Source organism: Bacteroides sp. 41_26 (assembly GCF_949740115.1).
GTDB classification, from domain to species: Bacteria; Bacteroidota; Bacteroidia; order Bacteroidales; family Bacteroidaceae; genus Bacteroides; species Bacteroides nordii.
Genome location: NZ_CATJGZ010000064.1, coordinates 1 through 57,671, shown reverse-complemented (window position 1 = coordinate 57,671; position 57,671 = coordinate 1). Strand labels below are relative to the sequence as shown.

Annotated in this window: 41 protein-coding genes (1 of these 41 running past the window's edge); 24 read left to right on the top strand and 17 right to left on the bottom strand. The window is 41.6% G+C overall.

Features of this window, described 5'->3' with window-relative positions; genetic code table 11:
- From hydF to QX565_RS08115, 4 genes are all read right to left on the bottom strand, one after another.
- Positions 1 to 659, bottom strand: the 5' portion of a protein-coding gene (gene hydF, locus QX565_RS08130; protein ID WP_289292379.1) for a [FeFe] hydrogenase H-cluster maturation GTPase HydF. It extends 517 nt beyond the left edge of the window; the window shows 659 of its 1,176 coding nt (coding positions 1-659); its start codon is at positions 657 to 659; the stop codon falls past the left edge of the window.
- A 138-nt stretch (positions 660 to 797) separates the two neighbouring features.
- Entirely contained in the window at positions 798 to 2,216 is a 1,419-nt protein-coding gene (hydG, locus tag QX565_RS08125) for a [FeFe] hydrogenase H-cluster radical SAM maturase HydG (protein ID WP_289292377.1), read from the bottom strand.
- Positions 2,217 to 2,240: 24 nt separating this feature from the next.
- Positions 2,241 to 3,293 carry a [FeFe] hydrogenase H-cluster radical SAM maturase HydE gene (gene hydE, locus QX565_RS08120; protein ID WP_321028725.1) on the bottom strand — a complete coding sequence of 351 codons (1,053 nt, stop codon included), beginning with the start codon at positions 3,291 to 3,293 and terminating at the stop codon, positions 2,241 to 2,243.
- Positions 3,277 to 4,743 carry a monomeric [FeFe] hydrogenase gene (locus QX565_RS08115; RefSeq protein WP_289292375.1) on the bottom strand — a complete coding sequence of 489 codons (1,467 nt, stop codon included), beginning with the start codon at positions 4,741 to 4,743 and terminating at the stop codon, positions 3,277 to 3,279. Before QX565_RS08115 ends, hydE begins: the two co-directional genes overlap by 17 nt.
- A 205-nt stretch (positions 4,744 to 4,948) precedes the next feature.
- Here QX565_RS08115 and QX565_RS08110 point away from each other — a divergent pair, with 205 nt between their 5' ends.
- Entirely contained in the window at positions 4,949 to 5,104 is a 156-nt protein-coding gene (locus QX565_RS08110; RefSeq protein ID WP_289292372.1) for a hypothetical protein, read from the top strand.
- A 154-nt stretch (positions 5,105 to 5,258) separates the two neighbouring features.
- On the opposite strand, the gene QX565_RS08105 is transcribed toward QX565_RS08110, so the two are convergent.
- A complete protein-coding gene (locus QX565_RS08105) occupies positions 5,259 to 7,103 on the bottom strand; it encodes a heparinase II/III domain-containing protein (RefSeq protein ID WP_289292370.1) in 1,845 nt (614 codons plus the stop codon).
- A gap of 18 nt (positions 7,104 to 7,121) precedes the next feature.
- Positions 7,122 to 8,372 carry a DcaP family trimeric outer membrane transporter gene (locus QX565_RS08100; RefSeq protein ID WP_289292369.1) on the bottom strand — a complete coding sequence of 417 codons (1,251 nt, stop codon included), beginning with the start codon at positions 8,370 to 8,372 and terminating at the stop codon, positions 7,122 to 7,124.
- A 345-nt stretch (positions 8,373 to 8,717) separates the two neighbouring features.
- On the opposite strand from QX565_RS08100, the gene QX565_RS08095 reads away from it, so the two are divergent.
- Together QX565_RS08095 and groL are read left to right on the top strand one after the other, a co-directional pair.
- Entirely contained in the window at positions 8,718 to 8,990 is a 273-nt protein-coding gene (locus tag QX565_RS08095; protein WP_002560908.1) for a co-chaperone GroES, read from the top strand.
- A 41-nt stretch (positions 8,991 to 9,031) separates the two neighbouring features.
- On the top strand, positions 9,032 to 10,669 hold the full coding sequence (gene groL, locus QX565_RS08090; protein ID WP_221650774.1) for a chaperonin GroEL: 1,638 nt from the start codon (positions 9,032 to 9,034) through the stop codon (positions 10,667 to 10,669).
- A 125-nt stretch (positions 10,670 to 10,794) separates the two neighbouring features.
- Here the strand turns inward: groL and QX565_RS08085 are convergent, their stop codons facing one another.
- From QX565_RS08085 to QX565_RS08070, 4 genes are all read right to left on the bottom strand, one after another.
- Positions 10,795 to 12,342, bottom strand: coding sequence for a RagB/SusD family nutrient uptake outer membrane protein (locus tag QX565_RS08085; RefSeq protein WP_221650775.1), 1,548 nt, complete (start codon positions 12,340 to 12,342; stop codon positions 10,795 to 10,797).
- A 20-nt stretch (positions 12,343 to 12,362) separates the two neighbouring features.
- Complete coding sequence (locus QX565_RS08080) at positions 12,363 to 15,482, bottom strand: SusC/RagA family TonB-linked outer membrane protein (protein WP_221650776.1); 3,120 nt, start codon at positions 15,480 to 15,482, stop codon at positions 12,363 to 12,365.
- Between the two features lie 800 nt (positions 15,483 to 16,282).
- The gene (locus QX565_RS08075) at positions 16,283 to 17,173 is read right to left on the bottom strand and encodes a YitT family protein (protein WP_221650777.1); all 891 of its coding nucleotides are present in this window, start codon (positions 17,171 to 17,173) and stop codon (positions 16,283 to 16,285) included.
- A gap of 264 nt (positions 17,174 to 17,437) precedes the next feature.
- Entirely contained in the window at positions 17,438 to 19,177 is a 1,740-nt protein-coding gene (locus tag QX565_RS08070; RefSeq protein ID WP_289292366.1) for a thiamine pyrophosphate-dependent enzyme, read from the bottom strand.
- Positions 19,178 to 19,418: 241 nt separating this feature from the next.
- On the opposite strand from QX565_RS08070, the gene QX565_RS08065 reads away from it, so the two are divergent.
- Complete coding sequence (locus QX565_RS08065) at positions 19,419 to 19,637, top strand: winged helix-turn-helix domain-containing protein (RefSeq protein ID WP_122200800.1); 219 nt, start codon at positions 19,419 to 19,421, stop codon at positions 19,635 to 19,637.
- A 171-nt stretch (positions 19,638 to 19,808) separates the two neighbouring features.
- Here QX565_RS08065 and QX565_RS08060 read toward each other — a convergent pair whose 3' ends face one another.
- Positions 19,809 to 20,225 (bottom strand): DUF6249 domain-containing protein, encoded by a 417-nt coding sequence (locus QX565_RS08060; RefSeq protein ID WP_221650813.1) that lies wholly within the window; start codon positions 20,223 to 20,225, stop codon positions 19,809 to 19,811.
- A gap of 230 nt (positions 20,226 to 20,455) precedes the next feature.
- On the opposite strand from QX565_RS08060, the gene QX565_RS08055 reads away from it, so the two are divergent.
- The 17 genes from QX565_RS08055 (at position 20,456) to QX565_RS07975 (ending at position 44,993) form a co-directional block, all read left to right on the top strand.
- Complete coding sequence (locus QX565_RS08055; RefSeq protein ID WP_221650814.1) at positions 20,456 to 21,004, top strand: RNA polymerase sigma factor; 549 nt, start codon at positions 20,456 to 20,458, stop codon at positions 21,002 to 21,004.
- Positions 21,005 to 21,006: 2 nt separating this feature from the next.
- On the top strand, positions 21,007 to 21,375 hold the full coding sequence (locus tag QX565_RS08050; RefSeq protein WP_221650779.1) for a hypothetical protein: 369 nt from the start codon (positions 21,007 to 21,009) through the stop codon (positions 21,373 to 21,375).
- Between the two features lie 215 nt (positions 21,376 to 21,590).
- A complete protein-coding gene (locus tag QX565_RS08045; RefSeq protein WP_370634155.1) occupies positions 21,591 to 21,950 on the top strand; it encodes a YkvA family protein in 360 nt (119 codons plus the stop codon).
- Positions 21,951 to 22,289: 339 nt separating this feature from the next.
- On the top strand, positions 22,290 to 23,096 hold the full coding sequence (locus QX565_RS08040) for a carboxylesterase family protein (protein ID WP_255586119.1): 807 nt from the start codon (positions 22,290 to 22,292) through the stop codon (positions 23,094 to 23,096).
- 109 nt (positions 23,097 to 23,205) lie between these two features.
- The gene (locus tag QX565_RS08035) at positions 23,206 to 23,823 is read left to right on the top strand and encodes an RNA polymerase sigma-70 factor (protein ID WP_122200797.1); all 618 of its coding nucleotides are present in this window, start codon (positions 23,206 to 23,208) and stop codon (positions 23,821 to 23,823) included.
- Positions 23,824 to 23,891: 68 nt separating this feature from the next.
- Positions 23,892 to 24,905, top strand: coding sequence for a FecR family protein (locus QX565_RS08030; RefSeq protein WP_196039732.1), 1,014 nt, complete (start codon positions 23,892 to 23,894; stop codon positions 24,903 to 24,905).
- A 215-nt stretch (positions 24,906 to 25,120) separates the two neighbouring features.
- Positions 25,121 to 27,526, top strand: a complete 2,406-nt coding sequence (locus QX565_RS08025; RefSeq protein WP_289292361.1) for a hypothetical protein — start codon at positions 25,121 to 25,123, stop codon at positions 27,524 to 27,526.
- 374 nt (positions 27,527 to 27,900) lie between these two features.
- Positions 27,901 to 31,386: a TonB-dependent receptor gene (locus QX565_RS08020; RefSeq protein ID WP_289292360.1), complete on the top strand. Its 3,486-nt coding sequence runs from the start codon at positions 27,901 to 27,903 to the stop codon at positions 31,384 to 31,386.
- Positions 31,387 to 31,408: 22 nt separating this feature from the next.
- Positions 31,409 to 33,217, top strand: coding sequence for a RagB/SusD family nutrient uptake outer membrane protein (locus QX565_RS08015; protein ID WP_221650783.1), 1,809 nt, complete (start codon positions 31,409 to 31,411; stop codon positions 33,215 to 33,217).
- A gap of 76 nt (positions 33,218 to 33,293) precedes the next feature.
- Positions 33,294 to 34,586 carry a T9SS type A sorting domain-containing protein gene (locus QX565_RS08010; protein WP_289292356.1) on the top strand — a complete coding sequence of 431 codons (1,293 nt, stop codon included), beginning with the start codon at positions 33,294 to 33,296 and terminating at the stop codon, positions 34,584 to 34,586.
- A gap of 75 nt (positions 34,587 to 34,661) precedes the next feature.
- A complete protein-coding gene (locus QX565_RS08005; protein WP_221650785.1) occupies positions 34,662 to 35,765 on the top strand; it encodes an endonuclease/exonuclease/phosphatase family protein in 1,104 nt (367 codons plus the stop codon).
- Between the two features lie 41 nt (positions 35,766 to 35,806).
- Positions 35,807 to 36,640, top strand: a complete 834-nt coding sequence (locus tag QX565_RS08000) for an endonuclease/exonuclease/phosphatase family protein (protein WP_221650786.1) — start codon at positions 35,807 to 35,809, stop codon at positions 36,638 to 36,640.
- A 97-nt stretch (positions 36,641 to 36,737) separates the two neighbouring features.
- Positions 36,738 to 38,936 (top strand): alpha-N-acetylglucosaminidase, encoded by a 2,199-nt coding sequence (locus tag QX565_RS07995; protein ID WP_289292353.1) that lies wholly within the window; start codon positions 36,738 to 36,740, stop codon positions 38,934 to 38,936.
- Between the two features lie 11 nt (positions 38,937 to 38,947).
- A complete protein-coding gene (locus QX565_RS07990; protein ID WP_414429682.1) occupies positions 38,948 to 41,527 on the top strand; it encodes a glycoside hydrolase family 3 C-terminal domain-containing protein in 2,580 nt (859 codons plus the stop codon).
- Positions 41,528 to 41,560: 33 nt separating this feature from the next.
- Positions 41,561 to 42,073 carry a glycoside hydrolase family 20 zincin-like fold domain-containing protein gene (locus QX565_RS07985; RefSeq protein WP_289292351.1) on the top strand — a complete coding sequence of 171 codons (513 nt, stop codon included), beginning with the start codon at positions 41,561 to 41,563 and terminating at the stop codon, positions 42,071 to 42,073.
- Between the two features lie 38 nt (positions 42,074 to 42,111).
- A complete protein-coding gene (locus QX565_RS07980; RefSeq protein WP_289292349.1) occupies positions 42,112 to 43,833 on the top strand; it encodes a family 20 glycosylhydrolase in 1,722 nt (573 codons plus the stop codon).
- Between the two features lie 146 nt (positions 43,834 to 43,979).
- Positions 43,980 to 44,993, top strand: a complete 1,014-nt coding sequence (locus QX565_RS07975) for a threonine aldolase family protein (protein WP_289292347.1) — start codon at positions 43,980 to 43,982, stop codon at positions 44,991 to 44,993.
- A gap of 411 nt (positions 44,994 to 45,404) precedes the next feature.
- Here QX565_RS07975 and QX565_RS07970 read toward each other — a convergent pair whose 3' ends face one another.
- Complete coding sequence (locus QX565_RS07970; protein ID WP_289292346.1) at positions 45,405 to 47,900, bottom strand: bifunctional glycoside hydrolase family 9 protein/polysaccharide deacetylase; 2,496 nt, start codon at positions 47,898 to 47,900, stop codon at positions 45,405 to 45,407.
- A gap of 366 nt (positions 47,901 to 48,266) precedes the next feature.
- Here QX565_RS07970 and QX565_RS07965 point away from each other — a divergent pair, with 366 nt between their 5' ends.
- From QX565_RS07965 to QX565_RS07955, 3 genes are all read left to right on the top strand, one after another.
- Positions 48,267 to 49,886, top strand: a complete 1,620-nt coding sequence (locus tag QX565_RS07965) for a PAS domain-containing sensor histidine kinase (protein ID WP_289292345.1) — start codon at positions 48,267 to 48,269, stop codon at positions 49,884 to 49,886.
- Positions 49,887 to 49,987: 101 nt separating this feature from the next.
- Positions 49,988 to 50,926, top strand: a complete 939-nt coding sequence (locus tag QX565_RS07960; protein ID WP_002560941.1) for a DnaJ C-terminal domain-containing protein — start codon at positions 49,988 to 49,990, stop codon at positions 50,924 to 50,926.
- 14 nt (positions 50,927 to 50,940) lie between these two features.
- Positions 50,941 to 51,255, top strand: a complete 315-nt coding sequence (locus QX565_RS07955; protein ID WP_221650792.1) for a chaperone modulator CbpM — start codon at positions 50,941 to 50,943, stop codon at positions 51,253 to 51,255.
- A gap of 109 nt (positions 51,256 to 51,364) precedes the next feature.
- On the opposite strand, the gene QX565_RS07950 is transcribed toward QX565_RS07955, so the two are convergent.
- The 5 genes from QX565_RS07950 to QX565_RS07930 form a co-directional block, all read right to left on the bottom strand.
- Positions 51,365 to 52,762, bottom strand: a complete 1,398-nt coding sequence (locus QX565_RS07950) for a rhomboid family intramembrane serine protease (RefSeq protein WP_289292340.1) — start codon at positions 52,760 to 52,762, stop codon at positions 51,365 to 51,367.
- Positions 52,763 to 53,058: 296 nt separating this feature from the next.
- Positions 53,059 to 54,765 (bottom strand): acyl-CoA dehydrogenase family protein, encoded by a 1,707-nt coding sequence (locus QX565_RS07945; protein ID WP_221650793.1) that lies wholly within the window; start codon positions 54,763 to 54,765, stop codon positions 53,059 to 53,061.
- 122 nt (positions 54,766 to 54,887) lie between these two features.
- Entirely contained in the window at positions 54,888 to 55,718 is an 831-nt protein-coding gene (locus tag QX565_RS07940; RefSeq protein ID WP_289292337.1) for an energy transducer TonB, read from the bottom strand.
- 17 nt (positions 55,719 to 55,735) lie between these two features.
- On the bottom strand, positions 55,736 to 56,755 hold the full coding sequence (locus tag QX565_RS07935) for an electron transfer flavoprotein subunit alpha/FixB family protein (protein WP_002560946.1): 1,020 nt from the start codon (positions 56,753 to 56,755) through the stop codon (positions 55,736 to 55,738).
- Between the two features lie 69 nt (positions 56,756 to 56,824).
- Positions 56,825 to 57,671 (bottom strand): electron transfer flavoprotein subunit beta/FixA family protein (locus QX565_RS07930; RefSeq protein WP_289292335.1); only part of this gene is annotated, 847 nt, incomplete at its 5' end.

The window sequence follows — 57,671 nt, the reverse complement described above, 5'->3', positions numbered from 1 at the left end:
CTCACGGCGATGCATTTCTTATCCAGCAGTTCCCGCAGGGTCTGTGCCTGTGGAAGAATGAGCCGCCCTTTCGGTGCCTGTATATCCTGCGGCATGACAAGTAAAACGAGGTCACCTGCCGAAACAAGCTTTCCTGTGATGCTTTGTGCATCGAAGTCTTCGGGTAGACGCCGGATGATAGCCCGGCGAATGTCTTCCATACCTTGCCGGGTGTTTGCACTGACGATGAGGGGAGATTCTCCGGTCTTATTCTCTATGGCTGAGGCTATGGACGCTGCATCTTCCAGAATATCTGCTTTATTGAGCAGCAAGATTACCGGGATATTCTTCTCTTTCAACTGTTGTATCCATTGAAGCTCTTTGTCCATATCCGGATGGCAGAGCAGGATAGCAATGTCTGTTTTTTCGGCTGCTTTCAGGGTGCGGGTCATCCGCATTTCGCCCAGCTCACCTTCATCGTCATATCCCGGAGTGTCGATAAAAAGGCAAGGGCCGACGTCCTGAATTTCCATTGCTTTGAGCACAGGATCGGTCGTTGTTCCCGGAGTATCGGAAACCAGTGCTACATCTTGTCCCGTCAAAGCATTGATAAGGGAAGATTTACCACTGTTTCGCCTTCCGAAGAGGGCGATATGGAGGCGGTTGGAATTGGGAGTCATGTTGTTTAATTGAAAATTGAAAGTTGAAAATTGAAAATGGCTGCGCTTAATTAGTTGAAAATTGAAAGTTGAAAATTGAAAATGGGCTACGCTATCACGCTGCATAGTAACTTTCAATTTTCAATTTTCAACTTTCCATTAAAAACGGAAGTCCCTTTTCCCTCCAGCTATTTCTTTCAGGTTTCTCAGGGCTATTTCTTTTATCTTCGGGTTGGGGATTTTTCCGGCTTCCCGTATGATCAGTTCTTCTCCTTTGGCACGTGTGGCGGGTGAGGCGTAATCTTCCAGATATTCTTTCAGGGTAACCAGTGCATTCGGAGCGCAGCAATTAGCTATCTGCCCGGATTTGACGAGTGACATGAACCGGTCGCCCGTTCTGCCTGCCCGGTAGCAGGCGGTACAGAAGCTGGGGATGTACCCCATATCGAGTAGCCAGCCCACAATTTCGTCCAGCGTACGTGTATCGCTCAGGTCAAACTGAGCAGAGTTTTCCGATAATGGTTCCGGTTCGGCATAACCGCCTACGCTGGTTCGCGAACCTCCGCTGATCTGTGATATACCGATATCAAGCACTTGCCGGCGCGATTCCTGCGATTCGCGGGTAGAAATGATCATCCCTGTATACGGCACGGCAATGCGGATCACTGCCACGATGCGGCGGAAAATCTCATCCGATATGGAGTTGGGAAAGTCTGCTGTATCAATATCGTCCGCCGGACAGATGCGTGGTACGCTAATCGTATGTGGCCCTACTCCGAAAGTGGCTTCAAGGTGTTCTGCATGCATCAGCAGACCGACAAAGTCATATCGGAATGTATTCAGGCCGAAGAGTACTCCGATACCTACATCATCAATACCTCCCTGCATGGCGCGGTCCATTGCTTCGGTATGCCAGGCATAGTTACTTTTGGGGCCGGTGGGGTGGAGGAGCTCGTAATTTTCCTTGTGATAGGTTTCCTGAAAGAGGATATAAGTGCCGATTCCTGCATCCCTCAGTCGGGTATAGTTCTCTACTGTTGTAGCTGCAATATTCACGTTTACCCGGCGGATTGCCCCGTTCCTGTGTTTGATGCTATAGATGGTGTCGATGGATTCAAGAATGTACTCAATCGGGTTGAGAAGCGGATGTTCTCCGGCTTCCAGTGCAAGGCGTTTGTGCCCCATGTCCTGTAAGGCGATTACTTCCCGGCGGATCTCTTCCTGTGTGAGCTTCTTGCGGGCAATGGTTTTATTCTTCAGGTGATAGGGGCAGTAGGTACAACCGTTGACGCAATAGTTGGAGAGATAAAGCGGTGCAAACATAACAATGCGGTTGCCGTAGAACTTCTGTTTGATTTCTTTAGCGAGGTGGAGGATGCGGTCTGTCAGTTCCGGCTGGTCGCACTCTAATAGCAAGGCTGCCTCGCGGTGAGTGAGTCCTTTGCATTGGGCGGCTTTCTCGATGAGCTGCTCGATAAGGGCACGGTTGCTTTTGTGGGTACGGGCATATTCCAGCGTATCCAGAACCTCCTGGTGGTCAATGAACTCTTCTGCTTTCAGTGAATTGAGCTTATACATACATTCTCTTTTTTTAATTATCTCTTAGTACTCATCGCCTGGCGAACCTCCTCGTGTGGGAAGCACTGCATCTCCGCGTGCGGGAATTGCCGTGTATCCTTTTAGTGTGGGAAGCGTTCCGAAGGGATCTTCCCCGTGCGGAAAGTACTTGTTATATAGTTCGTACTTTCCCCTTACTTCCTGTGGAGAAAGGTTGGGCATCACTACATTGGCTCCTGCCAATATTCCCCGTTCGCGTCCGTCGGCGGCGAGGGTGGCGAGTGCCGTTGTCGCGGGGATAAGTGCTTGCGGATGCATCAGCCGGAAGATAGACAGCAGTCGTAACGTTTGTTCTACACTTCCCGAAGGCGACCCGGCAAAAGGGGTATTGGGATGTGGAATAAAGGGACCGATACCGATCATCTGCGGACTGAAACGCTCTATGAACCGAATATCTTCAATGAGATGTTCTGTTGTCTGTCCGGGGCTTCCCACCATGATGCCCGTTCCCGTCTGATAGCCTATCTCCTTTAGCCATTGCAGGCATTGCAGGCGGGTATCCTGCCGCATTTCTGCCGGATGCAATTGGCGGTAATGTTCTTCATTGTAGGTTTCGTGACGTAACAAATAACGATTGGCCCCGGCACGGAAGAAGCGTTCATACTCTTCGCGTGATTTCTCCCCCAAAGACAGCGTGATGGCACAATCCGGAAATTCCCCTCTGATGGCCGCCACAGTCCCCTCGATCCAGTCGGAAGATTGTGCCGCATCTTCACCTCCTTGCAGCACAAAGGTACGGAATCCGAGTTTATATCCCTGTCGGCAACAGTCGAGAATCGTTTCCCGGCTAAGCCGGTAGCGTTCCACCTGTATGTTTCCTTTTCGTATGCCACAGTAGTAGCAGTTGTTCCGGCAGCAGTTGCTTATTTCAATCAGCCCCCGGATGTAGATGTTGTTTCCGAAATTTGCCAGCGTCACTTCACGGGCCTGGGCGTGCAGATACGAAAGGACGTCTGCATCCCGGCACGTCAGAAGCGCTTTGTAGCCTTCCGGTGGGAGGCTATGTTCTTGTCTGAGTCTGTCAACTCCTATTTTCATAGGTTTCTTTTCGTTTGAGCAAATCCTGTACTAACTGTCGGCGGCCGGAAACAATATCGTTGTGTGTGCTTGGTCCGGTGATACATCCTCCTTCGCAGGCCATAACTTCGATGAACTGTCCTGCTGCCTTGCCCGTTTTGGCGCAAGCACGCAGCAGTGCTATGTTTTTCTTATTGATGTCCGATACCTGAAGCGCGTTTATTTTATCAGCTTCTTCTTTCAGATAGGCTTTGACAGCTCCCATCACACCGCCTGCCTGGGCAAAACCGTGTGCTTCGCGGACAGAGGTATATACCAAAGAGAACGGCTGTGTCTGTTCCAGCTGAATGTCCATTCCGTCGAGAATGGAACCTATCTCCTCAAATGTAAGGATAAAGTCCACAGCTTCGTCCCGGCGTATCTCTTTGCGCTTGGCTACACAAGGGCCAACGAATACGATCCGGGCATCCGGATGTTTTGCTTTCGCAATACGTGCAGCGTAGTACATAGGCGATCCGGTTGTAGATACATACGGTTTCAGTTCCGGGATGTGCTTCTCTACCAGTTCGATGTAAGACGGGCAGCAAGAAGTGGTCATAAAAGCCTGGCCTTCTTCCAGTTTTTCCAGTAACTCGTGGGCTTCGTTGCTGGTGGTATCCATGGCACCTTGTGCCACCTCTATCACATCTGCGAAACCTATTTCGCGGAAGGCACCGTATACATGTTCTATACTTGTCTTAAACTGTCCGAGGATGGAAGGTGCTACGATGGCTACCATTTTCTCTCCTTTACGGATGCGTTGCAGGATATCAAAAGCCTGCGATACTTCAAAGATTGCACCGAACGGACATGCGTTCATACACTTTCCGCAATAGATACATTTGTCTTCGTTGATGTGTTCAATACCGTTTGCGTCTTTGCTGATGGCTTTCACCGGACAGGCTTCTTCGCAGGGGACAGGGATGTAAACGATGGCATGATACGGGCAGCTTCTATGGCAGATACCGCAACTGACGCAAGTGTCGTGGTCAATCATCGCCTGCCCGTTTTTCTTGAAGCGGATCGCATCTTTAGGACAGTTCATGTAGCAACTGCGTGCCACGCATCCACGGCACAGATTGGTTATCTCATAGTTGATCTGTACGCAAGACGAACAGGCTTCGTCTATCACGCAGAAGATGTTTTCTTTGGTACATTCTTCTCTTTCCAGTGCTTGCCGGGCATATTCCGAAAGGTTAGTCAGTTCGTCATGCTCGTCTGTCATGTCAAGTCCCATCAAGGGGAGACATTTGTATTTCCACACAGCGCGTTCCTTATGGACGCAGCAACGGCCCAGAGGTTTCGATTTTTTGGGACTAAGCTCAATGGGAAGCCGGTCAATTTTGTCAATTAATTCATCTTTCTTCCAGAGTCTTACGAGGTTCGCCAGCAGTTTGTGGCGAACGATCATAACGTTGTTAGTAAATGCCATAATGTTTTTTTAGGGTTGTTAGGGGCTGCAAAGATAGTGAACTGTTTGCTGAAAAACTAATATTCGTTAAAGATGATTGTAATATGTACTGCGGGGCATTGAAAATGGAAATGTTACCGGTTTGTAAGCGTATTGTAAAACCCGGACTTTACTTTTGTAGCATGAATGTTTTACCGGATTAATCCATAATGAGGAGGTAACTGATATGAATAAGAATGAATGGATACAAAGAAGCCGCTTTGCCATGATTAGTACATTGATGACGATTGCAAGCCTGATGTTTTTGTTTTACATAGGTAGTTCGCTTATGGGCACTACGAAGAAATACCATGCTCAGGAGATAGCGCAGAGCCTGTTCTGATAATATGTTTCACCACAGAGGGCACAAAGAACACAGAGTTTTAAATCTCTGATGAAACGCGGATGGACGCAGATTATCGCAGATTAAAATTCGGTTATTCTTTCTCTTATTTTTGTTTTCCTTTGCGATAATCTGCGTTTCAATAAACCACCGCCTACCGAACTTCCCCGTGCGGGATACACCGTACTTTTAATGTTTCCTTTTGTCCTGCTTTCAGCCCTGCATCAAAGAAAATACGAACCGAACCGGGATTGGGTGAATCATAACTTTGTACCGGTGTATTATCGGCTATGGAGAAGGAAGCGGAGGCCGGACTATCGATAATCAGATGTAACTTTTTACCTTCTTTGGTCAACTCTATCGTATGCGGGTCCAAAATTTTTGGAGTGGCGGAAGTGACCAGTGTCCAACGGACAGAGGCAGGGTTTGCAGCCGCCTGTACCCGGTCTGTTATTTGTAGATAACTCTCCTTGATAAGAACCACCTCTCTCGTAGCCTTTTTCAAATCGCCTTCAAACAGCGAAGTTAAGTCTACCGTAGCTCCCAACTTGTCATCTTTCGTATAGGTTTTCGTGATAGGGGCAAAACCTGTTACATTGTGTTTCTTACCGTTTACGGTTAGTGTGTTGTGCACAAAATTGTTATAGCGGAAGATATCCCAGCGCTGTCCGTTCTGGTTGCTATCCCACAAACGTACATTCTCTTTCTCCAGCGAATAATATTCCTGCATACCCAAATCCTGTGCCCAGCGTACTCCCAAAGCTTCGAACACAAAAGAGCCTGCATCCATATGTGCATGGCTGGTAGAGGCAGTCCCGCCTTTGATACCCACATAACATCCTTCACCTTCTTTCCAGGAAGTGTGTACCAGTGCTACCGGAGTTTTACCATGTCCTACCCATATTTTTGCAGTCGGGGGAGTAACTTCCTTCATGTCAATAAGAGAACCGTAAATGAGTATAATGGGCAGAAAACGGGTCTCTTCGGCTGTGAAATGAGTATCTGCACGTGATAAGAATATCTTCTCATTCCATAGCAAAGAAGGATCTTTCTGGCGGGCAGCGAACCAGAAGGTAGCCGGTAAAGCCTGGATGGTTTCGCGTGCATCGCTGAAGTTAAAGGCAAGTCCGGTAGTTCCTGCCATATATTCCATATAGCGGGCGGACTCCATGAAACCTTCCACCTTGCACAATCCGCCATCGGAACCTAAGGCAGATTCCAGTGCAGCAATCAGGAAAACATTAAAGGTGGTTCCGTATCCCCAGTAGTTGTATCCTTCCGGATAGTTGCCGTCCGGCGCATATCCTTTCACCGAAATACCGATGGTAGACATAGCCCGTTCGATGATTTCGATTGCTTCTTCCCGATGATCCTCCATAATAGCGAGTGCTCCGTATACCATACCGGCGTTACAAACCTGGTTCCAGTTATTCTCTGTCCGTAGGAAAGAGTTGTATTGGCGGTCTTTGGATGGGGCAAAACCTTTATTCAGAATCGATTCTTTAATCAGTTTCTTTGTTTCGGGCTGCAATTTATCATAAAGCCAGTCGTAACCTAAAGAGACAGCCAACGTCATCTCTCCCGTATCCAGAAAGTGAGAGGGATTCCAGTCCTGGAAAGAGCAAACGGCAATCATCTCCTGCTCGGCACGTAACCGGTATTTTTCATCATTCGTCATTCGGTAGACGAACGAAAGGTAGAAAATACGTCTTAGCGCTTCGCGGGATACAGCTAAAAGGCGGCGTCCCTCTTTCTTATAGATCAGTGTGGGTCGGATGAGTAATTTGTCGGATTCATCCAGCATGTAATTATACACCCGTTGTAGTTCGACGCTTTCGCTGAGGCTTTTGTGAATACGTTGTTCTTCGCCTTGTTTCAGTAATAAGCGGGGATGCTCTTGCAGCTGACTGTAATTGAACGTTTGCGCTTTAAGGTGTGTTGCACTTCCTATGCACAGGCACAGACAAGTGTAAATAAGAACAAGTACTTTGTTATTCATGGCCGGGATAAATTAGTATTAAAACATAAACATGGCAACTCCTACAATACGGTTGTTGCAGACGGAATGGGTATCTTTTATTTTTCCGTTAGAGGCATCCATTGAACCGTACCAGGCAGAACTTAATGTATATTCGAGTCCGAATTTCCAGTGGGCTACATTGTAAGTAAGTTCGGCTCCTGCCATTACTACCTGGTCAACATCGGTTCCTGTACCGTAAAGTTTGGTGACGGCATCACCTGTTCCTAAATTTTTGGTATATCCTAAGAAGATACCCGGTTTCCACTTCTGACCGTACACTACGTTAAGCCATGAGCTGGAATTCAGAATAGAAGCATACTCCTGTTCACCTGTCCATTGATTGGTGGACTTAACACCGTAACCGCCCAACATCGAAGTTTGTGTCAGGTTACTGCCAAGTACACTTTTGGCTGCAATGAACCAGTCTTTATTGGTGTATCTCACATGTGCTTCGTAGGAGAGGGTAGTGAGGCGTTCGTCCACTTTATAAGTATGGGATATCACCTCTTGAGAATCGTTACCAGAACCAACGGGTACTGTCGCTTCCGTTCTTGGCTTGATAGATAACAGTTCAATGCCCACGCCTGCCAGCCAGTTCTTGGCTTTATAGTCTATACCGGCATAAATCTCCGGTACGCAACTGTTTTTAATATAATTCTGGCTCTTTACATTATTCGGTCCTACCGACAGATATTGTGACTGCCAGATAGCTGCTGCGGTCAGTTGCATGTTCTTGTTCTTGAATTGATAGCGTATCTGCGGAGCACGGCTGAAGGGCTGAAAAGGGGCTCCTACCGATAAATTCAATATTTGTGGAGAGACATCACCAAACAGGGGATGCCAGGTCTGTCCCAATAATAGAGCAGATTTCCCCCAGTCCAGATTCAGATAGGCGTGTCTCAGGCGAACAGTGGAATAGCTTGTTCCTGAACCTCTGAAGTCTACTTCTACTTTGGCTGATGTTTTGGCTTTTCCGAGTTTCGGACCGGTCACATCCACTCCAAGCCGGGTGTATAAGGTATAAAAACTTCCATTAGCAGTCGCATTCAGGTCTTTACCATTTGCATCCAGTCTTTCGTCGAGCGGATACATGTAGAATAGCCCGTCTACTGTTTCCTGATTGGCACGGCTATTATAATAAAGGTCTGTACGGATCTGACCATAAAATTTATAACTGAAATCTTTCTTCTGGGCCGATCCGTTTATTGCTGCCAGAAGGCATACTGTAAGTAGTAGATTCTTTTTCATAAGTAAAATGTTTGCGTAAAATGACGTGCAAAGGTAGAAAAAAGTAGTTGGAATTTAGTAGTAAGTAGTTAGAAACTATACAGTATATTCTGTAATAAGTATTGTATTCTAATTAAATGATAGTATCATAGAAACGCAGATTATCGCAAATTTATGGTACACAAAGATAATAACGGATGTATTTTATTTTGCCCTCTCTTGTCATTTTGTCAGTCTTTGTCTGCCAAACCAACATCTTTCCAATATCTTTTCGCTTTGGCACAGTTTTCGCAATTTGTTTTTCGTCCTTCCAAAAGGATGACGAATAATATAATTATGTATAACATATAAAACAAAAAAGTAACTATGAACATTAAACCATTAGCAGACAGAGTGCTTATACTCCCTGCACCTGCAGAAGAAAAAACAATTGGCGGTATCATTATTCCTGATACAGCAAAAGAAAAACCTTTGAAAGGTGAAGTTGTGGCAGTAGGTCACGGTACAAAGGACGAAGAGATGGTATTAAAGGTAGGTGACACCGTTCTTTATGGTAAGTATGCCGGAACAGAACTTGAAGTGGAAGGTGCAAAATACCTTATCATGCGTCAGAGTGATGTTCTCGCTGTTTTGGGATAATTCATAATTGAAAATTAATAATTTATAATTGATATAGACTTATGGCAAAAGAAATATTATTCAATATCGATGCCCGTGACCAATTGAAAAAAGGTGTCGATGCTTTGGCAAATGCAGTAAAAGTAACACTTGGCCCGAAAGGACGTAACGTAATTATTGAAAAGAAGTTTGGCGCTCCTCACATCACTAAAGATGGTGTAACAGTGGCTAAAGAAATAGAACTGGCAGATGCATACCAGAATACAGGTGCACAGCTGGTTAAGGAAGTTGCTTCTAAAACAGGTGATGATGCCGGTGACGGTACAACAACTGCAACTGTTCTTGCTCAGGCTATCGTAGCCGAAGGCTTGAAGAATGTAACTGCCGGTGCAAGCCCGATGGATATCAAACGTGGTATGGATAAGGCTGTTGCCAAAGTGGTTGAGTCTATTAAGAACCAGGCTGAAAAAGTAGGTGACAACTATGACAAGATTGAACAGGTTGCTACTGTTTCTGCCAACAATGACCCGGTTATCGGTAAATTGATTGCTGATGCCATGCGTAAAGTTTCCAAAGATGGTGTGATCACTATCGAAGAGGCTAAAGGTACCGATACTACTATTGGTGTAGTAGAAGGTATGCAATTCGATCGTGGTTATCTGTCAGCTTACTTTGTGACTAACACAGAGAAAATGGAATGTGAGATGGAGAAACCTTACATCCTTATATATGACAAGAAGATCTCTAACCTGAAAGATTTCTTGCCTATCCTTGAACCGGCTGTACAGACAGGTCGTCCTCTGTTGGTGATTGCAGAAGATGTGGATAGCGAAGCACTGACTACTTTGGTTGTGAACCGTCTGCGTTCTCAGTTGAAGATTTGTGCTGTGAAAGCTCCGGGCTTCGGTGATCGTCGTAAAGAGATGCTGGAAGACATTGCTATCCTGACAGGTGGTGTGGTGATCAGCGAAGAGAAAGGTTTGAAACTGGAACAGGCTACTCTCGAAATGTTGGGTACTGCTGACAAAGTGACTGTTTCTAAAGATAATACAACCATCGTAAACGGTGCTGGCGCAAAAGAAAATATCAAAGAACGTTGCGATCAGATTAAAGCACAGATTGCTGCTACTAAATCAGATTACGACCGCGAGAAACTGCAGGAACGTCTGGCTAAATTGTCAGGTGGTGTGGCTGTTCTTTATGTTGGTGCTGCTTCTGAAGTAGAGATGAAAGAGAAGAAAGACCGTGTAGACGATGCACTTCGTGCAACTCGTGCTGCTATCGAAGAAGGTATCATCCCGGGTGGTGGCGTAGCTTACATCCGTGCTATTGATGTGCTGGAAGGTATGAAAGGTGACAATGCCGATGAAACAACCGGTGTTGAAATCATTAAGCGTGCTATTGAAGAACCGCTTCGTCAGATTGTAGCTAATGCTGGTAAAGAAGGTGCTGTAGTCGTTCAGAAAGTTCGTGAAGGAAAAGGTGACTTCGGTTACAATGCCCGTATGGATGTTTTCGAAAACCTGCATGCTGCCGGTGTAGTAGATCCTGCTAAGGTAGCTCGTGTAGCTTTGGAAAACGCAGCTTCTATCGCTGGTATGTTCCTGACTACTGAATGTGTAATTGTAGAAAAGAAAGAAGATAAACCCGAAATGCCTATGGGCGCTCCCGGAATGGGAGGAATGGGTGGAATGATGTAATATCATCCCATGATTAAAAAGAGAAGCCGCTTCAGATAATCTGGAGCGGCTTTTTAGTTTTATCAGGTAAGCTCTGTTTCTTCCGGAAAGTCATTACAGACTTCCGGAAGAAACAGAATATAAATTTAAGGGATATTGGGATTGGCGTTGGTTTCACTCTCCGGAATCGCATATAGATAGTATGAACTGTTGGGAGTAAATTCTGTTCCATCAGGGAATGCCACTTCGTAGTGTCCGATTGGTTCGTTCTCTTCATACGTGCCATCTTCCTGCCAGCAATCTATCAGGTATTTAGTATCTTCCGGCTTGTCACCGGTGATAATCTTGATACCTTCTATCTGAGCCATTTCTTCTTTAGTCAGCATTTCGCGTTCCAGGGGTTTTTGAGTTCTTAAGATGTCAGTCATGCTGAATCCTTCTCCCCATAGTTCGCGACGGCGTTCTACTAAAATTTCCTCAACGAGGTCTTGTTTGTTTTTTCCTGTTACATCATAATCAGTCAATCCTCTTGCGTTTCGCAATGTGTTGAGCGGAGCCACAGCATCTGTAATGGATGTTGCATTGTCTCTGGCCATAGCTTCGGCTTCAATCAGATACATTTCGGCAGAACGCATGACAACAATGTCACCAGTCTGGTCGGCGCGGATACGGAATTTACAATATCCCATATATCCTTCTCTCATCCATTTGAATAGTTCTCTACGGATATCATTCTTGGAGAACAGATTATAGAAATGAGGATCTGCCATAAAGCTATTATATGAGTCGGGTTCCTCTACATCTACATAGTAGAAGTTGTAGCTGGGATCGGACTGAGTCGTAGATTGAGGATGTCCCCATATCCATTCTGAATTACTTATATCATTGAAACCTTTATAGGTAGCAGCATCTTTCATTAATGGATATCCTTCCTGAGCCGCTTTTGCTGCTTTCGCCGCTTCTTCATATTGGCCTGTCAGTAAATAAGCACGTGCCAATAATCCGTTGACTACACTTACATTGGGTTTGTACTTTTCCTGTGCTGTAGATGGAGTAAAACCGTCCAAATCAGTTTTCGCCTGTTCGAGATCCTTAAAGATTTGTGTGTATATCTCTTCTACGGTAGCTCTGCCTTTAGGTTCTGTTTTTGATGTAGTAGGTTCTGTGTACAGCGGAACACAAGGCGCACTTTTATCTTTCAGGTACGTGAACTGATAATGTTGCACAAGATGCAGATAACAGAAAGCACGCAAAGCAAGTGCTTGTCCTTGTGCATACCGGAAGTCTTCATCTTCTGTATCTCCTTTGATGGAGATTACAGAATTGCAGTTGTCTATGGTCTTATAGAATGTAGTCCATGCAAAACTGGCTCTCCCTGCAGTTGGAATAGAAACCTCATTTAATTTGTAAGTCGCACTAAATCCGTATGTGTTGGCAGTACGTAAAACAACATCACTACCCATCATATCATCTGCTAAAGATAAAGCACGATAACCAATGTTTGCATAAGTCGTTCCGTATTCCATTAAGTTATACCATGCACCGATGAATATACGTTCGGCATTTTCGGGAGTAGGAGCCAGACCCGAATCAACGGAATCTGTTGGAGTATGATCAAGGAAATCACCGCTACATCCGGTTACCATCAGTAAACCTGTAGCAAGTATAGCTGTATTCTTTATTAATTTTTTCATATTAAATTGTTGAATGCTGATTAGAATGAAACATTAATACCACCTGTTATCGATCTCATAGCAGGATATCTGTAATAAGTAACTCCTGTTATACCTTGTTCCGGGTCTAATCCCTGATGTCCGCTTAGGGTTAATAAATTATCTCCCTGAACAAAGATCTGAAGGTTACTCAAACTTATTCTTCTTATTAATGACTGAGGAAGCGAATAAGATAACATCACATTCTTTAGACGTAAATATGAGTTGTTGTACAGGAATCGCGTAGATGTACTGGTCCACTGGTTGCTTGTTGTGCTAAGGGCGGGAACATCTGTATATCTGTTTTCAGGAGTCCAGCGATCTAACATTTCTGTTGACCAGGAGCGTCCGGCGGCAGAACCTGAGTGAAGAATCATTATTTTATCACGGTCGTAAACATATCCGCCAATGCTATAAGAGAACATGGCTGATAATTCAATTCCTTTATAGGAGAATGAAGTATTGAAACCACCATATACTTTGGGCAAGGACGATTTGTTGACAAAGTAATAATTAGCTTTGCTATAATCATTGGTAGTAACTTTGATTGTATGGCCGTTTTCGTCTTTCTGATTCATATACCACAATGGTTCTCCATTGTCAGGATTGACTCCTGCCCATTCTTTGAGATAGAAATCATAGACAGAACGTCCTTCCTGCAGTTTTGTAAAACTGCCCTGAGGCATATCTTTCAAAGGCAATTCCGTTACTTTATTCTTGTAATGGGTTAAGTTTAATCCCAAATTCCATTTAAAGTCTTTCACGTCGATGATTGTACCTTTCAGATCAATTTCGAAACCTGTATTTTTCAGTGCTCCCACATTTTCGTCAACGGAGGTGTATCCGAGTGAAGAAGCTAAAGGACGTGAGTATAACAAATCTTTGGATTTACGTTGGAAGAAGTCGAAAGAACCCGATAGACGGTTGTTCCACAAAGAGAAGTCGATACCGACATTGAAATTTAAGTTGGTTTCCCATTTCAGATTAGGAGTAGCCAGACGGTCGGTTACCAATCCGCTTTCGTTGTTGTTCGAAATGATGGTATATAGACCGCTACTTGCATAATACGAACCTAAATTATCGTTTCCTTGTGCACCATAGCTTGCTTTCAACGTCAATGCAGACAGCCAGTTCTCAGTACCTTGCATAAAGGCTTCACGGTTTATTCTCCAGGAACCACCTACCGACCAGAAGTTACCCCAACGTGTCTCCGGAGCAAAACGTGAAGAACCATCGCGACGGTAAGAGCCACTCAGATAATACCTGTCTTTATAATCATACTGAGCATTCATCAGATATCCTACTAAAGAATAGTCAATACGGTATCCTGAACCTCCTGTCACCTGTGAGCCTACAACCAATTCCGGATAATCAGGAATAGCCATTTTAGAACGTGAGGCTGTTAATTCGTCATAACGATAGGAGTATGCTTCTTGTCCTGCGAGGATGTTGAAGTGATGATCGCCTATTTTCTTGTCGTATGAGATAATATTATTCCAGGTCCATGAAAGTGTACGGTCATTTTCCCTACTGGAGCCACCTCCTGTATTAACTGCAGGACCAATCTTAGGATTTGTGTAGTCCAATGAATTGAAATTGATCAGGTCAAAGTTGAAACTTGTCTTAAACTTTAGTCCTTCAATGAATGTCACTTCTAAGAATGTACGGGCTGAAACTTCATCTCTCATACGTTCTGATTTGTCTAAAGGCAGTGTGGCCGGCAAATTCCAGTTCGCATTGTTTGCACGGTATGAACCGAAATCCGGAACCAGTTCGCCATCTTCTGTATCAAAAGAACCGTCTGCTTTCACTTTATAGATAGGGTAGAAGTTGGGCATTGTACGTCCTGCATTGATAACATTACTTGTTTTAGTATCAGATGATGTGGGATAGTTTTGTTTAGAGTGGGCAAAACTGATGTTAGCACCTCCTTTTAACCATTTAGTCATCTCACTGGTGACATTGGTGCGGAGATTAAAGCGTTCATAACCTGACTCTAAAGCAATACCCTTATCATTCAGGTAGCCTGCTGAAAAATAATACTGATTTGTTTTGCTGCCGCCGGAAGCATTTAAACCTATTTCTGTGCGCAGAGCCTGTTGTTCCATAGCATCCTGCCAGTCGAAATCCCATAACGGAGTTGCTCCTGCCAGCAGTTTTCCATCTGTGCCTACCGGCTGAGGATAGTTGGTTCCGTAAGGGTTAGGACCACTGTTCATCAGTCTTTTTACTAAGTTGGCAGAGGCTGCGGCAGCTGCTGCCTCAGGTGTTGGATAGTTCTTTTTGTCTTTGGCATATTGATTGCGCATTGCTTCCCAATACAGCTCAAAATAATCATTTGTACCTACCCTGTCATAGTCTCTGATAGCCCGGTTGGAGCCTCCGAACGTAGCTTTAAGATTTACGCTTGTTTTTGAGTCTGTTTTACCTTGTTTGGTAGTAATAATGATGACACCATTGGCACCACGCGAACCATACAGAGCAGCAGATGCAGCATCTTTCAATACGGTCATAGATGCAATGTCTTCAGGATTAATGGCATTAATACTACCGTCGTAAGGAACTCCGTCTACTACATATAGCGGAGAACTTGATGCATTGATAGAACCAATACCACGGATACGGATATCGGCATCAGTACCGGGCTGTCCACTGGTTGCACTGGCCTGCAATCCGGCTACTGTACCCTCTAATGCCTTTGATATACTGGATGTTTGCAGTTTAGCGATGTCTTCTCCTTTTACAGTGGCTGCAGCACCTGTAAAACTGTATTTCTTGGCGGTTGCATAGGCTACAACCATTACCTCATCCAGTTCTTTGCTATCACTCTCTAATGCCACATTGATTACTTGTTTGTTGTTGACTGCGATTTCAATTGTTTTCATTCCTACAAAACTAAAAACCAATGTTCCGTTAGAAGGAACCTGAATAGAGTACTTACCGTCAATATCGGTAATAGTTCCGGTGGTGGTACCTTTCAATAAGACAGAAACTCCTGGCATGGGTTCTCCATCTGCTGTTGCAATACCTGTTACGTGTAAATCTCTCAGTGTTTCAGCATGGAGTATTCCTACTGAACAAATGAGCAAGAACGCTGTCAGAAAGCGTAAATAGATTCTCATAATTAGTAATGTTGTTTTAGGATTAATAATAAAAAAGAAATATAAAGTTTAGTATCTGTTTGAAATTTATTTTATTGACCGCAGAGGTAGGGAGTATTTTTATCCTGTAGTATTGTTGATTCTCCTGTTATATTGTTTCTCTGTGTGCAAATCATTTATTTCTAAACAGATTATTAATATTAATTATAGTGAAAGCGGTGCAAAGATATAATATATATAATAATAATTAATAAAGTCTGAAGGTTTTTATTAGCAGGAAGTCTGAATATCTTCTATTTTTGTATATTTATTGGCGTTTTATTAATGTATTTCAGAGCATGAAGAAATGAAAAAGCTGTTTTTCTTTGATTTTATGCTAGTTTGTGATATTTAAGATAAAAGCAGAATTGTTGGAAGATGTTATTTGAGATTTATTGAATACAGAGTTAGAGCCTGTTTAAATTTTGCTCAGCATTAGCTTCGCTCAAAACATCTTCTATTATTAAATCTAATGTATAGTCTTTTAAGAGGAAAATTTAAACAGGCTCTTAGATTGTTCTATTTTATTGTAGCTATTAATGTTTTGTGTATCAGTAATTCATTCGTTTGTTATTCAGAACGTTTATAAAGCAAACGGGGAGGTTAGACTGCCATTATTTTCAATGTAGCTGAAGATAATAAATGTGATGATCTGATTTTGTATTCATTCAACAAAATCAGGTTACGACCATTGCTTAGTATGTTCAGGAAGAGCTTTGAGACGATTCTTATTCTAATTTTTGATGAAATGACAGATATTTATGGGGGGAGTGGATCAGTAGTTATTTTACTTTTATATGATCGAATCCTTCTCCATAGACTCCGATAACGGCACTTTGTGAGACAAAAGCGTTTGGATCAATGTCCTTGATGATTCGGAATATGATGGTTGATTCTCTCTTTTTGGCCAGAATAAACATCATCTTTTGTTCTTTTCCTGTATAAAAGCCGGTAGCATTGATTATAGTTACCCCACGATGTGGATATTCGTTGATTTGTCTTCCTATCTCTTCGTATTTGGTGGAGATAATAAAGAACTGAACAGATTGTCGTGCACTGTTTACCACCTGATCCAGCACAAAACTGCAAACATAGAGGGTTACATATCCATAAACGACTTTTTCCCAGTCCTTCAGGATAAAGTAGCTGGATGAGATAATGATGAGGTCACAGATGAGCATAACTCTTCCCAATGTGATGTCCCGGTATTTATTGATAACGGCAGCAATAATATCGGTTCCTCCGGTACTTCCGTTAGCAGAAAAGGCAATGCCAATACCACTGCCACAGAAGGAAGCGCCCAGCACGCAAGCCATGAAGGGTTGATCGTGCAACAGAGTTACTCCTGCTGTTACTTTTTGAATGAGTGAAAGGAAAAGGGTGAGTGTCAGTACACCGAATATCGTTTTCAGGCTAAATTTGAATCCCAATACTTTGAGAGACAGCATTAATAAAATTGCATTGATGGCAAAGTATGTATATTGTACCGGAAATCCGGTAGCAAAGTAGACGATGGAGGCGATACCGGGTACTCCTCCGGTAGTGATATCATTGGGAAGTAAAAAAAGGGTCCAGCCGATTCCGTAGAGAATCATTCCTAAAGCTATCATAAGGTAGTCTCTTGCTTCTCTGGTTACAGTCTGTCCTGAGGGTTTTGATAGTATTGTTTTCATTAATATAGCCTTTGTATTTGTCCGTAATTTGTTTTTTATCCGTTTCTTTATTGTATGTGCTATAAGGACACACTGCTATGTGATAACCCTTTATATGAATAATTGACTTTATTGTATTTTAACAGTCTGTACATCCCTACATAATAAGAGTGCACACCTTTGTAATGTAAAGGTGCACACTCTTCCAATTATAACTTTAGGTTTGCTTTTTTATTGTAAACCTGCATATTATTGTTACTGATCTTTTTTCTGAAAGAAGATTCTCTAAAATACTTCTCTTATGTGTTTGTAATTTGAATTGATTGTATCAATTACCTCTTGTGAGCGTCCGTTAATCAATAGTTTGTACATGGATTGTGCAAAACCTACCATTTGTCCTATTTCAATTTTAGGAGGCATAGCCAGCGCATTCGGATCAGTCATGATATTAACCAGAACAGGACCGTCTATTTCGAAGGCATTGTATAGGGTAGTGAGCACCTTGTCAGGATCTGATACATTAAATCCGGTCATTCCCATTGCTTCTGCTACTTGTGCAAAATCCGGATTGAGCATGTTGGTTTGCCAGTCCGGCAATCCGTCTACTTCCATTTCGAGCTTCACCATGCCTAAGGAGCGATTATTGAATACGATGATTTTTATCGGAAGCTTATATTGTACAACGGTTTCCAAGTCGCCGAGTGTCATGGACAATCCTCCGTCACCACAGAGTGCAATAACTTGCTGGTCGGGGCGAGCCAGTGCTGCACCGATGGCTTGTGGCAATGCGTTTGCCATTGAACCGTGATTGAAAGAACCGAGCATATGGCGTCTCTCTGTTGCTTGTAAATAGCGGGCACCCCATACGCAGGTCATTCCCGTATCGACGGTGAAGATGGCATCATCAGAAGCTAACTTGTCTATTTCGGACATGACGTACTCCGGGTGAATCAGATTTTCTTTTCCTCTGTCTTCGGTGTAAGCAATCAGGTCTTTTTTCACACCTTCATAACGTTTCAGTTGCTTTAACAGGAATGAGTCGTCCTTTTTCTGTTGTAACATCGGCAGAAGTGCTTGTAGTGTCGATTTTACGTCTCCGCATAAACCGATGTCTACTTTGGCACGGCGTCCCAACCTTTCAGCTTTTATATCTATCTGAGCTATTTTTATATCATCGGGCAAGAAAGTAGAATAGGGGAAATCTGTTCCTAACATAACTAGTACTTCTGCTTCATGCATGCTGTAGTAACCCGAAGGCATTCCTAAAAGTCCGGTCATACCCACTTCATAAGGATTATCATATTGTACTTCCATTTTTCCTTTAAAGGTATAGGCAACCGGGGCATTGAGCCTTTCGGATAATTGGATAACTTCGTCGTGAGCCCCTCTGCAACCAATACCGCAAAATAATGTGATACGTTTGTAGTGATTCAGCATTGCTGCCAGTTGTATTAAGTCTTCTTCTGCAGGACAAACCGAAGAATCTTTTGGATAAATATGAACGGAAGAATCTACATTAACTGCCGATTTTTTTGCCAGGTCACCTGGGAGCCCTATTACGGAAACTCCTTTGCGGGTAGTTGCGGTTTGTAGAGCGGATTGCAACATACGGGGGAATTGTTGAGGAGTTGTTGCCACTTCATTGTAATAACTGCAATCGCTGAACAATTTGATTGTATTTGTTTCCTGAAAATATTCTGTTCCGAATTCTCCGGTAGGAATAGTGGAGGCAATAGCCAGAACCGGTGCACCTGAGCGTTGAGCATCATAAAGTCCGTTTATCAGATGAACATGTCCGGGACCACTACTTCCAGCACAACATCCTGGTAGTCCGGTTAGTTGTGCTTCTGCACCGGCTGCATAAGCACCTGTTTCTTCGTGGCGGACATGTATCCATTTCATTTCTTCGTTTTGCCTTACGGCTTCATTTACTTCGTTTAAGCTATCGCCTGTGACTGCGTAAATACGCTTAACACCTGCTTCAATCAATGTCTCTACAAGTTGATTTGCTACCTTCTTTGCCATATTTGTTATTCAGTTATAGGTTAATGTAATAATGAAATAACATATTGTAATGGAAAAAGGTTGTACGTTTAACGTATACTAATGACAGTAATGTATTGTACTATAAGATGATATTTGTGTTAAAAATGCCTTGTGTAATGGATTTTTAATACTCTTGCAATAACTATATTTGTGCTGATTTGTTAACTTTAAAGCATAAATGGTAACCGATTGTATTTTAACCTCTAAATAACTGTATTAAATGGATAAAATGGAAATAGGCTTGAATGCCGGGAAAGTTTGGCAGTTGCTTTGCAACAATGAAAAGTGGAGCTATGGTAGCCTTAAAAGGAAATCCGGGCTAAAAGACAAAGAGTTGGGAGCGGCTATTGGCTGGCTGGCCAGAGAAGATAAAATCGAGTTTGAACAGCAGGAAGAAGAACTTTACATTTACCTTTGTGTGAATGTGTATATCGGATAGTTGGACATAAGAGGGTATGTCAAAAGTAGTATTAGCTACCAATAAAACGCAGATTAACGCTAATTTGCGCAAGGATAAAATTGCATCTGCGCCAATTTGCGTTAATCTGTGTTTCTAAAGTCACGCATTGATATTTTTATCAGGCTTTTGACATAGCTTATATCAGCTTGTTTATTGGTCTTTAGTTTTTTTACTGATTTTGTTTTCAATAAGGAAAGCAGTGATAAGTCCTGCTCCTCCGAATAGCAATACGCTGGCACCATAAATGATGCTGGTCATTTGGCGTACATTCCAACTGATATCTTCCATAAATACATAGCGGGGAATAGAGACTGCACAGATAATGAAACCTATTAACAGTCCTAATCCTATACCGAGCATCAGGCATCCTCCTTTTAGTGCACTAAAAGACCGGTTGTGACTGTAGTCTGGCAAAGAAAATTTTCCATTTAAGTCCGTGGTTGTAATTTTGTCACTTAGCTTTTCAATAATCGCCATTCGTTCGCGTCTGCAAACAAAGAGTTCAAACAATTTATAAATTCCCAGTGTGATAATTCCCATAATAAGCGGAACCATAATAAAATCCATCATAATTGTATGTTTTTAAATGAATAATTTCGTTCTTTGTACTGTTTGACGCAGAAGAAAGAAAAAGGTTACAATCAGTAGTAAGTAGACAGTAGCTGGTAGTTGGTAATTAGAATTCTTTTGGAATGGCAAGGCCAATATGCTGCATAGATTCTTACTACTATCTACTTACTACTGTCTACTTACTACTGATTGTAACCTTTTCCTTCCCCCTGCGTCTAATGGATATCATGGTACAGAACGAAGAAGCACAATACATCGCACGAATCCTGAATGGAGAAACAGAATGCTTTTCTGTCTTTCTCGATCGCTACGGTCGTCCTCTTTATTCATTGATTGTGCAGATTGTAGGTTGTTCCGAAGATGCTGAAGAACTGGTGCAAGATGTGTTTCTAAAGGCTTTTAAGAATCTGAGTGGATATAAAGGAGATTGTATTTTCTCTACCTGGCTGTATCGGATAGCTTACAATACAGCTATATCGGCTGTCCGTAAAAAGAAGCATGAATTTCTTTATATAGAGGAGAATGCCATTAATAATGTACCGGATGAAAAAGTGGCAACTTTGTTTGAACCAACAGATGATGAAGAGCGTATTTCCCGTTTGGTACATGCTGTTGATTTGTTGAGTGTAGAGGAAAAAGCGTTAATAACTCTTTTCTATTATGAAGAGAAATCGATAGAAGAGGTTGGAGGAATATTAAAATTAACCGTTGCCAATGTCAAAGTGAGATTACACCGTGTTCGGAAGAAGTTATATTTACTAATGAATGAAGGTTGATTATGGATGTGAATGGAAATAATACTATTAAGAAAGCTTTGGAACGGAGGCAAACGACTGGACTTCCTTCCAATTTTTCCTTCCGTATGATGGAACAAGTACGGGCTGAGGCTCTGAAAATGGAAAGACGAAGAAAACGGATCACTGTTTTTTCTTTGAGTATTGCCGTTACTGTATTGATAGTATTGGTAGTGTATTGTTTGTTTTTCTATTTAGACTTTAGTGTGGTTGATTTTATGCCTCGTTGGAAGCCATCAGGAGCATCCTCCTCACTTTTAGGATTTTACAGCTACATCGCTCTACTATCTTTGGGACTGTTGGGAGCTGATTATTGGATTAGAAAAAAGAAGAAGTCAGCCTATAATAAATAAGTATAAGTAATACATCACAATTAAATGATTATTTAGCGGGTTATTATTGAAACGCAGATTAACGCGGATGAACGCAGATTTTCTGTAAGGGATATTATTTTCAAGCATAACGCAGCAACCTAATTTGCGAAAATCTGCGTTCATTTGCGTTTCAATAAATTCGTATTTATAGAGTATACTAATTTAGAATCAGTACTTATAAAAGAATAATGATTATGAATAAATTTTTTGCAAACTGGGATTTGGATCAACTTTTAGAGAATATCAAAGATATGGGTAAAAGTCTTGGCCGCACTTCAATGCGTCCGGTATTGTCTCTTTACTATGTGCTGAGGAGTCCGGAAACGCCACTGTCGGATAAACTTTTGATTGCTTCTGCTCTTTCTTATTTAGTTTTACCTATTGATTTGATATCTACAAGGCGGTGGCCGGTGATCGGGTGGGTAGATGAAATGGCAGCTGTAATGATAGCATATAAGAAAGTAAAAAGACACATTACCCCTGAAATAGAGTCCAAAGTGGATAATATATTGGAGAAATGGTTTCCGGCTTTAAAATATGAATTAATATCTTAACCTGCCTTGCTTTAACATTGTTAACGGGTTTTTGAACTATTACTTTTTATCTGCATAAGAGTACGTATTTTTCATATCAGAAAGTACGTACTCTTTTTATATAAAAATACGTATTTAATACATAGTTAAGTACGTATTTTGGCTTACCATATTATACAGGCTTGACAGGCTGAACTATTCTTTGTTAAGCCATCGTTTTTCTTTTATCACTCTCCTATGTTATTGCACGATTCTCCGGAATATTTTAATTGTTAAAAATCGATCTGTTTACTACCCTGTTTTCTTATATTCCTGTCTTATTATAAATGCGTTAAAACTTTGAATAAACTATAGTCAATTATGAAAAACCATCACGTGAGCAGAAAATCAAAGGTGTTTTCTGTCTGTTTTTTCTTGGTAATAATAGGTTTGTGGAGTACTAATATTGAAGCACAGGAGCAATATGCCTATAAGTATAATGTTACTTCCAATGGAGAAGATACGCTTTATTACCGATGTTTACAACCGGATAATCTTTGCTCCGGAAAGAAATACCCTTTGGTTTTGTTTTTACATGGTGCGGGAGAACGTGGAAATGACAACGAAACTCAACTAAAACATGGTTCAGGATTATTTCTCAATCCGGTAAATAGAGAAAAGTTTCCGGCTTTTGTAATATTTCCGCAATGTCCTAAAAAAAACTTTGGTCCTTTTATTGCTGAACCCTCTAACTTTGATGGAAGTAGTTTTCCGGAAACATTCGAGATGAGCCCTTTTATTATTCAGGTGAAAAACTTATTGGATGATTATATGAATAAGCCTGAAGTTGATAAAAGCAGGATATACATTATTGGTTTGTCGATGGGAGGAATGGGTGTCTACGATATGGTATGCCGTTTTCCGGATCTTTTTGCAGCGGCTGTTTCTATTTGCGGATCTGTGAATGTACAGCGGTTACCAAAAGCAAAGGAAGTCTGTTTTCGGATATTTCACGGAGAAAAGGATACGGCTGTGCCTGTAGAGTGTTCCAGGCAAGCTTATGAAGTATTAAAAAGATGCGGTGCTAAAGTCGAATATATTGAATTCTATGGATGTGATCATCTTTCCTGGAATCCGGCTTTTAATTTTCCTGATTTTATGGATTGGCTATTTGAGCAGCAGAAGTAAATTATGAGTTTTTGTGAATAGTACAAATGTTTTTATTTATCTTTGAAGTACAACAATCAAATCTTTTACTTAATTTGGCTAAAATGATGAGCCGATCTGGGAATTAACTATGGCTATTACACTAAAAGATGCCGTTATTATCACTGATAATAATGTCATAGAGCATTTGAAAAAGGGAAATGAGTGTGCTTTCCGTTTTATTTTCGATAAATATTATGATTACCTGTGCTTGATTGCGGATAGTTATCTGAGGGATAGTTTTATATCGGAAACGATAGTAGGAGAAATCATTTATAATTTGTGGGAAATAAAAGAGAGTGTGGATATTAAATATTCACTGCGGTCGTATCTGGTGCGAAGCGTGAAAAACCGCTGTATCAACTATCTTCAGCAGGAATATGTGCAACGGGAGGTCAGTATTAATCAATATGAAGATAAAGCGGCTATCGAAGAGCTGTTTTTTATCGAAAGCAAACATCCGTTGGAGAGTTTGCTTGAACAGGAACTGGAAAATAAAATAAATGAGGTGATAAATAGCTTGTCCCCCGAGTGTCGGCAGGTATTCCGGATGAGCCGTTTTGATAATATGAAGTATGAGGAGATAGCAAGTATGTTGAATATCTCTGTTAATACAGTAAAGTATCATATGAAAAATGCGTTGATGAAGTTAAGGGCAGAATTAAAGGATTATGTGATATCAATTCTTGTGTTATTAACGATCATTTAATAATTTTGAAACAAAATAGGATTATCAGACTACACAAAAACACGAGATACTTGTCTTAGTTATAGATTATGGAGAAACATATAACAAATATAGATAGCTTAATACTCTCTTTTCTGGAGAGGACCATTTCTTCCGAAGAATTACAGGCTTTGAGGAAATGGGTAAAGGAGTCTGCCGAAAATGAAACCTATTTCCGGCAGTTTGAAGAGTCATGGTTAGTTTCTGCCGGTTCTGCAGAGAAATCCCGTTTTCATAAAGAACAGGCTTACCAAAACTTCGTGGCCCGCATTAATAGTACTGACAAGAAAATAAAGAACAGGACTTTTCCTCTTCGTAAGGTGTTTTACTATGCAGCCTGCGTGCTCTTTATTTTCATGGCAGGAATTGGAACGCAATACTTATTTGAACGCTTTCAGGATAAAGAGCTTCTGACTTATTCTTTGGAAGCTCCCCGAAAAGCAAAGGTGAAGATGAGTTTGCCGGACGGAAGTTTGGTATGGTTGAATGCGGCATCTACTTTGTGTTATAACAACGAGTTTGGAGTAAGTAACCGTGATTTGACTTTGCAAGGCGAGGGATATTTTGAAATCAGTAAGAATCCTGAATTACCTTTGATTGTAACTTCGGGCAATGTAAAGGTGCGAGTGCTGGGTACTAAATTTAATGTACAGAACTATCAGGATGATGATGAGATTCGCGTGGCACTTCTGGAGGGTTCTATTGATTTTTCCGATAGTAGATATGATAAGTCTATTGTGATGAAACCCAACCAGCTGATAACTTGCAATAAAAGAACCGGAGTGCTGACTTTGAAGGATATCAATGCAGAATATGCTAATTCATGGATTTATGATGATGTTTTCTTTAATGAAGAGAAGTTGGGTACTATTGCTAAAGTTTTAGAGAGAGCTTTTGATGTTACTATTCATTTTGAAAATGATGATTTGAAGAACTTGATATTCTATGGAGACATCACGATAGAAGCTGATAATATAGTACAGATTATGGACATTATGGCAGCTACGAATAAGTTCAATTATCGTTATGATATGGATAAAAAGGAGATTCGTATTTATCATTAGTATTTCTTTCTTTTTCTGATTCTGTTCACCACAGAGTCGCACAGAGTTACACAGAGTTTTAAATCTCTGATGAAACGCGGATGAACGCAGATTAAAAGACTGTAGTTCTTTATCATCTATTTGTTTTTCTTTGCGAAAATCTGCGTTCATCCTGCGTTTCAATAAACCATCGCCTGTCGCACCTCCCCGTGCGGGAAGCACAAAATACAATTCACATGAAAGAGCAGCGCAAATGTTTCGTTTTTTACTGCATTGTTTTTGTATTCATAATTCAGCCTTTATCTCTTGTTGCTAAAGATTATCTGACGCTGGGTAGTGAACAACAAGGGTGGAGAGTACTCATTCATCCCGAAAGTGGAGTTATTCATCAATATCAGCAGCAAATAGGGAATGTATGGGAAATAATTCCTTTCAGAGAGGATACGTTGGCCGGTCCGGCCTGGAAAGGCATACGGCTGTCTCCATCCTCTGGTCAGCCCGGCACTTTTGAAGCAGAAACAGGAGCTATTCATTATGCACTCCGTTATCGTCCTGCAGCAGATCATTTGATTGTAGAGTGTATACTCTCCAATCGGGGAAAAGAAATCTTTGAACCGGAATATTCCCGTCTTTTTATTGGAATAGACTCAGAGATGAAAACATTTCCGGAGTGGGACACTAAGTTCTTTCCTACTTTACTACGGTGTGAGAAAGATTTTACCTGGGGATATTTCATGTCTCCGAGGCAGGTTATTATGGGAATTGGTATAGAAGAGCCAGTTGCTTCCTATGCATTGAATTATGTATATGAAGGTTTGTTGGAGTGGAAATGGGGACATCAGATAAAAACTGCAAGTCTGGACTTGCTGCATTGTTTGCCTTTACCGGAACGACATCCGCAGAACAAAATCTTGCTGAAACCTGGCGAGACTAAAAAATGGATACTCCATTTGGGAGGTATCGGTCAGCTGTCCGAAGTGAAAGAAACCTTGTCTCAATGGATACAAGCCCCGATGATTGAGTGTGACAAATACACGATCAGCGGAAAAGAGAAGAGTCGTCTGTATATTCACAGCCGGTATCCTTTGAAAAGTCTTATTGTAAAAGCTCCGGATGCTGCATTAACCGAATTATCCGTTGATAAGGTTTCTGAATACTTATATACAGCCAGTTTCGTACCTTCTGCTCAAAAAGGAGTTTATCAGATCAAGGCCACAACCACAAACAGGAAAACTGCAGAAGCGAGTATTTATGTACGCAACCCCTGGTCATGGTACATGAAAAATGCCCGTGACTTTGTTGCGCAGAATCCGCCTTTGTTCTCCAATGGTTGCGAAGCTTTCTATGGCTACTATACTGCTTTTCTTGCCGCCCGGCATTTTCCGGATACTTCTAAAGATAAGGGACTTGAAGAACGGTTCAATCGTACACTTCCGTTTTTTATAGATACTCTGACCTGGATTCCGAAGAAAGAAGCAGCACCGGACCGGGTGCAAAACTTCTCTTCGCTGATTGGTATGCTTGTTGATTTATGGGAGGCAACAGGAGAGATTAGTTATCTGGAGAAAGCGGCTCATATTGGTGATTATCTTTGTTCGGAGAAGGTTCAGTCCGCGGATGGTGCCTATCGTTCTAAAGGAACACATTATACAGCTGTAATTTATCCTGCAAAATCCATGCTCGAGTTGGTTACAGCCGAAAAGAACTTTATGGGGCTTCCCCAATGGAAAGAACGCTACGAAAGGCATCAAAAGTCGGCTTACAGAGCAATCGACGATCTGTTGTTGCGTCTGGACGATATTCAGACAGAAGGAGATATGACTTTTGAAGATGGGATGATAACTTGTAGTGCTTTACAATTGGCTTTGCGCGGTTTATCTGAAGAGGATTCTGGCAAACGTCAGCAGTATACGTCGGCAGCAGTTTATTTGATGGACAAACACCAGTGTCTGGAGCAGTTACTCATTCCTGATTGCCGCATGCGGGGTGGGACGCTTCGTTATTGGGAAGCGCTCGATGTCTATTTCGTTCCCAATCAGATTATGAATTCTCCCCATGGCTGGACGGCCTGGAAAATTTATGCCTCTTATTACCTTTATTTATTGACAGGGAAAGTACATTATCTTACTGATTTTATGGATACGTTAGGAGCATGTGCTCAGATTATGGACTTGAATGGACATTTACGCTGGGGATTTGTTCCCGATCCTTATATAAAAGGGATGGTTTGTGTGGAACGGAGTGACAAACGGCATGACTGGCATCCGGTAGATTCTATTGTTGGAGAGCAATATCTGGATATGATCAGTCCCTGGTTACGCCCCGATGACGAGAACTCTGTTTGTGCTTTTGGCGAACGGGGTGGTTCGGGAGATAATACAGTACAGGAAATTTTTAAAGTAATGGAGGAGTGTACTCTGACTTCTGCCTATGTAGTAATAGATGAAACGGGTAGGATACAAAGTTGGAATTGTTCGGCGGGGTATGAAAACGGAGTTCTTCGTATTGTTCCCGATGAAGATTTGATTAACGCTATTCATCTTAATTCATTCCGTAAGATAGAGGTGGAAACCAGTCTGGCAGGAAAACGCATCCGTAAAAGTTGTTTGCCCGGCATGAGATGGGTAAGAGATGAGCTTTAATTCAATATTTGTTCTCTTAGAGATACTTTTCTTTTATTCCTGAACCTCCTTTTTCTTATCGGTGAGGAACGATGTACGAGATGTACATGTCATACAGTACGAGATGTACATGTGGAGCAGTACGACATGTGCATCTCGTACTGCTTTACATGTACATGTTTTACATCGTTCCTCACTGGCCTTCGATCGGTTTCGTTAGGACTTCCGGTGGGTTTTATTCTATTGAAATATATTTTAAAAAAAGTCGGTTTTCAGACTACACAATTTCTTCCCGTACCTGTCTCTTATATAAACCGGAATACTTCGATCTATGTATACTATGTTTTGAGATTCCTGCTTTATTGTTTTTTCCGTATTAATCTTATTTAATCCTTATGATGAAAAAAAAATTAGGACTATTTACATTGCTGCTGTTTTGCTGGTGTACCCTGATCCAGGCACAGAATGTATCGCTTAACCTAAAGAATGTGACGGTTAAGGAAGCGCTTGAAGCCGTAAGAAAACAGACCGGTAAGTCTTTTTTCTTTAATGTAAATGACGTCAATATGAATCAGCGTATCACGATGAATATCAAAGACGAATCTCTGGATAAAGCTCTTACCCTCATACTCGAAGGGCAACAACTGAATTATGAAATAAGAGACAATCATATTGTTCTTTCCAAACTACAGGAAAAGGCGCAAGTTGGCAAAGAGCTTGCCGTAAACGGAAAAGTTACAGATGTCGCCGGAGAGTTACTGATTGGTGTGAATGTAGCCGTAGATGGGGTAGGGGTAGGAATCACCGATATTGATGGTAATTACTATATGAAAGTACCGGTGGGGAGTACGCTTACTTTTACGTATGTTGGCTATAAACCCCTCTCTGTGAAAGTGAAGGATAAGACTACCATTAATATAAGAATGGAGGAAGATAATAATGCGCTGGACGAGGTAGTGGTAATCGGTTACGGTACACAGAAGAAGGCAAACCTGACTGGAGCCGTGGGATATACGGATGCCAAAGCGATAGAAAACCGTCCGGTGGCTACTCTGGGACAGGCTATTCAAGGTACAATCCCTAACTTGAATATATCTTTTGGTTCCGGAAAACCGGGAGAAGCCACCAATATGAATATTCGTGGTTTTGCTTCTATCAATGAAGAGTCTAAGCCGTTGATATTGATAGATGGTATCGAGGGAAGCATCGATAATCTGAACCCGCGCGATGTGGAGTCCATTTCTGTATTGAAAGATGCCTCTTCTTCGGCCATATACGGAGCCAGAGCGCCTTTTGGTGTAATATTAGTTACTACCAAGAAGGGGAAAAGCGGAAAGATGCAGATCAATTATAACGGGCGTTTCAGTTTCTCGACCGAGACAACAAATACTGACTTTATTACGACCGGATATGATGCGGCTAAATTGGTGGACGGCTTCATGCGTTCGTACAACGGAAGTTCTTATACCCGTTATACCGAAGATGATTACAAAGAACTTGAAGCCCGGCGGTATGATAAAACAGAGAACCCCGAACGTCCGTGGACAGTGGTACAAAACCGTACGGGAGAAGATACGTATATGTATTATGCCAATTTTGACTGGTATAATTACCTGATAGATTCCAGTCGGCCAACCTGGGATAATAATGTGAGTATATCCGGTGGTACTGATAAGATAAATTATCTGGTAAGCGGGAACTTCAATACGCAGACCGGTATCTATGCACAGAATCCGGATAAATATAAAACCGGTAATCTCAGGGCGCGTCTCAATGCAGAGGTAAAACCGTGGCTGTCTCTTAACTTTGCCACAAGTTTCTTCTCATCTAAATATTCGGCTCCGGGATTGGGACACGGGAACAATCTGCCCAACTATACTTTCCATGCAATGCCGTTCCTGATGCCGTATAATCCGGACGGAACCCATGTATTCAGCAACCCGGTCATTTCGGAGCAACCCACTGACGGGGTACATATAATGACTGCCGATGGTAATTCTAAATCTGTGGAGGACAAGAAGCAGATAACCTATACGGTGGGTGCAACATTTAAATTGTATAAAGGGCTGTCTCTCAATACAAATTATAGCTTTAAATATAATACGGTTGATTATATGGAGCGTACGGCAAAGTCGCAATATTCTCAACATCCGGGAGTATCGGAAGATGCCGGTGGTTCATTATTTAAGAATAAGTTGCGGCAACTGAACGAAAGAACTTATTATCACAGTGTGGATGCTTATTTAAGCTATGACCAGTCTTTTGGCGGACACAATCTGCGTGCAGTAGCCGGTTTCAACTATGAACAGAGCGCTTATAAAAGAATTTACGGAACCAAACTGAACATACAGTCGAACAACCTGAACGACTTTAACCTGGGAGATATTGGTAAGGATGTCACTTTGGAAGGAGGACAGGATGAATGGGCTCTATTGGGCTATTTCGGACGTTTGGGTTATGACTGGAAAGGCAAATACCTGGCTGAGGTAAACGTTCGTTGGGATGCCTCTTCCCGTTTTCCGAAAGATCAGCGTGCCGGTATTTTCCCTTCTTTCTCGGCAGGATGGCGCATCAGTGAGGAGAAATTTTTTGAACCGGTTCGTAATGTTGTTTCTAATCTGAAAGTGAGAGGTTCGATCGGTGCATTGGGAAATCAGGCGGTTAAGGATTGTTATCTTTATCTGCAAAAATTAAGTATGGTGCAGTTTGATGGTTACCTTATCGATGGCGAGAAACTGACTTATGCAGAAGTTAGCCCTCCACCTACCGCAGGTAATCTTACATGGGAGACCATAATACACAAGAATTTGGGTATTGACTTGGGATTCTTTGATAACCGGTTGACTTACAGTGCGGATGTCTTTATTCGGGATACACGGGATATGCTCATACCGGGTAAAGTGTTGCCGGGTGTATATGGAGCAACCCAACCACGTGAAAATGCAGCGGACTTACGTACCAAGGGATTTGAAATGACTCTGGCCTGGAATGATAGTTTCACTCTTCTGGATAAGCCGTTTAGTTATAATCTGTCACTGAGTCTGGCAGACAGCCGTTCACATATCACGAAGTATGACAATCCTTTGAAAGAGTTCAGTAAATCCAGTTACTATGTAGGGATGGAAATTGGTGAGATATGGGGTTATCACGTATCAGGCCTGTTTAAAACAGATGAAGAGGCGAAAGCCTATCAGGAAGCCATAGATCATAGTTATGTTTGTAAAAATATCCTTGAAACGGCTATTGGAGAGAATAAAGGTCTGAAAGCAGGTGATATGATTTTTGAAGACCTTGACGGCAGCGGAAGGATAGATGATGGAAAGAAAACAGCAGATGACCGTGGAGATATGCGTATTATCGGTAATTCGAGACCGCGCTATACCTATAGTGGTAACCTCGGGTTTACCTGGTCCGGCATTGACTGTTCGGCCTTCTTCCAGGGAGTAGGACGTCAGAACCGTTATCCGGGAGGGAATGCAATGCTTTTCTGGGGAGGATTTGCCCGTCCTTATGCTTCATTCACTCCGGTTGACCTGCCTGATAATATCTGGTCGGAAGAGAATCCTGATGCTTATTTTCCGAGAATGCGCGGATATGCAGCACAAGGTGACCGTTCACTGGCAAAGGTGAATGACCGTTACTTACAGAATCTGGCTTATTGCCGTCTGAAAAACTTCACAATCGGTTATACGATACCACGTGCGTGGACTGCTAAAGTAGGAATGGACCGGGTGAGATTTTATTTTAGCGGAGATAATCTGTTGACATGGACGAAGCTAAAGACTGATTATGTAGATCCTGAACAGTTCTCTGCCGATGCTGATGCGCGTGTATATCCTTATGCCAAAACATTCTCGTTTGGTTTGGATGTAACCTTTTAATTAACCTCTAAAAGATAAGAAGATGAAAAAAAATAAATATATATATGCTTTTCTCCTGTTGTTCGGAGCAACAAGTTGTGCAGATATGCTGGACCGCTTTCCACTCGATGCTTTAGCGCCAGAGACCTATTATAATGATGAACAGGAACTGAGGAGTGCAACGAATAATTTTTATGGGTTGTTTCCGGGAGCTCCTTCCGGTTATGGTGAAAGTGAAGATGTAGTGTGCATATTCACTCTTCCGGAAGCGGTGGTAGGGTCGCGTACCATTCCTACTTCCGGAGGTGGATGGGATTGGGGATATCTGCGTAACATCAATTTCTACCTGGCGCATTCCCATCGTTGTCCGGATACGGCCATACGGGAAAGATATGATGGCATTGCCCGCTTTTTCAGAGCTTATTTCTATTTTGAAAAAGTAAAGCGTTTCGGGGATGTGCCCTGGCATGAGAAGGCAATGGCCTCGGATGATACCGATCTGACAAAACCACGTGATTCCAGAGTATTTGTTGTAGAAAAGATATTGGAGGATATTGATTATGCTATTGCACATATATCCGATAAGGCTGAGTTGTATAGAGTGACCAAATGGACAGCAATGGCTTTGAAGTCGAGAATTTGTCTCTTTGAAGGTACTTATCGCAAATATCATGGTATACCCGGTTATGAGGCACTTTTGGATCAATGTATCGCTGTATCGGAAGAGTTTATCACAAGTAGTCCTTATTCCATTTATAAAGGAGGTGAAAAACCATATCGCGATTTATTTTCTTCGATGAATGCCATTGCGCAGGAGGTTATTCTGGCAAGAGACTATGATTTGGGTAAAGCTGTTGTCCATGAAGCTAATTATAATACGATGGCATCTACCTACGGACGTCCCGGAATGAATAAGAAAGTGGTGAATAGCTATCTGATGACTGATGGAAGTCGTTTTACTGATAAAGCCGGATATGAAACGATGCAGTATTATGATGAAATGCAGAACCGCGATCCACGTTTGACACAGACCGTGGTAGGACCCGGATATACCCGTATTAATAGTACTACGGTAGAGTCACCCAACTTTAACTCCTCTACTACCGGCTATCAGATTATAAAATGGGTGACCGATGCCAGTGGAGACGGATACATGAAATCTTCAAACGATTATATCCTGTTCAGGGCAGCAGAAGTTTATCTCAATTTTGCTGAAGCAAAAGCCGAAAGAGGTACACTGACTCAGAATGATCTGAATATTTCGGTTAAAAAGATTCGTGACCGGGTGGGAATGCCTAATATAGATATGGCGGCAGCTAATGCCAATCCGGATCCTTATCTCAGTAATGTGGAAACAGGATATGCAAATGTAACCGGAGCGAATAAGGGAGTAATCCTTGAAATACGACGTGAACGTACGGTTGAACTTATTCTTGAAGGCTTTCGCTACTATGATGTGATGAGGTGGAAAGAAGGTAAAATCTTTGAGCAACCTTATCTGGGCATGTATTTCCCCGGATTGAACCAGGGAGAAGGGGAGAACCGCTTCGATGTATTCGACATGAATGACGGTACTCTGCTGGATAAAGACAAAGTGGATATCTGTATTTATACCGGAAAGAAACCCTCGGGAGCAGCTGTGAAAAACATTCGTAAGTTCTATAAACTGGGTGATGAGTTCCGTTTTACAGACGGATTGAAAGGAAATATTATAGTACACGATGTAAAGGATGAACCTCGTAAATGGAGGGAGGACAGGGATTATTTATATCCTATACCCACTCAGGAAAGAGTACTGAGTAATGGAAACATAACACAGAATCCGAACTGGGAAGACGGACTCAGCTTTTAAATAAAAAAGGGGGGCCGTTCAAAAAGCCCCCACATCTAAATATGAAATAATTGTTTAACACTTAATTATTTGACTTATGAAAAGTATTACTTTGATTGGAAAGCGGGTATTTGCTATTGCTACATTTGCCTGGTGTGCTACAACTGTATTTGCACAGGAACAAATCTGGAATTTCAATGCGGAAGAAGTTGCTGATTATGCCGCATTCTTTAAACAACCTTCTGCTATTGAAGGAAAATGCAACGCAGAAGCAATGGGGATTGATATTAATCGGGAAGGCTTTTCCTGGAGTGATATGAATACCTGGAAAAATACAGAGGGGAATATCTGGAGATCTTATTCTGCTACCTATGCGGAAACTATATTCGGAATTTGCGTAAATGCTGCTGCTCCTTTTAATGGAAGAACGAGTAGTTTGTCATGGACTAATTCAGAAGGAGATAACAAATGGTATCCTGTTTTGCCTGCTGTGAAAAACCTGAAAGGAAAATTTGTATTGAGAGATTGCAAGGCTTCGGTTGTACATATCTCAAACACTCAGATGGATACGGTAAAAATAGCTATGAATAATGGAGAAAATGACTGTTATTTACACATCAGACGTAATCCTTTTGTGAAACAGATTGACCTGAGTGGTTCTACCGGAAAATGCCGTCAACTTGCCGGGTATAAAAATATTCTATCGGATGAAACAGCTTTTGTTTGTACGGATTGTCGGAAGACTGAATTTTTGGATTGGCTGTTAAATCTGGAAGACAATTGCTACTCTTATTCTACACTGCCTTTACACCCTGCTACAGGTAAAGTATTGGGAAGTGGTTATAAATCTCAGTGGAACACAGCAGGTGGTTTTCCTGTAGGTGTGAAAAACGATAAAGGCGAATATGAGATAGAAGTAGATGAAGATATTGACTTGTCCGGAGAATATGATGTAATGGGGAAACTAACCACATTTACCTGGAAAAATGAAGATGGTGATATTATCACACCGACATCAGCAGATGCAAATGGATGGTTTAGCTTCGGAGATGAATGTGTGGGTAAAGTATATCGTTGTGAAATGCAGAATGCAACGTATCCCGAGCTTGCTCTGAATACAGTGTGGGTAAAGGTTGTAAAGAATTATTCTACAGGAGTGAACACGTCTCAAAGAGAATTGATAACAGTAGGACCCAACCCGGTTGATGAAGTGATTTATGTATCAGCGCCGGATGTTCAGCGCATTGATATCTATTCTACTACAGGTGCATGTGTAAGAAGTGTGAAAGGGGTACAACAGGTGAATGTAGCAGATCTTACTTCTGGTTTGTATTTTGTGAAGGTAATTACATCTGCGGATGAAACATTGGTGAAGATTATCAAGAAATAATTTTATTAAAGTAACTCTTAACGGCTGGCAGAAGGTATATATTCTTCTGCCGGTTGTTGAAAACCGCAAAGCACTATGAGAAAGTATATATTCTTTGGAACTTTTTTATGGATATGTCTGCAATTGTCAGCCCAGACTTATCCCAAGGATAATAATGTAATCAGAATCCTGACATATAACACTCATTATTGTAAGGGAGGAACTGATCCCGGTAATATTAACGATGGCAATACGCGGTTACTGGCTTCGGTGATTAAGACACTGGATGCGGATGTGGTTGCTCTACAGGAGCTTGATAGCGCAGCAAATAGCCGGGGTAAACGATATTTGTTGGAGCAGATAGCCCAGGCAACCGGGCTCGATTATACTCCGGTGTATGGAGCTGCATCCAAATGGGATGGAGGCAGTGTGGGATGTGGCAGCCTGATAAAGAAATCTTTTTCCGTGAATAAGATAAAAAAGATTGCATTGCCGGGAGATGAACCACGGATAGCAGTGAGGACCGATCTTGATAAATTTGTTTTTATAAGTACTCATGGAGATTTGAATGATAGCAAACGCATACAAGGAGCTAATATTATTAATAATGAATTGGATTATATTCGTAAACCGGTTTTCCTGGCAGGCGATTTGAATGATTGTCACCGGTGGGGAAACGGAGGAATAGCATTTCCTATTTATATGCAGAAATTTGAGATAGTAAGTGATACTGAAGGCAATACAGTCTGGAATGGAGTGCATGGAAATGAAGGAGCCGATCAGGGACTGATTGATTATGTTCTTTTCCACGATTATGGTAATTCTGAAATACAGGTACAACAAACTCATATTGTACGTACTATTGAAATAAATGGAGCTACGGTTGATCTGAAAAACGTTTCGGATCATTATCCTGTCTTTATTGATATAACACTCCCCGGTTATACGAGTATCACGAATATAGAAAAGGGAGAAGATTTTTATATATGCTTTAACTCTGCTGATGCCACTCTTTACGTAAGAGGAGAAAAAGAAGAGGTGAATCGTGTAGAAATCTATTCATTGACCGGACAAAATGTGATAGACGTAAATGGTGAGATAATTAATTCTGTGAATCTGTCAAATCAGCCCGAAGGAGTATACATTGTCAAAGTTTCCTCTACCAGGAAATGCGTGATACGAAAAATCGTAAAAAATTAATCTTAATATATAAACCAGTTATAATATAACCTATGATCGTCATGTTACGAAAACTATTTTTTGTCGGAGCTGCTTTGCTGTTATCTGTCTGTGTGAGTGCTCAGAATTATAATAAAGAAAAAGGTGCCATACGTCTGCTGACTTACAATACTCATTATTGTAAAGGAGCTACAGATCCGGGTGAGTTGACCAAGGATAATATTGAGAAGCTTGGTAAAGTGATAAAGGCTTTGGATGCGGATGTGGTTGCTTTGCAAGAGTTGGATAGCGCTGCTGTAGGCAGAGGGGCGCGTTATCTGTTGAAAGAGATTGCTGATGCAGCTGGTAGCGGATATGTACCTTATTATGGCAGTGCGGCTCCGTTTGACGAAGGTAGTATAGGCTGTGGAGTATTGATAAAGAATACACTGCCCGTTAAGGGGATACAGGTCATTCATTTACCTGGTGATGAAACCCGGGCAGCGGTAGCAGTGGAATTGAAAAATTTTATATTTATAGGTACACACTCAGACCTGAATGACGAAAAGCGTAGGGAAGGAGCTCAAATAGTTTGCGATTGGGTCGGGAAAAAAAGTAAACCGGTATTTCTTGCCGGTGACTTGAATGATTCTCATCGCTGGCCCAATGGCGGTGTTTCATTCCCGGTGTGGGTAAAGTACTTTGATATTATTAGTGATACTACAGGAAATTCGATCCCGGGACGAACAGACTCCGGAGCTCTAATTGATTATGTCCTGTTGCTGAAAAACAGAAAGGCTTCAAAAGTAAAAGTTCTCCGGACGCACATTTTACGTACTGTTTCTGTGGATGGCAAGAGTGTGGATACAGCTACTGTGTCCGATCATTATCCCGTTTTTGTAGATGTGAAGTTCTAAAAATAATAGTTGTCCGATAGCAGTGTCTCTCCCCCTTACGAGTAAAAATATCTCGTAGAGACACTTGCATGATCTTAATTAATTAAAATATATGCTGATGCGAAGAATCCTCTTACTCTTTTTTACATCCATGGTAATGTATGGATGTTCAATGTCTACTGAATCAGATCAACCTGTTAGTGAGTTAGCTGAACGGTTATTGCCGGATAATAATTCTTCTTCCTTCATCTTCGAGAAGCTTTCTTCGGATTCCGACTTCTTTGAATTGGAGCAGGCTGCAGATGATAGAATTATCATCAGGGGGAATAATGGTGTATCTATAGCGCGGGGATTGAATCATTATTTGAGGAATTATTGCCACAAATCGGTTTCGTGGTGTGGCAATAACTTATCAGAGTTACCTGTATCCTTGCCACCAGTTAGAGAAAAAGTGAGAGTTACGGCTTCTTTTCCCTATCGTTATTATCTGAATTACTGTACATACAGTTATTCCATGGCTTTTTGGGATTGGGAACAATGGGAGAAAGAGATAGACAGAATGGCACTTCAAGGTATCAATATGCCGCTGATGGCTGTGTATAGTCAGTATGCGGTATGGCAGAATACATTGCGGAGATTAAACTTCAGTGAAGATGATATACGTAAGTTTTTGCCGGGAGCAGGTTATGAAGCCTGGTGGTTAATGGGAAATCTTGAAGGTTTTGGTGGTCCGGTAACTCCGGAATTTATAGCACGACAGACCGATTTGCAGCAGAAGATGTTGAAGCGAATGAGGGAGTTGGGAATGAAGCCCGTGTTTCAGGGATTCTATGGTATGGTTCCGAATGCATTGGAAGAAAAATTTCCTGATGCCCGCATTAAAGATCAGGGGATATGGGGTACTTACCAACGGCCTGCATTTTTGGATCCTACCGATCCGCTTTTTGATAAACTTGCTGCTATCTATTATGAAGAGCAAAAGAATCTATTCGGTGAAGCACAGTTTTTTGGTGGAGACCCTTTTCATGAGGGAGGAACCTCTGAGGGAATTAATGTGAAACTTGCTGCGCAAAAGATATTACAGGCTATGCGAAAAGTAAATCCGCAGGCTGTGTGGGTATTGCAGGGATGGCAACACAATCCGGTAAAAGAGTTAATGGAAGGCTTGAAGCCCGGAGAAACCATTATTCTGGATTTGATGGCTTGCGAACGCCCCCAATGGGGGGGAGTTAAAACTTCCATGTTCCACAAGCCGGAAGGACATTGGAATCATCAATGGATATGGTGTGCTCTGCCCAATTTCGGAGGAAAAACAGGATTGCATGGTAAGATGAGTAGTTATGCGTCAGGACCTGTCTTTGCCAAACACCATCCGATGGGGAAAAACATATGTGGTATTGGCACGGCTCCCGAAGGAATAGGGACCATCCCGGTTGTCTATGATATGGTGTATGATATGGCCTGGCGAACGGACAGCATTCATATTCCTCAATGGCTTGACAATTACACTTATTATCGGTATGGAACAGAGGATAACAATTGTAACAGGGCCTGGAAATTATTATCCGAAACAATCTACGAATGTCATAATGAGTTGGGAGGTCCTGTAGAGTCTTATATCTGTGCCCGTCCTTCTGATACCATTCAGCATGTATCTACCTGGGGAAATGCCGTGATGTTTTATGATCCGGTGAAGGTGGTAAAAGCATGGGATCTTCTTTATCAATCGCGTAAGAGATTTAATCATTCGGATACGTATGAATACGATTTAACGGATGTCACTCGTCAGGTTTTGTCCGATTATGCCAAATATCTGCATGAAAGAATGGTGCTGGCATTTCAGAAAAAAGACAAAGAACGTTTTATGGAATATAGTGGCAAGTTCTTGAATATTATAAAGGATGAAGACCGGTTGCTATCTACGCGTAAGGAGTTTATGTTGGGTACGTGGCTGGCAGAAGCAGAAAAGGCAGGGGGGACACCGGAAGAAAAGAGACGCTTTGTTACCAATGCTAAGAGGCTGATTACGACCTGGACGGATACTGATTCGGATTTGCACGACTATGCTAACAAAGAATGGAGTGGGTTATTGATCGATTTTTACCTTCCTCGCTGGGAGGCTTATGTGACATACAAAACCAGTTTGCTATATGGAAAGAAACTGCCGTATCCGGATTATTCCAAAATGGAACAGGAATGGGTACTTACCAATTCAACTTATCTTTCGCGGGTGAATCCTGAAGGAACCATAGCCGTTGTTGAAGATTTATATAAACGTTACCATACCGAAATAGAACAAAATTATCAGAAAAATTGAAAAACAAGTATATGATGATAAAAATGAGTATATCCCGGTTGTTATTTTGCAGTAGTTTATTCCTGTCGGGAATATCTGTGTTTGCTCAGGAACTTCCTTATAAGCAACCCAACCTGCCCATAGAGGAGAGAGTGAATGATCTTTTAAGTCGTATGACTCTGGAAGAGAAGGTCGCACAGATCAGACATATCCATTCCTGGAATATATTCAATGGACAAACATTGGATACAGAGAAACTGAAAGCCTTTTCTAAAGGAATGAGTTGGGGATTTGTAGAGGGTTTTCCGCTTACAGGTGCAAATTGCCGGAAAAATATGCAATTAATACAGAGGTTTATGGTAGAGAATACCCGGCTTGGTATACCTGTATTTACAGTTGCGGAGTCGTTGCATGGTTCTGTACATGAAGGCTCTGTTATCTATCCTCAGAATGTGGCCCTTGGTAGTACGTTCTCTCCGGAACTGGCCTATCGTAAAGCTGCAATGATAACGAAAGATCTGCATGCCCAGGGGATGCACCAGGTACTGGCTCCTTGCATTGACGTAGTACGCGATTTACGCTGGGGGCGTGTGGAGGAATCTTTTGGAGAGGACCCGATTCTTTGTGGTCTGTTTGGAATTGCAGAGGTAAAGGGATATATGGATAATGGCATTTCGCCAATGCTGAAACATTACGGACCACACGGTAATCCACTTAGTGGTTTGAATCTGGCTTCTGTAGAATGCGGGCTCCGTGATTTACACGAGGTATATCTTAAACCTTTTGAAATGGTGATTCAGCATACGCCTGTTCTGGCTGTAATGTCTACCTATAATTCATGGAACCGTATTCCTAATTCTGCTTCTCATTATTTATTAACTGAGGTACTTCGTAATCAGTTTGGATTTAAGGGATATGTATATTCTGATTGGGGAGCGATTGAAATGTTGAAAACATTGCATTATACGGCTCATAATTCGGAAGAAGCTGCCATGCAGGCTTTTACTGCCGGACTTGACGTAGAAGCTTCCAGTAACTGCTATCCGCTATTGGCTGATCTTATTAAAGAAGATAAACTGGATGAAGAGATTCTGAATGAATCTGTCCGCCGGGTATTGTATGTGAAGTTTAAAATGGGGCTTTTTGAAGATCCTTATGGTGAACAATACGCTCATTGCAAAATGCATCCGCAGGAAGGAGTGCAGCTTTCAAAAGAGATAGCAGACGAATCTGTAGTATTACTGAAAAATGAAAACGGACTTTTGCCACTAAATGCCGAAAAGTTGAAATCTGTAGCAGTAATCGGACCTAATGCCGACCAGGTGCAATTCGGTGATTATACATGGAGCCGTAATAATAAAGACGGAGTGACTCCATTGGCTGGAATCAGGCAGTTGTTGGGGGACAAAGTAACGGTGCGTTATGAAAAAGGGTGTAGTCTGGTCTCTCTGGACACCAGTGGGATAAAGAAGGCGGTTGAGGTAGCCCGGCAAAGTGAGGTAGCCATTGTTTTTTGTGGTAGTGCCAGTGCCGCTTTGGCTCGTGATTATAAAAGTTCCACTTGCGGAGAGGGATTTGACTTAAATGACTTGAACCTAACCGGAGCACAGAGTCGGTTGATAAAAGAGGTTTATGAAACCGGAACACCTGTAGTGCTGGTCTTAGTAACCGGTAAACCTTTTACTATTTCCTGGGAAAAGAAACATATACCAGCCATTCTGACTCAATGGTATGCAGGAGAACAAGCCGGAAATTCGATTGCTGATATCCTTTTTGGCAAAATTTCTCCTTCGGGCAGGCTTACTTTTTCTTTCCCCCAGAGTACGGGACATTTGCCTGTTTATTATGACTATCTTCCTTCTGACAAAGGTTTTTATAAAAATCCCGGAAGTTATGAAACTCCGGGGAGAGATTATGTTTTCTCCAGTCCCGATCCTTTGTGGGCGTTTGGACATGGGCTTACTTATACATCCTTTGTATACAAGTCTATGGAAACGGATAAGGAACACTATGATCCTACTGACACGATATATGTGAAAGTAGATATAAAAAATACAGGGAAGAGAGATGGAAAGGAAGTGGTTCAATTGTATGTACGTGATAAAGTGAGTACGGTGGTCACTCCTGTTAAGCAGCTTCGTGATTTTGAAAAGGTATTGGTTGAGGCTGGAAGTACCCGGACTGTCCGGTTGAAAGTTGCTGTGAAAGATTTGTATATTGTTGATGCCGGAAACAGGAGGATAGTTGAACCCGGCGAGTTCGAACTGCAGGTAGGAACTGCTTCTGACAACATCCTTCAAAGAAAAACGGTGATAGTAGGTGATTTTGAACGTTCAGCTTCTGCTGAAGGTATGAAAGTGGCTAAAAGTAGCAAGAATATTTCTATTCATGGTGAGGTACGTGATGTACAGGCTACTCTGATTGGTGGTGTGAACATCTATGCCGGGAGTTCAGGAAAACTATTGGGGCAGAGTGATGATAAAGGGCAATATCGGATTGATGCGGGAAACCATGAGATTTTGGTTTTTAGGAAAAAAGGATACCAATCTTTGGAAGTTCCTGTAGACAATTTAGGAATTATCAATGTCCGTATCAATTATGGAGAAAATTAAATGAATTGTTATTATCAATAAAACTTGGAATATATGCGAATTAAATCTTTTTATCTGATACTCTTTGTCTTGGTGACATTATTCTCCTGTGAGAACAAAAATGAAGTGAAATCTTACAATGAAGGGCTTCATATTGTACCCGAGCCTAAAATGATAGAGCAACAAACCGGTGAGTTTACATTAACTCCTCAAACAACTTTTGTTACTGATAATGATACTTTAAAAACGGTTACCGGCTATTTTGCGGAAAAGATACAACACTCTACCGGACACCGTCCTCATGTTGTGAAAGAAGCAAAAGATAATTGTATCCGGTTGACTCTGGATCCTGCTTTAAGTATGAAGGACGAGGGATATAAGCTCATTGTTACTCCCCGTGAAATTTCTGTTCAGGCAAAGTCTGCGCACGGTATCTTCTATGCTATGCAGACTGTAATGCAACTTCTGCCTGCAGAGATTGAAAGTGAAGAACCGGTGAAAGATGTTGCATGGACACTTCCTTGTGTTGTAATAGAAGATGAACCGGCTTATCCTTATCGGGGATGATGCTTGATGTTAGCCGGCACTTTCATGATGTGGATTTTGTGAAAAAGCAATTGGACGTGATGGCAATGTTTAAGATAAATCGTTTCCATTGGCACCTTACGAATGATCATTTGTGGACGATTGAAATAAAGAAATATCCAAAACTGACTGAAATAGGTTCTATCCGTCACAATGCCGATGGTACCATTCATCAAGGCTACTATACACAGGAACAAATAAAAGAGGTAGTGGCTTATGCTGCCGAGCGGTTTATTACTGTTATCCCGGAAGTAGAGTTGCCGGGGCATGCCTTGGCTGCTTTGACTGCTTATCCGGAGTTGTCCTGTACCGGAGGTCCTTTTCAGCTTAGAAACAAATGGGGAGTAGAGGAAAATGTGTATTGTGCGGGTAATGAACAGACCTTTAAATTTCTTGAAGATGTATTGGAAGAGGTCATTCCTTTGTTTCCGGGGAAATACTTCCATATCGGAGGAGATGAATGTCCGAAAGTGAAATGGAATGCTTGTCCGAAATGTCAGAAACGCATACGGGATGAGAAGTTGAAAGATGCACATGGACTACAAAGTTATTTTGTACATCGTATTGAGAAAGTACTTCTTGAACACGGAAAGAGTATGATAGGCTGGGATGAGATTCTTGAAGGAGGTTTGGCTCCTACGGCCACAGTGATGTCATGGCGTGGAGAAGAGGGAGGAATAGAAGCCGCCTCCATGGGACATGATGTCATTATGACTCCTGCCAAATGGTTGTATATTGATTTTGGACAGGGCAATATTGAGGTAGAACCTATTGCGATTAATTTTACAACACTATTGAGCAAGACATATAACTATAATCCTACTTCGGAGAAAATACCGGCAGATTTGCGTTCTCATGTTCTGGGCGCCCAGGGTAATATGTGGACGGAATATGCAACTACTCCGGATTATACCGAATACCTGCTTTATCCCAGAATACTGGCAGTAGCCGAACTGACCTGGACTCCTTTGGAAAAGAAGGATTATGCCTCTTTTGAACGCAGGTTAAATAATCAGTTGGTACGTCTGGATGAACATCATATCAATTATCATATTCCACTGCCGGAAGGTCCGATGGCAGATCGTGTTGCTATTGTCGGAACAGATACACTGAGTTTCTCAAACAGTCGTAATCTGCCAATGGTCTATACGCTGGATGGAAGTGAACCAACGATACACTCGACAGTTTACAATGACCCTATTATTGTCAGTACTAATCAGGTGATACGTATTGCTACTCTTTTGCCTTCGGGCAAGATGAGCAGAACCCGGGTGATTGAAGTAGTGAAAGAAGATTTACTTCCGGCATACAAAGATGATACGAAACCCGGCATACAGTTGGCACATGCCGATGGAGATTTTTATTATGTAAAGGATACAGAAAATGCTGTATGGAAAGAGTCTAAGACAGTGACGGATTTCGAATTAAAACCGGTTTTGGAAGATAAAGGGGCATTTTGTTATTCAGGATATTTTGAGGTTCCCTGTGATGGAGTCTATTATCTGTCAACCGAAATGGATGAACTTCAGGTAGACGGGAAAGTTGTATTGAGCAATGATGGTAAGCTGATACGTCATTCTCATAGCCGTACTTCCCTTGCTTTGCAGCAAGGAAAACATGCATTCCGTCTGTTGTTTATTAATAATAATATCGGAGGGTATCCCCGTGTGTGGAACAATAAAGGTTTTATTATAGGACAAAAAGGTGAAGAGTTGAAATTACCGGTTTCATTTACACATTGAGTGTGAGTTGTTTTTAGGATAATAAAAGAGAGCTACTTTTTTCAATCGGGATAAAAGTAGCTCTTTCTTTATAAATCTTTATTTAGAGGCATCCTTTTTCTGAGAATAATTTTATTCCTTTGCAGAAAATTTTATTCAAAAAGACTATGAGAAGTTTTGCCTCTGATAATAATTCCGGTGTGCATCCTGCTGTGATGGAAGCACTGATGCAGGCTAACCGGAATCATGCACTGGGTTATGGTGATGATCCATGGACGGAAGAAGCGGTCCGGAAAATTAAAGAAACCTTTACTGCCGATTGTGAACCTCTGTTTGTATTCAATGGTACGGGAAGTAATGTGGTTGCTTTGCAACTGATGACAAAGCCTTACCATTCAATTCTTTGTGCTGAAACAGCCCATATATATGTAGATGAATGTGGTGCTCCGGTAAAGATGACCGGTTGTCAGATTCGCCCGGTAGCTACACCGGATGGCAAACTTAGCCCTGAACTTATTCTTCCTTATCTTCACGGTTTTGGCGATCAGCACCACTCACAGCCAGGTGCCGTTTATCTCTCTCAGTGTACCGAACTGGGTACTGTTTACACACCTGAAGAATTAAAAGCTATTACCTCATTGGCACATCAGTATGGAATGCGCGTTCATATGGATGGTGCACGTATTGCAAATGCTTGTGCTGCCCTCAATCTCTCTCTGAAAGCATTGACGGTAGATTGTGGCATTGATGTTCTTAGTTTCGGTGGAACCAAAAACGGTTTGATGATGGGAGAGTGCGTTGTTATCTTTGATGATACATTAAAAGCGGAAGCAAGATTTGTACGGAAACAGTCGGCACAATTAGCTTCAAAAATGCGTTATCTCTCTTGTCAGTTTACCGCTTATCTGACGAATGAACTTTGGCTGAAGAATGCTTCTCATGCCAATGCCATGGCTCGTAAACTTTATGAAGCTTTGAAAGATTTTCCAGGCGTTTGTTTTACTCAAAAGATGCAGAGCAATCAATTGTTTTTGACGATGCCTCGTCCGGTAATAGACAGGATGCTTCAATCCTATTTCTTCTATTTCTGGAATGAAGGGAATAATGAAATTCGCCTTGTCACCTCATTTGATACAACAGAAGAGGATATTGACCAATTTATTCATCTGCTAAATATCTGATAATAATTTATTTTTGAGCGGGGAGAGAATAAAACAGGTTCGTCTGACAAATAACCGGTTTGTTAATATTGTTAATGTGTTTTTTTAACCCTTTGGGCTTGCTTTGCATAAGTGTACACTTTAGCATGGTAAGAATGTACAATATAGTATGGCAAAAGTGTACAATTAACACTCGGATAAGTGTACACTCTTGTCTGTCTTTAAACAGGAGGTTTATATTCGTTATAAATCAATAGATTACATCAGAATAAACGTTTATATTCTCTCTCACATTTCTGCTTGAGAAAAATCGATAATTACTTTTTTGATAACTACATATTTGTCGGATAAACTATAAAACAAAGGTTCGGGCCTTCACAGGTACGAACCTTTTTCATGATAACCTAATAAACTAACCTTTTGTACCTTTGTTTATATTCCTGTTGCTGTACGTAGGGGAACAAATCTATAGCCTTTTTTCTTGAGAGCTTTTATCATTGTTTCTAAGTAATTATTGTAGAATTTGTCTGTCCGCAAGTCGGATGTTCCAAGGTGTATTAGCAGTAAATGTCCATTTAGACCTTCTTCTTTTTCTAACTGCATGATTCTTTTATAAATCATTTTGCTGCTTTTGTAATTTTTCATGTCCGGGGTAGTATAATCTGCATTGCTGCCACTTCCCGGAGTGAAATTGATAAGTTGTATACCCATGGCTTTTGCCCATGCTGCTATCTTTTTGTTATAGTATTCATAGGGAGGAATGTAGAGTGGGGCGTCTTTGTACATAATTCCTGCTTCACTGAGTGTTTCATAACTTTTCAACATATCTTTTTCAAACTCCTCACGTGTGACGAGGAGTGAATCCCGATTCTCCCAGGGGCTATATAGTAAATGTCCATAACTATGACTGCCGATGTAATGTCCTTCTGCTTTTAGTTTTTGTACTACTTGCGGGTAAAGTTCGAAAAACTCACCGGTGAAAAAGAAAGCTCCTTGTATTTTCTGTTTATTCAATATACGAATGATGGCATCAGCTCCATCTGCCTTATTGGCTGCTGTAAAAATAAGTGTGAGTTGCTTTTGAGAAGGGTCAGTACGTATAATACCTCCTTCGCTATAGATGTTTTTATCATTGTCGGATTGGGCTTGTCTCATTCCTTCTTTTTGAAGGGCAGACAGATAATAGGTCAGGCAGGCAGTTCCATCCATTGTCGGTTCGTTGGTAGAATAGTCGTGTGTGCTGTCATGATATACCATTGTGCCTGGTTGGAAGCGTTGATAAGCTTCTCCGGTGGAAATGTTTACTCCTCTCAAACTGTTGAATATGTTGGTATAAACAGGACCGTCAACAAGTCCGCCAGTAGCGTTTCCTGTGTTGTTGGTAAAGTAAGAAGAGTGAGGCTCTGAAGGATAATCCCCATATAAAGGGAGTTCTACAATCATGCTGCTTCCCCAGGGATTACAGCCAAATAGCCAGTCGCGCAGAGAGGCTTCCATCTCCTCGTATGTAGAATCTCCGGTAACTTCTCTATACAATCTGCATTGAGTTAACATGGCTGTAGTAAGATTATTGGAACACCAGATAGCAGGGATACCGTATAGGAATGGATTTTGCCGGGCTTTTTCATAAGTACGTTGAAGTCCGGTACGCATATTACGGATGAATTCTTCATTCAATCGTGTGTTGTTTTCAGTTTTTGCCAGCCAGTAATGCCCCATGTTCATAAATGGATACCATTGATAATGTCTGGCGCTGTCTGCTCCCATCCAGGGAGTCACCGGTTCACGTCGTCCATATTCTATAGCTTGTTGCAGGTATCTATTGTTTTGGGTTGATTTATATAATTCAATAGCTGCCAGCTCCATGTCGTCTGTCCAGTTATCTTCTTCGTAGATATAGGGCGAACGGACAGAGGCAGTCTGGCAGACTCCTGGCTTTTTGATGCCTTCTTCATAGGCGGCATCGGCTTTCTTTTCAATCTCCTGAGCAAATTCCAGATAAAAGTCTTTTAAAATTCGGGCACCTAATGCAAAGCAAGAAGCAAATTTTCCGGCAGTGCTGGCTATGCCTGTTGTTGCATTCATAAATTCACCGCGCACCTGTTTTTCACCACTACAGAAATAAACCGGTCTTCCTTTTCCGGGGCCATATCCATAGTCCACCTTGTCATGATTGGGCAATCGCATACTGGCATGGTCACGATCATCGGCAATTTGGTTGTACATTTCTCCGGTAGTCGGATTCATTCTGTTTAGCCAGTCGAGTCCCCATTTTATCTCGTCTACAATATCAGGAATTCCATTAGCTCCTCGGTGTCCGTTCGCATCGTAATAATCACTAAATGCTTCCGGATTTTGTTGATAAGCAAACATCATTTGATAAATGGCATTGGCTGAAGTAGTAGTATATTGAAGATAATCGGCTGCATCATGCCAACCTCCGTGTACATCAATTTTTGTTCCGTCTTTAGTTGGATGGCAGATGATATATCCGTCATCCATATGGCAACTGTCTTTTAGGTATGGATTATAACCACAACGTTGCTGGCGCATATAGTTAAGTAAAAAATCGGCTGTTCCATTGTATACCTGATTATTTATCGGGAAATAAGGAGACCGGGTATTACCGGCTTTTAGATAATAGGTACCGGGATGATTAAAATCACTGAAATCTAGTCGAAATGTACTTTTCATACTCCCAAGTGCACCTGTTGGCTGGATGGATGTAAATGTAGATACAGTTTTTCCAGTGAAGAGATCGATAAGTGAACACTCTTTTACACTGCTATCTTCTTCACTTAGGAGTACTGCTACTTTTTTTGATTCAGGCAGATAGCCAAGCTGGTTGATCCGAATCCATTCGTCTGCCCGTACGGTAATGGCGCAGAGAGTGAATACAACAATAGATATCCAATGTTTTCGCTGCATATTGGGGGAATATTTGCTTAAGGTTAAAGATGCGTTAAGTTGTATGATACAAATAAAGTATATTAATTTAATTTTAGAGACAAATTCTTTAATTTATTAATAACTGTTTAGTGTCGTTGGTTTATTTTTAGAATTAAGTACGCGTTGGATTTTGAGGTAATTTATGAACATAAATAGGATAAAAGTGTAAATTGAGATATACTAAAAAACAATTATTATTGTAATAATAAGGAGGTTGGTACTTCGTTTAATTGTTGGTTTAAAGGATGTAAATTTTAAGATGTCCACAAAAGAAGAGATTAAATATTAGCGTTTTTTCTAAACTTATTTATATATTTACCCTTTTAAATATCAAGGTACAAACTTATGGCAAACAATCTACTATTAGTCCCTGGCAATGGACTTATAAACAGTTATTTATGGCTTTTCGTTTTATTGGTTATATTATTTATGATCATATTTTATTTATTGTACCGACTTCATCATTTGAAGAAAATTGTTACAAGAAACAGGGATTATCGTCATTTTCTGTCTGATATATTAGATAACCTTCCTTTTCCTATCATGGTAAAAGATATCCAGAATGAGTTTTGTTATGCTTATTGGAATAAAGAATCGGAGGTACAATCGGGGATAAAACGTGAGAAAGCGATAGGGCACAATGATTATGATATTTATGGGGAGGAGAGAGGGCGACATTATCGGAGCATTGATGAAGAGTTAGTCAGAATAGGAAAACCTTATCGGTCTGAAGAGCGGTATTCAACTACAGATGGTGTAATACATGACACAATTGTAATGAAATCGATTCTTTCCTGGGAAACATTAGGTAAATGGTTGTTAGTAGCTCGTTGGGACGTCAGTCAGTTGAAAAAATATGAAAGGGAGATTACTGCAGCTAAAGAAGAGTTAGAAGAAGCGATTAAAAAGCAGAGCCTTGCACTAAAGAGTATTGATTTTGGACTGATCTATATTGATAAAACTTATAGAGTGCAGTGGGAGGAGACAACGCATATTAAGAGTTTGGTATCGGGTAGACATTATACTCCGGGATTAATTTGTTATCAAACCAGTGCCCTGAGAGATAAGCCTTGTGAACATTGTGCATTTAAGGAGGCCATAGAACAGGGGATAATTGTTCGTCATACCATTCGCATCGATAAGGTTGATTTTGAAGTGACGGCTACTCCTGTATATGCTACGGGGGGAAAAGAGGTGATAGGCGGATTATTGCGTTTTGAAGATATTACAGAAAAGCTGAAGATAGAACAAGACTTGCGGGAGGCGAAAGATAAAGCAGAGGAATCTAATAGGTTAAAATCCGCTTTTCTGGCTAATATGAGTCATGAAATACGTACTCCTCTTAATGCGATTGTGGGGTTCTCTGATATGATTTGCCAGGTAGATGATCCGGTAGAGAAACAGGAGTATATGAAGATTATTATTGCAAACAACGAACTGTTACTGCAACTTATTGATGATATTCTGGATCTATCGAAAATTGAAGCAGGTACAATGGATTTTTCCTATTCCGTTACTGACGTCAATGAACTAATGGGTAATATATGCCATCAGATGGAGCAGAAAGATCACTCTCCGGAAGTGCAGATCTCTTTTATAGAGAAAGCACCTGCTTGTGTGATTAATACAGACAGGGTACGTTTGTCTCAGGTGATGATTAACTTAATGAGTAATGCTATGAAGTTCACTGAACGGGGTAGCATCTCTATCGGATACCGTATAAGTGAAGCAAAGGATGAAATATATTTCTTTTGTAAAGATACCGGTATGGGTATTGCTGCGGATAAACTGGAGCAGGTTTTTGAACGTTTTGTGAAACTAAATGCTTTTGTGAAAGGAACCGGACTGGGACTGGCAATTTGTCGGGTCATTGTAGAACGTTTAGGAGGGGCTATTGGCGTTGATTCTAAAGAAGGAGAGGGAGCCTGTTTCTGGTTTCGTATTTCGGTTATTTTTGTTTCATAAAGAGTAGAGTCTGAAGATTTATTAAAAAATGAATCCAAATGCTGTGTTGGCGTGTTATTTGTAAACGTTTAAAGTAGTAGAACGTTTAAATATATAAAAGCATGGCTTATATAGATTATTATAAAATTCTTGGAGTAGACAAAAGTGCTTCTCAAAGTGATATTAAGAAGGCTTTTCGTAAGTTAGCCCGCCAGTATCATCCGGATTTGAACCCAAACAATCCAGGTGCAAAGGATAAGTTTCAGGAGATCAATGAGGCAAATGAGGTGTTGAGTGACCCGGAGAAGCGTAAGAAATACGATGAATACGGTGAACACTGGAAGCATGCTGATGAATTTGAAGCTCAGAAACGTGCTCGGCAACAGGCTGGTGGCAGTGGTGGATTCTCCGGCTTTGGAGGAGGTGATGATAATGCGTATTGGTATTCATCGGATGGTCAGGGATTTTCCGGAACAGGAGGGGAAGGGTTCTCTGATTTCTTTGAGTCCATGTTTGGCGGGCGTGGTAGAGGCGGCCGTAGTAGTGCGGGATTCCGTGGGCAAGATTTTAACGCAGAACTTCATCTCTCTCTTCGTGACGCTGCAGAGACTCATAAACAGGTATTGACGGTGAATGGTAAGAATGTACGTATCACTATTCCTGCTGGTGTAGCCAATGGACAGGTTATCAAACTGAAAGGGTATGGTGGTGAAGGCGTTAATGGTGGGCCTGCCGGAGATTTGTATATCACGTTTGTGATTCCTGAAGATTCTGTGTTCAAACGTTTAGGCGATGATCTTTATATCGATGTTCCGCTGAATCTTTATACGGCTGTATTGGGAGGTGAACAGGAGGTTGATACACTGAACAGTAAAGTGAAACTAAAGGTGAAACCTGAAACACAGAATGGTACGAAGGTACGGTTGAAGGGGAAAGGTTTTCCTGTTTATAAAAAGGAAGGACAATTTGGCGATTTGATAGTGACCTATAATGTCAAAGTGCCTACCAATCTGACAGATAGGCAGAAAGAATTGTTCCGGGAATTACAGAGTATGAACTAAAAAAAATCAGCACTATGCAGACCGAATTAATTATAGTCAGTGAATACTGTCACAAATGCCATATTGAGCCCTCCTTTATAGAGTTATTGCAGGAGGGAGGATTGATTGAGGTACATATCGAAGGTGGTGAACACTATCTGCTTGCATCACAGCTTCCGGAAGTGGAACGTTACAGTCGTATGTATTATGACCTGTCTATCAATATGGAAGGTATTGATGCCATTCATCATCTATTGGAAAGGATGGAGAGTATGCGTAAAGAAATCAATTCGCTTCAAAGCCAGCTTTTGGTATATAGAAGGCATGGCCTGGAAGAAGTAGAATGGTAATGAAAATTGGCGATTAGTTCAATATGGACTAAATTTCTGCCGGTTATATAAAGCAAAAGCTCCGTTCAAATAAGACGGAGCTTTTGCTTTATATAACCGGAACTCATTTTTATGAGTGTGTAAACTGAACGTTTTCAAGCATATCGTCTAAATCCTGTTGGGCAGCTTCATCATTAATCATCATAACGAACGCATATATTGTTTTCTTTTCAGGAGAGAAATAATAAAGAACAGTTTGCAGTATTTCATAACCTTCTTCGTTGGGTGCACCGAAATGCTGCATATTGTCAGTTTTTATGAAATTCAAACCATTGATTGTAAGTGTACTACGCTTATAATTTTCTGATGGCTCATTTTGGGCATTTCGTGGAATACTGAGAGATAATTTTTTATTGTATTCGTATATTTCGTCTGTATCGTATTGTGAAACAGTGATTATAAGGTGATTGGCAGCATTGGTCCAACGTTGTTGAAGTACTATTGTTTTATCGCCCTGGCGGGTAGTTTCTGCCGTCTGCCAGTTGGAAGGATAACGGAGCTGTATGCCTGTCTTTTCACTGCTGAAGTTTAACCACGTATCTGAAGCGGTAAAAGGAGTGTAAGGTGGTAGTTGATCTTTGGTGGTGATAGGTTTGCTTATGGGGTGTTCTTTCTGATTTTCATACTCCTCCGATTCATTGGGTTCACCGGCAAGATAGGCTTGTACGAGTCCGCTATCCCATTCGTGACGCATATCCTGATAGTCGGAGGGAACATTTTTACTGAGGGCCAGAAGTCCTATAAGGTATATCAATAAGATTCCGGCTTCTCCTCCCATCGTATAGCCTTTTTGTAACTCTGGTTTCTTTTCATTGAGTGCCATTACATAGACGAAACCTAAAATGAATCCACTGATTAATCCTCCTATATGGGCGGCATTATCTATACCTTCTTTTAATCCATATATCAGATTGTAACCAACGAAAATCAATATACTTGAAAGTAATGCATTACGTTGTGCTTTCTCTATATGATGGAAACAAAGAAATGCCAGAAATATTCCATATAGACCGAATATCGCTCCGGAGGCTCCGGCACTTATTGTTTCGGCATGCCAGAAGAGGCTGGACACTGCGGAGCAAAGTCCTGTTAATAAGTAAGCGGCAAACATACGTCGTGTTCCGAGTATCGGTTCGAGCAGCACACCGATGTAAACCAACGCATACATATTCATCAGAATATGAACGATGCCTATATGTATAAAATTGCAAGTAAGTGTACGCCACCAGCTGCCGGTTAGTGTAAGTGGTCCGAAATCGGCTCCCCATTGTAGTAGTTCAAGAGTTTTAGGTTCAAACAGGTTGACACCGGAGAGAGTCATAAGAATAAAAACAAGCACATTAATACCCAGTAGAATGGGAGTAGCTATAAAACCTTTGTGTGGGAGAAACATTGAATTTCGTTCTTTCTTTTCTTCGTTGACGTCGTCGGATTGAATCAGTTGTTCTTCTTGTTGGTCAAAATTCATTGCTATGTGATGTGTGGAGTTAATTATTATTACGCAAAAATACGGAATAAACCTGAAAAGTAAAGATTATGGAAGTGATATATTTATTACTTTTATGGTAGGGCAGGTTGGGTATAAAAAGGAGGGTGTGTCAATAAAGTAAAATTAACCATCATTAAAACGCAGATTAACGCTAATTTACGCAAAGATTAAATTAAATCCGCGGTCATTTGTGTTAATCTGCGTTTCTAAAGTTACATATTGATAGCTTTCTCAGACTTTTGACACACCTTCCTTATTCTTAATTTGATTGCTGTTTATTTTCTGTAGTAAGCCAAATCGTCTTTATCGAATTTACGAATAAAGTTAATATGCTTTTCTACTTCACTTTCAGCATAACGTACATATACTTGTGCAGATGTTCCGAAAAGTTCGGCATTCTTTGAAGCATCCTGTACGAGCAAGTGTCCCATAATGATGTGAGCAGCCATTTCTACCAGACGACGTGCACAGAAGTCGAGCAACTCCTGATCTTTAGCCTCTGTAATCTGAGCAACACAAGCGGCATATTTACTTGCCATTGTTTTCAGGCGGTTGTGCAAACCTTCCATTTCGGGAGCTACCGGCATATTCTCATACTCTTTGATACGATTGAGGTAGGCACCTGTAGTAACGTAACGGATAGCGGCTACTACCTGCAATTGAGTAGTTCCTTCATAGATAGAAGTGATACGTGCATCACGATAAATACGTTCGCAGGCATAATCTTTCATAAAGCCCGATCCCCCATGTATCTGGATACAGTCATAAGCATTCTGATTGGCAAATTCACTACCCATACCTTTGCCCAGTGGTGTGAAGGCGTCTGCCAGTTTAGCAAAAGTCTTTTGCTCAGCACGTTCTTCCGGAGTCAGTTTACGTTCTTTGGCTATATCGTCCAATGCCTTGTAAACGTCAACGAAGCGGGCAGTCTCGTATAATAGTGTACGTGAAGCGTCCAGTTTGGCTTTCATCAATGAAAGGATTTCGGCTACGGCAGGGAATTCGATAATTGCTTTACCAAATTGTTTGCGGTCCTGTGCATAAGCCAGCGCTTCATTGTAAGCAGCTTGTGAGATTCCTACAGACTGAGCAGCGATACCCAAACGTGCACCGTTCATCAGTGCCATTACGTATTTGATAAGACCTAATTTGCGGTCACCACAAAGTTCAGCCTTAGCATTTTTGTATACAAGTTCGCAGGTAGGAGATCCTTTGATACCCATCTTGTTTTCAATACGGCGAACATTCACTCCACCATTACGTTTGTCATAGATGAACATGGATAAACCACGACCATCATGTGTTCCCTCTTCCGAGCGAGCCAATACGAGGTGGATATCGGAATCACCGTTGGTGATAAAACGTTTTACACCGTTCAGATACCAGCATTGGTCTTTTTCGCTGTAGGTTGCTTTTAACATTACAGCCTGCAGGTCGGAACCGGCATCCGGTTCAGTCAGGTCCATAGACATGGTTTCACCTTCGCAGACACGGGTGATATAACGTTTCTTCTGATCTTCGTTTGCAAATTCATAGATCGTTTCAGCACAATCCTGCAATCCCCAAAGATTCTCGAAACCGGCATCACTGCGGCTTACGATATCGGCAGCCATGATGTACGGAGTAATCGGGAAATTCAGTCCACCGAAACGGCGTGGCATAGCCATACCCATCAATCCCGCTTTACGGCAGGCTTCCAGATTGGCTGCTGTACCACTGGCATACGTTACACGGTTATTGGCACATACCGGGCCTTCGTGATCAACGTTTTCGGCATTGGGAGCAATGACGTCGCCACAGATTTCACCTACAATTTCCAGCACTTTGTCATAGCTGTCCATTGCATCTTCAAAATCTATCGGAGCATAGTCGAAATTATCTTTATCAGCGTAATTACGCTCTTTTAGCTCAACAATTCTCTTCATCAGCGGATGGCTGAGATGATGTTTTAATTCGGGAGTATCTAAATAAAAATTGGCCATTTTAATAATAATTTATAATAAGTAATTAGTAGTAAGTATTTAGTAGTTTAAATCGATGCAGCTACCAGTATTGCTATGCCGAAAAGATTCTGGCTACTAACTACCAGATTCTAAATTCCAATTTATGAAGGTAAATGAAAATTAATCGGTAATGTATAGCTGATGCGTTTTGCTTCTCCATCTATCTTGCCGGGAGTCCATGTATGAGTACGGCCGATAGCTTCGACAATGCGCATTGCTTCTTTGTCAAGCAAAGAATCGACACCCGAAATTAATCGGGGAGCCGTCATATGCCCCTTTTCGTCAATCACAATCCGGAGAATAACTCTTCCCTCTGTTTTGGCTCTGACAGCATCAAGCGGGTACGCTAAGTTGTCCTTTAACAGTTTGGCCAGTGCATCTATACCTCCGGGAAATTCCGGTGCTACAAAGTAAGGCTCAAACGGTAATTCACTGCCGTCGGCAGCCAGAAGCTTTCCATCTGTACATTTGTCGTTCAGATATGATTCTTCTCTGCGTAGCTTCCCATCCGGATAGTATCCTACCAATTTTCCTTCCATCTTTCCATCTTTGTAAGTAATAATCAGTTTTGTATTTCCTTCCGGATAATAAGCTATGCTTTGACCTTCCAGACGATTCTCCTTATAGATGTTTACCAGACTGTCTTTGCCATTGGCATACAAAAAAGTGCAGACTCCGTTTCTCACTCTGTTTTTCAGCTCTTTTGTGTAAGCAGAATAGTGACCTATTCCTTTAAGCCTGCCATCAAGTGTGTAGAATTCTACTTTTGTTTGCTTCTTTTTAGCTTTGGAGATCACTGCATATTCTACAGCTTTCTCCTTATCGGTAGTCCATTGGAAGTATTTATCCACATAAACTGTTTTTTGGGCTGAAAGCGTACTGCTACCTGTAAATAGTAGTACTGCTATGATAGTCAGAAATACACCTTTCATATTACCCCTGTTTTTGGTTATTTGGAATTTTGTTTATAATACTTTATCATCTTCGGCACAACCTCTTCGATAGAACCGTTGATTACATAATCGGCAATCGTATTGATCGGAGCTTCCGGATCGTTATTGATAGAGATAATAATACCGCTTTCCTGCATACCGGCAATGTGCTGGATTTGTCCGGAGATACCGCAAGCGATGTAAAGTTTTGGACGGACTGTCACACCGGTCTGACCAATTTGACGGTCGTGATCGATAAAACCTGCGTCTACTGCAGCACGGCTGGCACCTACCTCAGCATTCAATACTTTTGCAAGATCGAACAATAAGTTGAAGTTCTCTTTAGAACCTACTCCATAGCCACCGGCGATGATGATGGGCGAACCTTTCAGATTGTTTTTAGCTTTTTCTACGTGACGTTCAATCACTTTTACTACATAATCCGTATCGGCAACGTATTTTTTTACGTCATGACGGATTACTTCTCCTTTGTAATCAGCAGAAAGAATTGCTTTTTTCATCACACCTTCGCGAACGGTAGCCATTTGCGGACGGTGTTCCGGATTCACAATTGTAGCTACAATGTTACCACCAAAAGCCGGACGAATCTGATACAACAGGTTTTTGTAAGTCTTTCCTTCTTTCTTATCCTCATGGTCACCGATTTCAAGTGAAGTACAATCAGCAGTAAGTCCGCTGGTCAGTGCAGAAGATACACGCGGACCAAGGTCACGACCGATAACGGTAGCACCCATCAGGCAGATTTGCGGCTGCTCTTCTTTAAACAGATTTACCAGGATAGAGGTATGTGGGAGGGAAGTATAAGGGTAAAGTCCTTTACCATCAAATATGTGGAGTTTATCTACTCCGTATGGCAGGATTTGTTTTTCAATATCTTTGAGACCGGTTCCGGCAACTACAGCTTCGAGTGCGCAATTCAATTCGTTAGCTAACGAGCGGCCTTTGGTCAGAAGTTCGAGGCTTACGTCTGCGACGATACCTTCTTCTATTTCGCAATATACAAATAAGTTATTCATATCTTTTAAGTAGTTAGTAGTTAGAATATAGTAGTAAGCATAGGAATGCTATTACTGTATTCATACTCCTTAGCCAATGGTATGGTTAGCTAACAGTTCAACAATCAGATTCTCTACATCATGGTCACTGCCACTGATGGTTTTACTCTCTTTTGCCTGGAACACAATGTTCTGGATGGACTTAACTTTTGTAGGTGAACCGCTAAGACCGCACTGTGCAAGATCTCCGTTCACATCGGCTACACTCCATTCTGCTAAATTCAGGTAGTCACGGTTGTCATACAGGTCGGTGTAATCCAGATTACCCTGTTGCTTTTCAGTAACAGTTTTAGCGTGTTTGTACTTCTGTACGAGTTTCGCATTGCGTGGACGGCAGGGAGCTGCACTTCCGTTTACAGTGATCACAATGGGTAACGGACCTTCTACAGTTTCGATACCTCCGTCAATATGACGTTTCACAGTAATGTGTCCGTCAGCTACTTTCAGGATTTCTTCGGCATATGTGATCTGGGTCAGACCTAACTTCTCTGCTACTTGTGGTCCTACTTGTGCAGTATCCCCGTCGATGGCCTGGCGACCGCCGATGATGATGTCACACTTACCTATTTTCTTGATGGCTGTAGCCAAAGCGTACGATGTAGCCAATGTATCGGCACCGGCAAAAGCACGGTCAGTCAACAAATAACCGTTATCGGCACCACGGAAAAGTCCTTCACGAATAATATCGGCTGCACGGCCCGGTCCCATGGTAAGGATGGTAACGGTTGAGCCTGGATGGGCATCTTTCAATCGGAGAGCTTGCTCAAGAGCATTCAGATCTTCGGGGTTGAAGATGGCAGGGAGTGCCGCACGGTTAATAGTTCCGTCGGCTTTCATGGCATCTTTCCCAACGTTACGTGTGTCGGGAACTTGTTTT

What these genes read in the sequence shown, in the direction of transcription:
- hydG (WP_289292377.1), bottom strand. Translation starts at nt 2,216, where the DNA reads ATGTATAAGCTCAATTCACTGAAAGCAGAAGAGTTCATTGACCACCAG.
- hydE (WP_321028725.1), bottom strand. Translation starts at nt 3,293, where the DNA reads ATGAAAATAGGAGTTGACAGACTCAGACAAGAACATAGCCTCCCACCG.
- QX565_RS08115 (WP_289292375.1), bottom strand. Translation starts at nt 4,743, where the DNA reads ATGGCATTTACTAACAACGTTATGATCGTTCGCCACAAACTGCTGGCG.
- QX565_RS08110 (WP_289292372.1), top strand. Translation starts at nt 4,949, where the DNA reads ATGAATAAGAATGAATGGATACAAAGAAGCCGCTTTGCCATGATTAGT.
- QX565_RS08105 (WP_289292370.1), bottom strand. Translation starts at nt 7,103, where the DNA reads ATGAATAACAAAGTACTTGTTCTTATTTACACTTGTCTGTGCCTGTGC.
- QX565_RS08100 (WP_289292369.1), bottom strand. Translation starts at nt 8,372, where the DNA reads ATGAAAAAGAATCTACTACTTACAGTATGCCTTCTGGCAGCAATAAAC.
- QX565_RS08095 (WP_002560908.1), top strand. Translation starts at nt 8,718, where the DNA reads ATGAACATTAAACCATTAGCAGACAGAGTGCTTATACTCCCTGCACCT.
- groL (WP_221650774.1), top strand. Translation starts at nt 9,032, where the DNA reads ATGGCAAAAGAAATATTATTCAATATCGATGCCCGTGACCAATTGAAA.
- QX565_RS08085 (WP_221650775.1), bottom strand. Translation starts at nt 12,342, where the DNA reads ATGAAAAAATTAATAAAGAATACAGCTATACTTGCTACAGGTTTACTG.
- QX565_RS08080 (WP_221650776.1), bottom strand. Translation starts at nt 15,482, where the DNA reads ATGAGAATCTATTTACGCTTTCTGACAGCGTTCTTGCTCATTTGTTCA.
- QX565_RS08075 (WP_221650777.1), bottom strand. Translation starts at nt 17,173, where the DNA reads ATGAAAACAATACTATCAAAACCCTCAGGACAGACTGTAACCAGAGAA.
- QX565_RS08070 (WP_289292366.1), bottom strand. Translation starts at nt 19,177, where the DNA reads ATGGCAAAGAAGGTAGCAAATCAACTTGTAGAGACATTGATTGAAGCA.
- QX565_RS08065 (WP_122200800.1), top strand. Translation starts at nt 19,419, where the DNA reads ATGGATAAAATGGAAATAGGCTTGAATGCCGGGAAAGTTTGGCAGTTG.
- QX565_RS08060 (WP_221650813.1), bottom strand. Translation starts at nt 20,225, where the DNA reads ATGGATTTTATTATGGTTCCGCTTATTATGGGAATTATCACACTGGGA.
- QX565_RS08055 (WP_221650814.1), top strand. Translation starts at nt 20,456, where the DNA reads ATGGTACAGAACGAAGAAGCACAATACATCGCACGAATCCTGAATGGA.
- QX565_RS08050 (WP_221650779.1), top strand. Translation starts at nt 21,007, where the DNA reads ATGGATGTGAATGGAAATAATACTATTAAGAAAGCTTTGGAACGGAGG.
- QX565_RS08045 (WP_370634155.1), top strand. Translation starts at nt 21,591, where the DNA reads ATGAATAAATTTTTTGCAAACTGGGATTTGGATCAACTTTTAGAGAAT.
- QX565_RS08040 (WP_255586119.1), top strand. Translation starts at nt 22,290, where the DNA reads ATGAAAAACCATCACGTGAGCAGAAAATCAAAGGTGTTTTCTGTCTGT.
- QX565_RS08035 (WP_122200797.1), top strand. Translation starts at nt 23,206, where the DNA reads ATGGCTATTACACTAAAAGATGCCGTTATTATCACTGATAATAATGTC.
- QX565_RS08030 (WP_196039732.1), top strand. Translation starts at nt 23,892, where the DNA reads ATGGAGAAACATATAACAAATATAGATAGCTTAATACTCTCTTTTCTG.
- QX565_RS08025 (WP_289292361.1), top strand. Translation starts at nt 25,121, where the DNA reads ATGAAAGAGCAGCGCAAATGTTTCGTTTTTTACTGCATTGTTTTTGTA.
- QX565_RS08020 (WP_289292360.1), top strand. Translation starts at nt 27,901, where the DNA reads ATGATGAAAAAAAAATTAGGACTATTTACATTGCTGCTGTTTTGCTGG.
- QX565_RS08015 (WP_221650783.1), top strand. Translation starts at nt 31,409, where the DNA reads ATGAAAAAAAATAAATATATATATGCTTTTCTCCTGTTGTTCGGAGCA.
- QX565_RS08010 (WP_289292356.1), top strand. Translation starts at nt 33,294, where the DNA reads ATGAAAAGTATTACTTTGATTGGAAAGCGGGTATTTGCTATTGCTACA.
- QX565_RS08005 (WP_221650785.1), top strand. Translation starts at nt 34,662, where the DNA reads ATGAGAAAGTATATATTCTTTGGAACTTTTTTATGGATATGTCTGCAA.
- QX565_RS08000 (WP_221650786.1), top strand. Translation starts at nt 35,807, where the DNA reads ATGTTACGAAAACTATTTTTTGTCGGAGCTGCTTTGCTGTTATCTGTC.
- QX565_RS07995 (WP_289292353.1), top strand. Translation starts at nt 36,738, where the DNA reads ATGCGAAGAATCCTCTTACTCTTTTTTACATCCATGGTAATGTATGGA.
- QX565_RS07990 (WP_414429682.1), top strand. Translation starts at nt 38,948, where the DNA reads ATGATGATAAAAATGAGTATATCCCGGTTGTTATTTTGCAGTAGTTTA.
- QX565_RS07985 (WP_289292351.1), top strand. Translation starts at nt 41,561, where the DNA reads ATGCGAATTAAATCTTTTTATCTGATACTCTTTGTCTTGGTGACATTA.
- QX565_RS07975 (WP_289292347.1), top strand. Translation starts at nt 43,980, where the DNA reads ATGAGAAGTTTTGCCTCTGATAATAATTCCGGTGTGCATCCTGCTGTG.
- QX565_RS07970 (WP_289292346.1), bottom strand. Translation starts at nt 47,900, where the DNA reads ATGCAGCGAAAACATTGGATATCTATTGTTGTATTCACTCTCTGCGCC.
- QX565_RS07965 (WP_289292345.1), top strand. Translation starts at nt 48,267, where the DNA reads ATGGCAAACAATCTACTATTAGTCCCTGGCAATGGACTTATAAACAGT.
- QX565_RS07960 (WP_002560941.1), top strand. Translation starts at nt 49,988, where the DNA reads ATGGCTTATATAGATTATTATAAAATTCTTGGAGTAGACAAAAGTGCT.
- QX565_RS07955 (WP_221650792.1), top strand. Translation starts at nt 50,941, where the DNA reads ATGCAGACCGAATTAATTATAGTCAGTGAATACTGTCACAAATGCCAT.
- QX565_RS07950 (WP_289292340.1), bottom strand. Translation starts at nt 52,762, where the DNA reads ATGAATTTTGACCAACAAGAAGAACAACTGATTCAATCCGACGACGTC.
- QX565_RS07945 (WP_221650793.1), bottom strand. Translation starts at nt 54,765, where the DNA reads ATGGCCAATTTTTATTTAGATACTCCCGAATTAAAACATCATCTCAGC.
- QX565_RS07940 (WP_289292337.1), bottom strand. Translation starts at nt 55,718, where the DNA reads ATGAAAGGTGTATTTCTGACTATCATAGCAGTACTACTATTTACAGGT.
- QX565_RS07935 (WP_002560946.1), bottom strand. Translation starts at nt 56,755, where the DNA reads ATGAATAACTTATTTGTATATTGCGAAATAGAAGAAGGTATCGTCGCA.